This is a genomic window from Streptomyces sp. NPDC012825 (assembly GCF_042900925.1).
Classification (GTDB): Bacteria; Actinomycetota; Actinomycetes; order Streptomycetales; family Streptomycetaceae; genus Streptomyces.
In genome coordinates this window covers 56225-110353 of the sequence record NZ_JBIBBZ010000014.1, presented here as the reverse complement: position 1 = coordinate 110353, position 54129 = coordinate 56225, and the positions used below count along the sequence as shown (strand labels likewise).

At 74.3% G+C, this 54129-nt stretch carries 55 protein-coding genes (1 of these 55 running past the window's edge); 29 read left to right on the top strand and 26 right to left on the bottom strand.

Going from position 1 to position 54129, the window contains the following annotated elements:
- Nucleotides 1–2308, bottom strand: partial view of a hypothetical protein gene (locus ACFY7E_RS25195; RefSeq protein WP_389488423.1) — the 5' portion only. Its footprint begins 146 nt before the window's first position; only the first 2308 of its 2454 coding nucleotides appear in the window; it begins with the start codon at nucleotides 2306–2308; its stop codon lies off the left edge, out of view.
- A 140-nt stretch (nucleotides 2309–2448) separates the two neighbouring features.
- On the opposite strand from ACFY7E_RS25195, the gene ACFY7E_RS25190 reads away from it, so the two are divergent.
- The 3 genes from ACFY7E_RS25190 (at nucleotide 2449) to ACFY7E_RS25180 (ending at nucleotide 4318) form a co-directional block, all read left to right on the top strand.
- Entirely contained in the window at nucleotides 2449–3270 is an 822-nt protein-coding gene (locus tag ACFY7E_RS25190) for a DeoR/GlpR family DNA-binding transcription regulator (RefSeq protein ID WP_389488421.1), read from the top strand.
- Nucleotides 3267–3707, top strand: coding sequence for an SRPBCC family protein (locus ACFY7E_RS25185; protein ID WP_389488419.1), 441 nt, complete (start codon nucleotides 3267–3269; stop codon nucleotides 3705–3707). Before ACFY7E_RS25190 ends, ACFY7E_RS25185 begins: the two co-directional genes overlap by 4 nt.
- A gap of 110 nt (nucleotides 3708–3817) precedes the next feature.
- Nucleotides 3818–4318, top strand: a complete 501-nt coding sequence (locus ACFY7E_RS25180) for an SRPBCC family protein (RefSeq protein WP_383440008.1) — start codon at nucleotides 3818–3820, stop codon at nucleotides 4316–4318.
- Here ACFY7E_RS25180 and ACFY7E_RS25175 read toward each other — a convergent pair.
- Complete coding sequence (locus ACFY7E_RS25175) at nucleotides 4278–5471, bottom strand: PLP-dependent cysteine synthase family protein (protein ID WP_389488416.1); 1194 nt, start codon at nucleotides 5469–5471, stop codon at nucleotides 4278–4280. The two genes, ACFY7E_RS25180 and ACFY7E_RS25175, sit on opposite strands and share 41 nt — an antisense overlap.
- 210 nt (nucleotides 5472–5681) lie before the next feature.
- On the opposite strand from ACFY7E_RS25175, the gene ACFY7E_RS25170 reads away from it, so the two are divergent.
- The 4 genes from ACFY7E_RS25170 (at nucleotide 5682) to ACFY7E_RS25155 (ending at nucleotide 8171) form a co-directional block, all read left to right on the top strand.
- Nucleotides 5682–6023, top strand: coding sequence for a hypothetical protein (locus ACFY7E_RS25170; RefSeq protein ID WP_389488414.1), 342 nt, complete (start codon nucleotides 5682–5684; stop codon nucleotides 6021–6023).
- 255 nt (nucleotides 6024–6278) lie between these two features.
- Entirely contained in the window at nucleotides 6279–6878 is a 600-nt protein-coding gene (locus ACFY7E_RS25165; RefSeq protein WP_389488412.1) for an ATP-binding protein, read from the top strand.
- A gap of 64 nt (nucleotides 6879–6942) precedes the next feature.
- Nucleotides 6943–7536 carry a TetR/AcrR family transcriptional regulator gene (locus ACFY7E_RS25160; protein WP_389488410.1) on the top strand — a complete coding sequence of 198 codons (594 nt, stop codon included), beginning with the start codon at nucleotides 6943–6945 and terminating at the stop codon, nucleotides 7534–7536.
- Nucleotides 7537–7571: 35 nt separating this feature from the next.
- Nucleotides 7572–8171: a DUF4865 family protein gene (locus ACFY7E_RS25155; RefSeq protein ID WP_389488408.1), complete on the top strand. Its 600-nt coding sequence runs from the start codon at nucleotides 7572–7574 to the stop codon at nucleotides 8169–8171.
- On the opposite strand, the gene ACFY7E_RS25150 is transcribed toward ACFY7E_RS25155, so the two are convergent.
- Complete coding sequence (locus ACFY7E_RS25150) at nucleotides 8141–8914, bottom strand: SAM-dependent methyltransferase (RefSeq protein ID WP_389488406.1); 774 nt, start codon at nucleotides 8912–8914, stop codon at nucleotides 8141–8143. The genes ACFY7E_RS25155 and ACFY7E_RS25150 overlap by 31 nt on opposite strands.
- Nucleotides 8915–9007: 93 nt before the next feature.
- Between ACFY7E_RS25150 and ACFY7E_RS25145 the strand changes: the two genes are divergently transcribed.
- On the top strand, nucleotides 9008–9472 hold the full coding sequence (locus ACFY7E_RS25145; RefSeq protein WP_389488403.1) for an SRPBCC family protein: 465 nt from the start codon (nucleotides 9008–9010) through the stop codon (nucleotides 9470–9472).
- A 16-nt stretch (nucleotides 9473–9488) separates the two neighbouring features.
- Here ACFY7E_RS25145 and ACFY7E_RS25140 read toward each other — a convergent pair whose 3' ends face one another.
- Nucleotides 9489–10715 (bottom strand): ROK family protein, encoded by a 1227-nt coding sequence (locus tag ACFY7E_RS25140; RefSeq protein ID WP_383440022.1) that lies wholly within the window; start codon nucleotides 10713–10715, stop codon nucleotides 9489–9491.
- A gap of 84 nt (nucleotides 10716–10799) precedes the next feature.
- Here ACFY7E_RS25140 and ACFY7E_RS25135 point away from each other — a divergent pair, with 84 nt between their 5' ends.
- Together ACFY7E_RS25135 and ACFY7E_RS25130 are read left to right on the top strand one after the other, a co-directional pair.
- A complete protein-coding gene (locus ACFY7E_RS25135; protein WP_389488400.1) occupies nucleotides 10800–12032 on the top strand; it encodes an MFS transporter in 1233 nt (410 codons plus the stop codon).
- A 79-nt stretch (nucleotides 12033–12111) separates the two neighbouring features.
- Nucleotides 12112–12867, top strand: coding sequence for a maleylpyruvate isomerase family mycothiol-dependent enzyme (locus ACFY7E_RS25130; protein WP_389488522.1), 756 nt, complete (start codon nucleotides 12112–12114; stop codon nucleotides 12865–12867).
- Nucleotides 12868–12999: 132 nt separating this feature from the next.
- On the opposite strand, the gene ACFY7E_RS25125 is transcribed toward ACFY7E_RS25130, so the two are convergent.
- Entirely contained in the window at nucleotides 13000–13398 is a 399-nt protein-coding gene (locus tag ACFY7E_RS25125; RefSeq protein ID WP_389488398.1) for a MarR family winged helix-turn-helix transcriptional regulator, read from the bottom strand.
- An 87-nt stretch (nucleotides 13399–13485) separates the two neighbouring features.
- On the opposite strand from ACFY7E_RS25125, the gene ACFY7E_RS25120 reads away from it, so the two are divergent.
- A complete protein-coding gene (locus ACFY7E_RS25120) occupies nucleotides 13486–15054 on the top strand; it encodes an MFS transporter (protein ID WP_389488396.1) in 1569 nt (522 codons plus the stop codon).
- Nucleotides 15055–15190: 136 nt separating this feature from the next.
- Here the strand turns inward: ACFY7E_RS25120 and ACFY7E_RS25115 are convergent, their stop codons facing one another.
- Nucleotides 15191–15886 (bottom strand): TetR/AcrR family transcriptional regulator, encoded by a 696-nt coding sequence (locus ACFY7E_RS25115; RefSeq protein ID WP_389488394.1) that lies wholly within the window; start codon nucleotides 15884–15886, stop codon nucleotides 15191–15193.
- A gap of 173 nt (nucleotides 15887–16059) precedes the next feature.
- Between ACFY7E_RS25115 and ACFY7E_RS25110 the strand changes: the two genes are divergently transcribed.
- Nucleotides 16060–16563, top strand: coding sequence for a nitroreductase family deazaflavin-dependent oxidoreductase (locus ACFY7E_RS25110; RefSeq protein ID WP_389488392.1), 504 nt, complete (start codon nucleotides 16060–16062; stop codon nucleotides 16561–16563).
- A gap of 79 nt (nucleotides 16564–16642) precedes the next feature.
- Here the strand turns inward: ACFY7E_RS25110 and ACFY7E_RS25105 are convergent, their stop codons facing one another.
- Entirely contained in the window at nucleotides 16643–18031 is a 1389-nt protein-coding gene (locus ACFY7E_RS25105) for a geranylgeranyl reductase family protein (protein ID WP_389488520.1), read from the bottom strand.
- A gap of 327 nt (nucleotides 18032–18358) precedes the next feature.
- Here ACFY7E_RS25105 and ACFY7E_RS25100 point away from each other — a divergent pair, with 327 nt between their 5' ends.
- Both ACFY7E_RS25100 and ACFY7E_RS25095 read left to right on the top strand, forming a co-directional pair.
- A complete protein-coding gene (locus tag ACFY7E_RS25100) occupies nucleotides 18359–19723 on the top strand; it encodes a dipeptidase (protein WP_389488389.1) in 1365 nt (454 codons plus the stop codon).
- 96 nt (nucleotides 19724–19819) lie between these two features.
- Entirely contained in the window at nucleotides 19820–20515 is a 696-nt protein-coding gene (locus ACFY7E_RS25095; RefSeq protein ID WP_389488387.1) for an MBL fold metallo-hydrolase, read from the top strand.
- A 57-nt stretch (nucleotides 20516–20572) separates the two neighbouring features.
- Here ACFY7E_RS25095 and ACFY7E_RS25090 read toward each other — a convergent pair whose 3' ends face one another.
- Nucleotides 20573–21607: an NUDIX domain-containing protein gene (locus ACFY7E_RS25090; RefSeq protein ID WP_389488385.1), complete on the bottom strand. Its 1035-nt coding sequence runs from the start codon at nucleotides 21605–21607 to the stop codon at nucleotides 20573–20575.
- Nucleotides 21608–21754: 147 nt separating this feature from the next.
- On the opposite strand from ACFY7E_RS25090, the gene ACFY7E_RS25085 reads away from it, so the two are divergent.
- Nucleotides 21755–21979 (top strand): hypothetical protein, encoded by a 225-nt coding sequence (locus ACFY7E_RS25085; protein WP_389488383.1) that lies wholly within the window; start codon nucleotides 21755–21757, stop codon nucleotides 21977–21979.
- Between the two features lie 212 nt (nucleotides 21980–22191).
- Here the strand turns inward: ACFY7E_RS25085 and ACFY7E_RS25080 are convergent, their stop codons facing one another.
- The gene (locus tag ACFY7E_RS25080; RefSeq protein WP_389488382.1) at nucleotides 22192–23181 is read right to left on the bottom strand and encodes an ROK family protein; all 990 of its coding nucleotides are present in this window, start codon (nucleotides 23179–23181) and stop codon (nucleotides 22192–22194) included.
- Nucleotides 23182–23345: 164 nt separating this feature from the next.
- Here ACFY7E_RS25080 and ACFY7E_RS25075 point away from each other — a divergent pair, with 164 nt between their 5' ends.
- A complete protein-coding gene (locus ACFY7E_RS25075; RefSeq protein ID WP_389488380.1) occupies nucleotides 23346–24380 on the top strand; it encodes a LacI family DNA-binding transcriptional regulator in 1035 nt (344 codons plus the stop codon).
- 43 nt (nucleotides 24381–24423) lie between these two features.
- Here ACFY7E_RS25075 and ACFY7E_RS25070 read toward each other — a convergent pair whose 3' ends face one another.
- The 5 genes from ACFY7E_RS25070 to ACFY7E_RS25050 form a co-directional block, all read right to left on the bottom strand.
- A complete protein-coding gene (locus ACFY7E_RS25070) occupies nucleotides 24424–25713 on the bottom strand; it encodes a DUF6986 family protein (protein WP_389488378.1) in 1290 nt (429 codons plus the stop codon).
- 152 nt (nucleotides 25714–25865) lie between these two features.
- Nucleotides 25866–26828, bottom strand: a complete 963-nt coding sequence (locus ACFY7E_RS25065) for an electron transfer flavoprotein subunit alpha/FixB family protein (RefSeq protein WP_389488376.1) — start codon at nucleotides 26826–26828, stop codon at nucleotides 25866–25868.
- An 88-nt stretch (nucleotides 26829–26916) separates the two neighbouring features.
- Nucleotides 26917–27711 (bottom strand): electron transfer flavoprotein subunit beta/FixA family protein, encoded by a 795-nt coding sequence (locus ACFY7E_RS25060; protein WP_389488374.1) that lies wholly within the window; start codon nucleotides 27709–27711, stop codon nucleotides 26917–26919.
- Nucleotides 27712–27910: 199 nt separating this feature from the next.
- On the bottom strand, nucleotides 27911–28435 hold the full coding sequence (locus ACFY7E_RS25055; protein WP_389488371.1) for a flavin reductase family protein: 525 nt from the start codon (nucleotides 28433–28435) through the stop codon (nucleotides 27911–27913).
- A gap of 198 nt (nucleotides 28436–28633) precedes the next feature.
- Nucleotides 28634–28945 (bottom strand): thioredoxin family protein, encoded by a 312-nt coding sequence (locus tag ACFY7E_RS25050; RefSeq protein WP_125665075.1) that lies wholly within the window; start codon nucleotides 28943–28945, stop codon nucleotides 28634–28636.
- A 249-nt stretch (nucleotides 28946–29194) separates the two neighbouring features.
- Between ACFY7E_RS25050 and ACFY7E_RS25045 the strand changes: the two genes are divergently transcribed.
- Nucleotides 29195–29914, top strand: a complete 720-nt coding sequence (locus ACFY7E_RS25045) for a lysophospholipid acyltransferase family protein (RefSeq protein WP_389488368.1) — start codon at nucleotides 29195–29197, stop codon at nucleotides 29912–29914.
- Here the strand turns inward: ACFY7E_RS25045 and ACFY7E_RS25040 are convergent.
- The 5 genes from ACFY7E_RS25040 to ACFY7E_RS25020 form a co-directional block, all read right to left on the bottom strand.
- Nucleotides 29901–30518, bottom strand: coding sequence for a transglutaminase family protein (locus ACFY7E_RS25040; RefSeq protein ID WP_389488367.1), 618 nt, complete (start codon nucleotides 30516–30518; stop codon nucleotides 29901–29903). The genes ACFY7E_RS25045 and ACFY7E_RS25040 overlap by 14 nt on opposite strands.
- Nucleotides 30519–30592: 74 nt before the next feature.
- A complete protein-coding gene (locus ACFY7E_RS25035; RefSeq protein WP_125665089.1) occupies nucleotides 30593–31672 on the bottom strand; it encodes a low specificity L-threonine aldolase in 1080 nt (359 codons plus the stop codon).
- Nucleotides 31669–32430, bottom strand: a complete 762-nt coding sequence (locus tag ACFY7E_RS25030; protein WP_389488364.1) for an SDR family NAD(P)-dependent oxidoreductase — start codon at nucleotides 32428–32430, stop codon at nucleotides 31669–31671. The genes ACFY7E_RS25035 and ACFY7E_RS25030 overlap by 4 nt, the downstream gene beginning before the upstream one ends.
- 44 nt (nucleotides 32431–32474) lie before the next feature.
- Complete coding sequence (locus ACFY7E_RS25025) at nucleotides 32475–33881, bottom strand: DUF6421 family protein (protein WP_389488362.1); 1407 nt, start codon at nucleotides 33879–33881, stop codon at nucleotides 32475–32477.
- Nucleotides 33882–34054: 173 nt separating this feature from the next.
- Complete coding sequence (locus ACFY7E_RS25020) at nucleotides 34055–34606, bottom strand: GNAT family N-acetyltransferase (RefSeq protein ID WP_389488359.1); 552 nt, start codon at nucleotides 34604–34606, stop codon at nucleotides 34055–34057.
- 172 nt (nucleotides 34607–34778) lie between these two features.
- Here ACFY7E_RS25020 and ACFY7E_RS25015 point away from each other — a divergent pair, with 172 nt between their 5' ends.
- From ACFY7E_RS25015 to ACFY7E_RS25000, 4 genes are all read left to right on the top strand, one after another.
- The gene (locus tag ACFY7E_RS25015) at nucleotides 34779–35354 is read left to right on the top strand and encodes a DUF5134 domain-containing protein (protein WP_389488356.1); all 576 of its coding nucleotides are present in this window, start codon (nucleotides 34779–34781) and stop codon (nucleotides 35352–35354) included.
- Nucleotides 35355–35520: 166 nt separating this feature from the next.
- Nucleotides 35521–36456: a M56 family metallopeptidase gene (locus ACFY7E_RS25010; protein WP_389488353.1), complete on the top strand. Its 936-nt coding sequence runs from the start codon at nucleotides 35521–35523 to the stop codon at nucleotides 36454–36456.
- 81 nt (nucleotides 36457–36537) lie between these two features.
- Nucleotides 36538–37212 (top strand): phosphatase PAP2 family protein, encoded by a 675-nt coding sequence (locus tag ACFY7E_RS25005; protein WP_389488350.1) that lies wholly within the window; start codon nucleotides 36538–36540, stop codon nucleotides 37210–37212.
- Between the two features lie 129 nt (nucleotides 37213–37341).
- Nucleotides 37342–38013 carry a TetR/AcrR family transcriptional regulator gene (locus ACFY7E_RS25000; protein ID WP_389488348.1) on the top strand — a complete coding sequence of 224 codons (672 nt, stop codon included), beginning with the start codon at nucleotides 37342–37344 and terminating at the stop codon, nucleotides 38011–38013.
- Here ACFY7E_RS25000 and ACFY7E_RS24995 read toward each other — a convergent pair.
- Entirely contained in the window at nucleotides 38001–39527 is a 1527-nt protein-coding gene (locus ACFY7E_RS24995; protein ID WP_389488344.1) for an LVIVD repeat-containing protein, read from the bottom strand. The two genes, ACFY7E_RS25000 and ACFY7E_RS24995, sit on opposite strands and share 13 nt — an antisense overlap.
- Before the next feature lie 175 nt (nucleotides 39528–39702).
- Here ACFY7E_RS24995 and ACFY7E_RS24990 point away from each other — a divergent pair, with 175 nt between their 5' ends.
- Nucleotides 39703–40350 carry a DUF305 domain-containing protein gene (locus tag ACFY7E_RS24990; RefSeq protein WP_389488342.1) on the top strand — a complete coding sequence of 216 codons (648 nt, stop codon included), beginning with the start codon at nucleotides 39703–39705 and terminating at the stop codon, nucleotides 40348–40350.
- Between the two features lie 56 nt (nucleotides 40351–40406).
- Here ACFY7E_RS24990 and ACFY7E_RS24985 read toward each other — a convergent pair whose 3' ends face one another.
- A complete protein-coding gene (locus ACFY7E_RS24985) occupies nucleotides 40407–40763 on the bottom strand; it encodes an ArsR/SmtB family transcription factor (protein WP_383440736.1) in 357 nt (118 codons plus the stop codon).
- A 138-nt stretch (nucleotides 40764–40901) separates the two neighbouring features.
- On the opposite strand from ACFY7E_RS24985, the gene ACFY7E_RS24980 reads away from it, so the two are divergent.
- Nucleotides 40902–41984 (top strand): NADH:flavin oxidoreductase/NADH oxidase, encoded by a 1083-nt coding sequence (locus tag ACFY7E_RS24980; protein ID WP_389488339.1) that lies wholly within the window; start codon nucleotides 40902–40904, stop codon nucleotides 41982–41984.
- A 100-nt stretch (nucleotides 41985–42084) separates the two neighbouring features.
- On the top strand, nucleotides 42085–43167 hold the full coding sequence (locus ACFY7E_RS24975; RefSeq protein ID WP_389488337.1) for a WD40/YVTN/BNR-like repeat-containing protein: 1083 nt from the start codon (nucleotides 42085–42087) through the stop codon (nucleotides 43165–43167).
- 72 nt (nucleotides 43168–43239) lie between these two features.
- Here the strand turns inward: ACFY7E_RS24975 and ACFY7E_RS24970 are convergent, their stop codons facing one another.
- Nucleotides 43240–43917 carry a uracil-DNA glycosylase gene (locus tag ACFY7E_RS24970; protein ID WP_062757865.1) on the bottom strand — a complete coding sequence of 226 codons (678 nt, stop codon included), beginning with the start codon at nucleotides 43915–43917 and terminating at the stop codon, nucleotides 43240–43242.
- Between the two features lie 108 nt (nucleotides 43918–44025).
- Between ACFY7E_RS24970 and ACFY7E_RS24965 the strand changes: the two genes are divergently transcribed.
- Entirely contained in the window at nucleotides 44026–45156 is a 1131-nt protein-coding gene (locus ACFY7E_RS24965) for an N-acetylglucosamine kinase (RefSeq protein WP_389488334.1), read from the top strand.
- Between the two features lie 50 nt (nucleotides 45157–45206).
- A complete protein-coding gene (locus ACFY7E_RS24960; RefSeq protein WP_383440750.1) occupies nucleotides 45207–46130 on the top strand; it encodes a sirohydrochlorin chelatase in 924 nt (307 codons plus the stop codon).
- Nucleotides 46131–46212: 82 nt separating this feature from the next.
- Here the strand turns inward: ACFY7E_RS24960 and ACFY7E_RS24955 are convergent, their stop codons facing one another.
- Both ACFY7E_RS24955 and ACFY7E_RS24950 read right to left on the bottom strand, forming a co-directional pair.
- On the bottom strand, nucleotides 46213–47277 hold the full coding sequence (locus ACFY7E_RS24955) for a lactonase family protein (protein ID WP_389488332.1): 1065 nt from the start codon (nucleotides 47275–47277) through the stop codon (nucleotides 46213–46215).
- A gap of 125 nt (nucleotides 47278–47402) precedes the next feature.
- The gene (locus ACFY7E_RS24950; protein ID WP_389488517.1) at nucleotides 47403–48905 is read right to left on the bottom strand and encodes an FUSC family protein; all 1503 of its coding nucleotides are present in this window, start codon (nucleotides 48903–48905) and stop codon (nucleotides 47403–47405) included.
- Between the two features lie 421 nt (nucleotides 48906–49326).
- Here ACFY7E_RS24950 and ACFY7E_RS24945 point away from each other — a divergent pair, with 421 nt between their 5' ends.
- From ACFY7E_RS24945 to ACFY7E_RS24935, 3 genes are all read left to right on the top strand, one after another.
- Nucleotides 49327–49698: a hypothetical protein gene (locus ACFY7E_RS24945; RefSeq protein WP_389488330.1), complete on the top strand. Its 372-nt coding sequence runs from the start codon at nucleotides 49327–49329 to the stop codon at nucleotides 49696–49698.
- A gap of 68 nt (nucleotides 49699–49766) precedes the next feature.
- Nucleotides 49767–50246 carry an Lrp/AsnC family transcriptional regulator gene (locus ACFY7E_RS24940; protein WP_389488328.1) on the top strand — a complete coding sequence of 160 codons (480 nt, stop codon included), beginning with the start codon at nucleotides 49767–49769 and terminating at the stop codon, nucleotides 50244–50246.
- Nucleotides 50247–50342: 96 nt separating this feature from the next.
- On the top strand, nucleotides 50343–50738 hold the full coding sequence (locus tag ACFY7E_RS24935) for a molybdopterin-binding protein (RefSeq protein WP_383440762.1): 396 nt from the start codon (nucleotides 50343–50345) through the stop codon (nucleotides 50736–50738).
- A 25-nt stretch (nucleotides 50739–50763) separates the two neighbouring features.
- Here the strand turns inward: ACFY7E_RS24935 and ACFY7E_RS24930 are convergent, their stop codons facing one another.
- Both ACFY7E_RS24930 and ACFY7E_RS24925 read right to left on the bottom strand, forming a co-directional pair.
- Entirely contained in the window at nucleotides 50764–52758 is a 1995-nt protein-coding gene (locus ACFY7E_RS24930) for a SpoIIE family protein phosphatase (RefSeq protein WP_389488326.1), read from the bottom strand.
- A 1012-nt stretch (nucleotides 52759–53770) separates the two neighbouring features.
- Nucleotides 53771–54121 carry a hypothetical protein gene (locus ACFY7E_RS24925; RefSeq protein WP_389488324.1) on the bottom strand — a complete coding sequence of 117 codons (351 nt, stop codon included), beginning with the start codon at nucleotides 54119–54121 and terminating at the stop codon, nucleotides 53771–53773.
- Nucleotides 54122–54129 lie beyond the last annotated feature (8 nt).

Below are 54129 nucleotides of genomic sequence, written 5' to 3'. Positions count from 1 at the left end.
GCACGGCGGGCGGGAGGCGGTCGAGGAGGCCGGTGCGGCAGTGGATGAAGCCGGGGTCGGCCTGGTAGTCGGAGTGGCCCAGGATCGGTTCGGGCAGCGGGTGGTCGCGGGTGCGTCCGTAGGCGACCGGGTCGAGCAGGACCGGCTCGTCGACGGCGGGCCGCCCGTCCTCGGCGACGACCCGGACGGGCCCGCCGATCGGGTCGGTGGCGCGGTAGAGGTTGCTCCAGCAGTGGATCGTGCGGTTCAGGGAGCCCAGCGCCTCGGGGCCGAAGTAGGCCGGGAACCAGCGTCCGTAGAGCCGCTCCAGGGGTGAGCCGTAGGTGAGCAGGGCGACCCGGCGGCGAGTGGCGGGCCTGAGCTGCCAGACGGCGGCCGCGGCGAGGACGCTGCCCTGGGAGTGCCCGGAGATGACGAGCCGGCCGCCGGTGCGCCGGGTCCACGAGTTCATCCGCCAGGTGAGGTCGGGGACCGCGCGCTCGGCGTAGCAGGGCGGCGCGAAGGGGTGGGCGGCGCGGGGCCAGAAGGTGCCGACGTCCCAGAGGATGCCGATGGTGCGGCGGGCGGAGGGGTCCCGGTAGGCGCGGCGGCCCCAGGTGACGAAGAGCAGGAAGCCGAAGCCGATCATCCAGGAGCCCAGGGCCTGGGTGGCGGAGGCCAGGGCGGCGACGGCGGGGTGGGCGCCGTCGAAGGCCCGGCCGGGCACGTTCCCGCTGGCCCAGGCGCCGACGACGGAGAGGGCCCCGAGGCACAGGGTGGCGCCGGAGACGACGCCGACGAGGACGGGCGCGGAGTCGGTGAGCGCCGCCCGGGCCCGGACGGTCGCGATCCGTCCCGTACGGACCGGGTCGCGCTCGTCGCCGGTGGCGTAGTCGGCCTCGACCCCGGAGCGCAGGCGCCGGGCGGCGAGCACGGTCCGCGCGGCGAGCAGGGCGGTGGGCACGGCGAGGAGCAGCAGCAGGACGGGGATGACGGACGCCTGCCAGCTGAGCAGGACGGGCGGGCTTATCCGGGGTCCGGGGTCGCCCATGCCGGGGGTGGCCGGTCCGTCGAGCCAGTCGGCGACGCGCTGGGCGACGCCGCCGGACATGACCCCGCCGAGGGCGCAGGCGAGCATGGCGACGGCGGGTCCGCCGAGTCCGTACAGGGCGGTGCGGGGGTCCCGGCGGGGGCGCTGGAGGAGGAGGGCGACCGCGCCGAGGGCGACGACGAGGGCGCCCTGGGCGACGGTGAGGGCGCTGAAGACGGCGTCGCCGGGGAGGGTTCCGGACGAGGCCCAGCCGGGCCGGGACCAGCCCGCGTACAGGGCGGTGACGGCGAGCAGGGCGAGGGAGGCGCCGGGCAGCCAGGAGACCAGGGCGCTTTCGAGCCGCAGGTCGAGGTGGTTCTCGCTGCGCCCGCGTCGGCAGACGACCCAGAGGACGACGACGCCGAAGGCGGCGACGGCGGCCTGGAGGATCCGGCCGAGGACGGCTCCGGCCCCGGGCGCGGCGGTGTCGTGGCGGGCGGCGGCCGTGACGAGGGCGGCGGCGACGGTGAGGAAGCCGGCGGCGGTGTGGGCGGCCCTGAGCCGGGCGACGAGACGGCGGCCGTACCAGAATCCGGGCCGTCCGAGGGCGGCGCGGGACCCCGGGTCGGTGGTGGCGGTGTCCTGCCGTGCCGACGGGGTGTCGTAGCCGGTGGGCGGGCGCTGGGCCTCGTACGCGGTCCAGGTCCGGTTGGACAGGTACCAGAGCAGGCCGACGAGGACGGCCGGAACGAGGGCGGCGAGGGCCAGGCGGCGGCCGGGCACGGACCACCAGCCGCCGCGCTCGACGGAGAGGAAGCCCAGCCAGGAGGCGGAGTCGACGCAGGCGGGGGCGGCGGCGCACTGCCAGGCCGTCAGGTCGAGCGCGACCTCGCAGGCGGCGGCGGTGAGCAGGACGGTGAGGGTGAGGGCGACGAGCCGGACGAGGACCCCGTAGAGCCGGGCGAGCCGGTGTCCGCCCGGGGCGGGCGGGCGCATCCAGTGCGCGAGGTTGGCGACCATGAAGGGCAGGAGCAGCAGCCATAACGCGCGGGTGCCGTCCCCGGAGGTGAGGTTGGACCAGCAGTACGCCTCCGGGACCGGGCGCCCGGCGTACCGCTCGGGGTGCTCCTCGGCGTCGGCGTCCTCGATCCGGCGGTACAGGGCGGCGGTCCGGTCGCCGGTGATCCGTACGGTCCTGGGGTCGTCGAGCATGTCCTGGGGGGTGGCTCCGCCGACTCCGTGGACGAGGAGTTCGAGCGCCGCGTCCCCGCTCTCCGGGACGGGTGTGGCAGGGGACACTGGGGCGGCTCCCTCATGAGGTGAAAAGATGCGACGTCGGAGACAGGATCGCGGACGGCCGTACGGCCGCGCACGGCCCCTCACCGAATTTCACCCTCATCCCCATATCCCCGTCCCCTGCGGAAGGACCGGCCCCGGCGGTGACTGACAACCAGAACCTCCTCGCGGAGCAGCGGCGCGCCCTGATCCTCGACGAGGTCCGGCGGCGCGGCGGTGTACGGGTCAACGAGCTGACCCGCCGTCTGAGCGTCTCGGACATGACGATCCGCCGCGACCTGGACGCGCTGGCCCGGCAGGGAGTGCTGGCCAAGGTGCACGGCGGAGCCGTTCCGGTGGTCGAGGCGAGCACCCACGAGCCGGGCTTCGAGGCCAAGTCGGTGCTCGAACCGAGCGCCAAGGACGAGATCGCGCGGGCGGCGGCGGCCCTGGTGACGCCGGGCACGGCGCTGGCCCTGTCCGGCGGGACGACGACGTACGCGCTGGCCCGGCACCTGCTGGACGTGCCGGACCTGACGGTGGTGACCAACTCGGTGCGGGTCGCGGACGTGTTCCACGAGGCGGGGCGGACGGGCGGCGAGGCGCGGCGCGGGGCGGCGACGGTCGTCCTGACGGGCGGGGTGCGCACGCCGTCCGACGCCCTGGTGGGGCCGGTGGCGGACCGGGCGATCCGCTCGCTCCACTTCGACCTGCTCTTCCTCGGGGTGCACGGCGTCTCGGCGGAGGCCGGCCTGTCGACGCCGAACCTGGCGGAGGCCGAGACCAACACCTGTCTGGTCCGCTCGGCGCGCCGGGTGGTGGTGGTCGCCGACCACACCAAGTGGGGGACGGTGGGCCTGAGTTCGTTCGCCTCTCTGGACGAGGTGGACACCTGGGTGACGGACGGGGGCCTGTCCGAGGGGGTGCGGGCGGAGGTGTCGGAGCACGTGCCGGGGCTCGTGGTGGCGGGCGAGGAGCGGGCGTGAGCGCCTTCCGGGTCGAGCGGACGGTGCCGTCGGCGCCGGAGGAGGTGTGGCGGCGGCTCACGGACTGGCCGGCGCACGGGCGGCAGGTGCCGCTGACCCGGACGAGGGTGCTGACGCCGGGGCCGAACGGCGTGGGGACCCGGTTCACCGCGCGGACGGGGATCGGCCGGCTGTCCTTCGACGACCCGATGGAGGTCGTGCGCTGGGAGCCGCCGTCGGCCGCCCGCCCCGGCGCGTGCCGGCTGGAGAAGCACGGCCGGGTCGTACGGGGGTGGGCGCTGATCGAGGTGGCGGAGGCGCCGGGCGGCGGCTGCCGGGTGGTGTGGACGGAGGAGCTGACGGTACGGGGCGTGCCGCGGGCCCTCGATCCGGTGCTGGCGCGGGCGGGGCGGGTGGTGTTCGGGCGGGCGGTGGACGCGCTGCTGCGGGAGGGGTGAGGGCCGGGCCCCGCCGCCGGGCTTCATCTCAACCACACCCGAATGCTGCGCTGTTGACAGTACGTCAGTTAAGGTGCCCTTTCCGCCCGCGTTCCCCGGAGGTCCGGTCCATGGCACGCCGACTGAGGCCGGTGGAGCTCGACTTCACCGCGTCCGCGCCCGTCCGCCTGGTGTTCACGGCGACGCTGGCCGCCCCGCCCGCGGCCGTCTACCGTTCCCTGGCCGTGGAGGTGGGGAGTACGCCCTCCTGGTTCACCGCCCTCGTCTCCGCCGTCCCGACGGGCGACGGGGCGGGCCGCAGCGTCCGGTTGCGGGGCGGGATCGTCCTTGAGGAGACGGTCCTGGCCGCCGAGCCCGAGGTCCGCTACGCCTACCGGGTGGACACGACGAACGCCCCCGGGCCCACGGCCGTGGCGGAGGAGTGGGCCCTCTCCCCCGCCGGGCGGGGGACGTCGCTGCGGTGGACGATGGCCGCCGACGGCCCGGCCCCGTTCCGGCTCGCGCTGCGGTGCGCGCGGCCGGGCCTCGGGCGGTCCTTCCGGGACGCGGCGCGCCGGCTCGACCGGCGGCTCACTCCGGCCAGGCCCCCGTCGCCAGGAAGCTCTCGATAGCGGCGGTGTACGGGGCGATGTCGAGGCCCTGGGCGGCCAGCCAGTCGTCGGAGTAGTACTTGTCGAGGTAGCGGTCGCCGGGGTCGCAGAGCAGGGTGACGACGCTGCCGGTGCGCCCGTGCGCGACCATCTCGGCCACGACCTTGAAGGCGCTCCACAGGCCGGTGCCGGTGGAGCCGCCCGCCTTGCGGCCGATGGCCGTCTCCAGGGCGCGGACGGCGGCGACGCTCGCCGCGTCGGGCACCTTCATCATGCGGTCGACGGCCCCGGGCACGAAGCTCGGCTCCATGCGGGGGCGGCCGATGCCCTCGATGCGGGAGCCGCAGTCGGCGGTGGCGTGCGGGTCGTGGTGGGTCCAGCCGTCGAAGAAGCAGGAGTTCTCGGGGTCGGCGACGCAGATCCGGGTGTCGTGCTGCATGTAGTGCACGTAGCGGGCGATGGTCGCCGAGGTGCCGCCGGTGCCCGCGGTGGCCACGATCCAGGTCGGCTCCGGGTACCGCTCCAGCCTGAGCTGCTGGTACATCGACTCGGCGATGTTGTTGTTGCCGCGCCAGTCGGTGGCCCGCTCCGCGTAGGTGAACTGGTCCATGTAGTGGCCGCCGGTGCGCTCGGCGAGGGCGGCGGACTCCTCGTACAGGGTGCGCGAGTCGTCGACGAAGTGGCAGCGTCCGCCGTGGAACTCGATGAGCCGGCACTTCTCGGGGCTGGTCGTGCGGGGCATGACGGCGATGAAGGGGACGCCGATGAGCTTGGCGAAGTACGCCTCGGAGACGGCGGTCGAGCCGCTGGAGGCCTCGATGACGGGCCGGTCCGGCCGGATCCAGCCGTTGCACAGGCCGTAGAGGAAGAGGGAGCGGGCGAGCCGGTGCTTGAGGCTGCCGGTGGGGTGGGTCGACTCGTCCTTGAGGTAGAGGTCGATGCCCCAGTGCTCGGGGAGCGGGAAGCGCAGCAGGTGGGTGTCGGCCGAGCGGTTGGCGTCGGCCTGGACCTTGCGGACGGCTTCCTTGAGCCAGGCCCGGTAGGCGGGATCGCTGCGGTCGACGTCGACGGTGGCGGTGGCGGTGCCCCCGGGGGCACTGGCCCCTCCGGAGGTGACGGTGGCTCCGGGGGTGGCCGGCGAACCGTTCTGCGCACTGTGCTCGGTGGTGCTCATCCGCGCTTCTCCTCGATCGCTTCCCCGGGGGTGCTCCCCCGGGTGCTCCACTCCCGACAATACCGCCCCCACCTGGGCAAACGTTCCCTTTGACCTTCCATAGGGAAGACTTGCGGAAGGGTGTGCGAGAGGGCCACTGGTGCGGTCGCGGACGGCCCGGCACACTGGGAACGGCAACCCGGGGAAACGGGTGGGAAGGGGCGGATCGGCGTGAGGGAACCCGAGTTCAGCGCCAGGGGCGTGGAGATCAACCGCTGGCTGCGCTCGCTGACGCGCGCGGGCGAGGTGCGGATCGAGGACGGGCGGCTCGCCCTGCTCACCAGTTACGGCAGCGAGATCGACAGCGCGCCGGTGACGGCGGTGCGGGCGGGGCGGCCGTGGTTCGCGGGGCCGGACGAGGCGGTGGCGACCGTGAACGGCACCCGGTACCGGCTGACGCTGCACGAGAACGACCGCGACGCCGGGACGGTGGACCCCGGGGAGCCGGAGGACGCGGAGGAGTCGGGCGGTCGCTTCCTCGCGGCGCTCAAGCGGGCGGCGGGACGACGCTGACGCCGGACGCCGGCATCAGGGGCTGAAGCACGGGAAGCGACGCCGCCGGGAGGCACGGACGCCGGGGCCCGTCACGCCCTCTCCGGCCCGGCGCGGCTCGCCGTGAGTTGCGGGACGGTCACCCCTGGCCCACGCTGGAATCACCTCACCGAGGGTTGACAGGTGGTGACAGTACGTCGTGGTCGCCACCCCGCTGGACCGCACGAGAGATCCGACCCTTCGTCTTCTTCCGGACTACTTCGGGGAGTCGCAGCCGTGATCAGCGAACCGAGCAGGTATTACGCGGTGGAGCTCCAGGCCCTGCCGCAGCGGATCGGACAGATCCGCAGGATCGTCTCGGCGCATCTGCGCCACTGGCATCTCGACGCCCTGGTCGACCATGCCCTGTTGGGAGTCACCGAACTCCTGACCAACGTCCACCGGCACGCCCGGCCGGACAAGCGGTGCACCGTGGAGATCGAGCTGCTGCTCGACCGGCTCACGGTCTCCGTCAGGGACCACGACCCCCGTCTGCCGCGGACCGGCGGACCGTCCGGCGATCCGGCCGACACGCCGACCGACGGTCTGGCCACCTCCGGCCGGGGCCTCGTCCTCGTCGGCGCGGTCAGCGAGAGCTGGGGCGTCCGGCCGTGCGGGGACGACGGGAAGGTCGTGTGGTTCACCCTCGCGGCGCCGCCCGTGGGCGGCCCCGTCGAGACGCGCGAGGAGACCGTGTACGGCTCCGCGGCCGAGGGCCCCTTCACCGGGTACGAGCGGGTCCCCGCCGTGCCCCTGGGCACCCCGGCCGACCCGGTCCTGAGCCCCGCCCCCGCGGTGGCCGCCGCCCGTCCGGTCCTGGCGGGCCGGGCGGGCTGAGGAACCCGGACCGGTGGCCCGCCCCTCCCCTCTCCCTCCTCCCCTTCCTTCTGTACCTACTGGTATGTACAGTGCCGCCATGGGGACGAACGAGACCTCCGAGCGGCTGGTCGAGGCGACCCGCGAACTCCTGTGGGAGCGCGGTTACACGGGCACCAGCCCCAAGGCCGTCCAGCGGGCGGCGGGCGCGGGCCAGGGCAGCATGTACCACCACTTCGCGGGCAAGCGGGACCTCGCCCTGACGGCGATCCGGCGGACGGCCGAGGAGATGGACGCGGCGGCCGGGGCGGTCCTGGAGGGCGAGGGTCCGGCGTACGCCCGGATCGAGGCGTACCTGCTGCGCGAGCGCGACGTCCTGCGCGGCTGCCCGGTGGGGCGGCTCACCATGGACCCGGAAGTGATCGCGGACCCGGAGCTGCGCGCCCCCGTCGAGGAGGTGCTCGACCGGCTGCGCGCCCGCCTCGCCGCGGTCGTCCGGGAGGGGCTGGAGAGCGGCGGTCCGAGCGGCTCCCCGGACCCGGAGGAGACCGCGGCGACCATCGTGGCGACGGTGCAGGGCGGATACGTGCTGGCCCGCGCGACGGGGTCGCCGGCGCCCTTCGACAGCGCCGTACGCGGCCTGCTCGCGCTGCTCGCCCCGCTGAAGCCGTCCCACTGAAACCGCCCCGCCGCAGAAGAACCGGAGTCCGTCCCGTGCACGCGTTGCAGTACGAGATCACCCTTCCCGCCGATTACGACATGGACGTCATCCGCGAGCGGGTGGCCACCCGGGGCCATCTGCTCGACGCCTTCCCGGGCCTCGGCCTGAAGGCGTACCTGGTCCGTGAGCGCGGGGCGGACTCGCCCGTGAACCAGTACGCGCCGTTCTACCTGTGGATCACGCCCGGGGGCATGAACTCCTTCCTCTGGGGACCGGCCTTCCAGGGCATCGTGAACGACTTCGGCCGGCCCGTGGTGCAGCACTGGACGGGCCTGGCGTACGAGGAGGGGCCGGCGTCCGCGTCGCCGCCGCGCACCGCGACCCGGCTCAGGACCCCGCTCGGCGAGGAGGTCCCGCCGGGCGGGGCGGTGGCGGAGGCGGTGGCCCGGCACGCGCGGGAGGCCCGGCGGGACGGGGTGGTGGCCTCGGCCCTCGCGGTGGACCCGCGCCACTGGGAGCTGCTCTCCTTCACCCTGTGGGCGGGCCCGGAGGCGCCGGCCGGCGAGGGCGAGCGCTTCCGGGTGCTCCACCTGTCGGAGCCGGGGCGGGCGGAGCTGGGGGGTCAGTCCGCCACGGCGACCAACGTCAGGTAGGCGATGCCGAGGACGCCCCGGTAGCCGTTCAGCCAGGCGGAGCGCTGCCGGTCGACGCGCTCGCGCGTCTCGGCGGCGAGCGGATGGCCGGGGTTCGCGGCGAGCCAGACCTCCGTGTCGTACCGGTAGCCGGACTCGAACTCCTCCCACTCCTCGGCGCTCGCCGTCTCGATCCGGGCGGGCCGGAACCCGGCCCCGATCGCGAGGTCGACCAGGACGCCGAGGGAGGGGTGGTCGTCGGCACGGGCGCCGGGCCACATCCCGGCCAGTTCGGCCTCGGTGGGCGGGCGCTCCCAGAAGCCCTCCCCCAGGACGACGCGGCCGCCGGGCCGGACGAGCCGGCGGAGTTCGCGCAGGACGGCGGCGGGGTCGTACGGCAGGTCGGGGTCGCAGAGCGCCTGGCCGGAGCCGAGGCAGAGGACCGTGTCGACGGGGCCCCGGTCGGTGCCGAGCGCCGACTCCTCGACGAAGGAGACCCGGCCGGCGAGCCCGCGCTCCTCGGCGAGGGCCCGGCCGCGGGCCAGGTCCTCGGCGTTGACGTCGATCCCGACCCCCTCGGCTCCGGGAGCGGCTTCGAGGAGGCGCAGGAGCAACTCGCCCCAGCCGCAGCCGATGTCGAGCACGTCGGCGGGCCCGGAGGCGGCGAGCCGCCCCAGGAGGCGGGCGGCGCGGGCCTCGGAGAGCGGCCCGTGGAAGGTGAGGTCGCCGAGGCGCGGGGGGAGTGCGGAGCTGGGAGGGTTCATGGGGCGGAACGGTACGTCGTACGGCCGGGCGGGCCCACCGGTTTTCGCCCGGTCCCGGGGCGGAGGCCCCGCACACCCCCTAGCCTGGGAAGGATGTACACCACGCGCGTGTCCCGTCACGTCGACGCCCCGCCCCTGGCCGTCTACCGGACGCTCCTCGACCCGGAGGCCGTCGCGCGCTGGCGGGTGCCGTACGGCATGACCTGCCGGGTGCACGGGTTCGACGCCCGCGAAGGGGGCGCCTTCCGGGTCTCGCTGCGGTACGGGGCGGAGGACGGCGCCGGGAAGTCGGGGCCGCGCACGGACACGTACCACGGCCGCTTCGTGGAGCTGGTGCCGGGCGAACGGGTCGTCGAGGTCCTCGAGTTCGAGACGGCGGACCCGCTGCTGCACGGCGCCATGACCCTCACGACGACCCTGGTCCCGGACGGTGGTGGCACCGAGGTCCTGGTCGTCCACGAGGGCGTCCCCGACACGATCCCCGCCGCCGACAACGAGACCGGCACCCGGATGGCCCTGGACCGGCTTGCGGCGCTGCTCGAAGGACGCCCGGAGTAGTCGGGCGGCCTCTTCCTCAGACCGGTTCACGGGAGAGGGCCGCCAGGGGGTCGTCCAGGACCGGCTGCCAGGCCAGTTCGGCGGCGCCCACGAGGCTGTTGTGGTCCAGGGTGCCGGGGAGGATCGGCACGCCGCCGCTGCGGCCCCAGAGGCTGCGGTCGGCGACGACCGCGCGGAGGCGCTCGGGGTCGGCGTCGAGGAGTTCGCGGTGGAGGCCGCCGAGGACGATCCGGTCCGGGTTGAGGATGTTCACCAGACCGGCGAGGCCGAGGCCGAGACGGTCGATCAGCTCCCCCACGGCGACCCGGACGCCGGGGTCGTCCGGGCTGGTGCGCAGCAGGTCGCGGGACTGCTGGAGCAGCGAGACCTCGGGGCCCGGGACGCGGCCCGCGGTCGTGAGGAAGGCGAGCGGGTCGGTCTCGACGTCGAGGCAGCCCCGGCCGCCGCAGTGGCACGGGCGGCCCTCCGGGTTCACCGTCAGGTGGCCGACCTCCAGGGCGAGGCCCGCGCTGCCCGTGTGCAGGCGCCCGTCGAGCACGAGCGCGCCACCGACGCCCCGGTGGCCGGTGGCCACGCAGAGCAGGTCCCTGGCGCCCCGCCCGGCGCCGTGGCGGTATTCGGCGAGGGCGGCGAGGTTCACGTCGTTGCCGGTGAAGGCGGGGCCCTCGATGCCGGCCTCCCGCACCCGTTCGGCGAAGATCTGCCGGACCGGGGCCCCGGCGGGCCAGGCCAGGTGGAGCGGGTTGAGGGCGGTGCCCTCGGGCTCGGCGACCGCGGAGGGCACGGCGAGACCGGCTCCGACGCAGCGGCGGCCGCTCTTCTCCAGGAGGGCCGCTCCGGCGTCGACCACGGCGCCGAGGACCTGGGCGGGGTCGGCGGAGACGGTGACGCTCCCGGGGGCCGTGGCGACGATCGTGCCGCCGAGGCCGACGAGCGCGGCCCGGAAGCCGTCCGGGTGGACCTGCGCGGCGAGGGCGACGGGGCCCTTCTCGTCGACGGCGAGCCGGTGCGAGGGGCGGCCCTGGGAGCCCGCGGCGGCCCCGGGGTTGGAGTCGACCCGGATGAGGCCGAGGGCCTCCAGCTCGGCGGCGACGGCTCCGGCGGTGGCGCGGGTGACGCCGAGCTCGGCGGTGAGGACGGCCCGGGTGGGCGCCCTGCCGGTGTGCACCAGCTCAAGCGCGGGGCCGAGCGCGTTGCGCCCCCTGTCCAGCCGTGTCCGGGTCGTCGTCGCCTTGCCGTTCATGGGGGCGAGTCTCCCATGATCGGACGGCGCCCCCGACCTCACGGGCCGGTTGATTCCCCCGCTCTCCGCCCCTATCCTGAGTTTGTGCCGCTACTAAACAAAGTACGGACGGCCGCCTCGGGGGGCTCCGGCGGAGACACCGCCACCCGTTCCCTGTCCCGCCTCCGCTCCGCCCTGACCCTCTTCTTCGCCCTCGACGGTTTCCTGTTCGCCGGCTGGGTGGTCCGGATCCCCGCCGTCAAGGAGCAGACCGGCGCCTCCGCCGGGGACCTCGGCCTCGCGCTCCTCGGGGTGTCGGCGGGCGCCGTGGTGACCATGACGCTGACCGGGCGGCTCTGCCGCCGGTACGGCTCCCACGCGGTCGCCGTCGCCACCGCCGTACTCCTCTCGCTCTCCGTCGCCCTGCCCGCGCTCACCCGCTCCCCGCTCGCCCTCGGCCTCGTCCTGCTCGTCTTCGGCGCCGCGTACGGCGGCATCAACGTGGCCATGAACAGCGCTGCCGTGGACGTCGTGACCGCACTGCGGCGCCCCGTGATGCCGAGCTTCCACGCCGCGTTCAGCCTCGGCGGCATGCTGGGCGCGGGGCTCGGCGGGCTGCTCGCCGGAAGCCTCTCCCCCACCGCCCACCTCCTCGGCCTCACGGTCGTCGGCCTGGCCCTGACGGGCGCCGCCGGGCCCGTCCTCCTGCGCCACCCCTCCCCCGCCCCGCCCGAGGCCCTCCTCTCCCCGTCCCCCGCTCCCGGCACGCGGCCGGACGCCCCGGCCCCGCGCCGTACGGTCCTCGTCTTCGGACTGATCGCGCTCTGCACGGCCTACGGCGAGGGCGCGCTCGCCGACTGGGGCGCCCTGCACCTCACCCAGGACCTGCACGCCCATCCGGGGGTGGCCGCCGCCGGGTACTCCGTGTTCGCGCTGACCATGACCGCCGGCCGGCTCTCCGGCACCGCGCTGCTGGAACGCCTCGGCCAGACCCGCACCCTGGTCGCGGGCGGCGCGACCGCCGCCGCGGGGATGCTGCTCGGCGCGCTCGCGCCGACCGTCTGGGCCGCGCTCCTCGGCTTCGCCGTGACCGGTCTCGGTCTCGCCAACATCTTTCCCGTCGCCGTGGCCCGCGCCGGCGCGCTCGCCGGTCCCGGCGGGGTGGCAACCGCGTCCACCCTCGGGTACGGCGGGATGCTGCTCGGCCCGCCCTCGATCGGGTTCCTCGCCGACCGGTTCTCCCTGCCGACCGCGCTCACCACGGTCGCGGCGCTCGCCGCCGGTGCCGCGGTGATGGGCTACCTGGCCCGGGACGCCAAGGCCGCCCGGACGGTCTGACGCCCATGCCCCAGGGGCGTATCCCGTGATCTCCGCTCCTGTCAGAATCCGTTCCATGGACATGATCACCGGGGGGACGATGAGGATCGCGGAGCACATCGAGGCGCTGGAAGCCGCCGGCCCGGGTCTGGCGGAGGCGGCGGCCGGAGCCGGGCCGGACGCGGAGGTGCCGACCTGCCCGGGGTGGCGGATCCGCGACCTCCTGCGGCACGTGACGACGGTGCACCGCTGGGCCACGACCTACGTGACCGAAGGACACACCGCGTACCACCCGGACGGCGGCGAACCGGCGCTCGACGGCGACGAGTTGCTCGCCCACTACCGCGAGGGCCACGCGGACCTGGTCGCCGCCCTGCGCGCCGCGCCGGAGGACCTGGAGTGCTGGACGTTCCTCCCGGCGCCCTCGCCTCTCGCCTTCTGGGCCCGGCGGCAGGCGCACGAGACGGCCGTCCACCGCGCGGACGCGGAGTCGGCGCTCCCGGCCGGTCCCGGGCCGGTGGCCCCGGCGGTCGGTGCCGACGGGATCGACGAGCTGCTGAACGCCTTCCACGCCCGGAGCCGCAGCCGGGTCCGCACGCCCGGACCCAGGACCCTGCGAGTGCGGGCGACGGACACCGGTGACGTCTGGACCGTACGGCTCTCGGCGGACGCCCCGCGCACGGAGCGCACGACCGGTTTCCCGGCCGGCGACCCCGTGGACACGGAGCTGAGCGGGCCCGCCGGGTCGCTGTACCTGGCTCTGTGGAATCGGCTGCCCGAGGACGCGGTCACCGTCACCGGGGACGCCTCGCTCGTCCGCCTGTGGCGGGAGAAGTCGGCGATCACCTGGGACTGAGGGGCTCCGAGCGGGTGCCGGTGACGCGCCCGCTCCGGCGCGAGAGTCCTCCTTCGACGGCCTCGACGGCGCCGACCTGGAGATCATCCGGTCGCGGAACGGCTCGAACCGGACGGGACGCGAGCGGACGCCTCAGGAGGACCGGTCCAGCATCCGGGTCAGCACCTCGCGCTGGAGGGGCTTCGCCTCGATGTGGCGGCCGAGCCCCTTCTCGGTGAGCCTCACCTGGACGCCGCGCCGGTCCTCGGGGCACATGCCCCGGGCGACCAGGCCGTCCTTCTCCAGGCGGGCGACGAGCCGGGAGAGCGCGCTCTGGCTGAGGTGGACGCGGCCGGCCAGTTCCTGGACGCGCCAGGACACCGGGCCGTCCTCGGACGCGCCCTCGGCGAGCACGTCGAGGACCTCGAAGTCACTGGCACAGAGTCCGTGCGGCTGGAGGGCCCGGTCGAGCTCACAGGTCGTCCGTGCGTGCAGGGCGAGGACGTCACGCCACTCGTCCACGAGTGCGCGTTCGGACTTGTTCGCTGCCATGACCGCACGTTAGCAGAAACCACCCCTTTTGTTGCACAGGAATTAAATGCGTTTGCATTCAATGCATGCGCATGTACTGTGCTGCCCATGACCTCTCCGCTCACCGACGCACCCCCGGCCGACCGGGAACACTGGAGTCCGCGCCTCTGGGGCACCCTGCTCGTGCTCTGCGCCGCGATGTTCCTCGACGCCCTCGACGTCTCCATGGTCGGCGTCGCCCTGCCCTCGATCGCCGCCGATCTCGACCTGTCCACCGCCACCCTCCAGTGGATCGTGAGCGGCTACATCCTCGGCTACGGAGGGCTGCTGCTCCTCGGCGGCCGCGCCGCCGACCTGCTCGGCCGGCGCCGGGTCTTCCTGATCGCGCTCGCCGTCTTCGCGCTCGCCTCCCTGCTGGGCGGACTCGTCGACTCCGGGCCGCTCCTCATCGCCAGCCGGTTCGTCAAGGGGCTCAGCGCCGCCTTCACCGCCCCCGCCGGCCTGTCGATCATCACGACCACCTTCAAGGAGGGCCCGCAGCGCAACCGGGCCCTGTCCATCTACACCACCTGCGCCGCCACCGGCTTCTCCATGGGCCTCGTCCTGTCCGGGCTGCTCACGGAGCTGAGCTGGCGGTGGACCATGCTGCTCCCCGCCCCCGTCGCCCTGATCGCCCTCGTCTTCGCGCTGCGCCTCATCCCGCACAGCTCCCGCGACGACTCCTCCGGCGGCTACGACCTGCCGGGCGCCGTCACGGGCACGGCCGCGATGCTGCTGCTCGTCTTCACCGTCGTGGAGGCCCCCGAGGCGGGCTGGGCCTCCGCCCGCACCCTGCTGTCCTTCCTGGTGGCCGCCGCCCTGCTCGTCGCCTTCGTCCTGATCGAACGGCGCAGCGCGAGCCCCTTGGTGCGGCTCGGGGTGCTGCGCTCCGGCTCGCAGGTCCGGGCCCAGCTCGGCGCGGCGGCCTTCTTCGGCTCGTACGTCGCCTTCCAGTTCATCGTGACCCAGTACATGCAGTCGCTGCTCGGCTGGTCCGCGCTCCAGACGGCGCTCGCCTTCCTTCCCGCCGGCGTGCTCGTGGCCCTCTCGTCCACGAAGATCGGCGGCATCGTGGACCGGTTCGGCACGCCCCGGGTGATCGCCGCCGGCTTCACGCTCCTCGTCGTCGGGTACGCGCTCTTCCTGCGGATCTCGCTCGTCCCGCAGTACGCGGCCGTGATCCTGCCGTCGATGCTGCTCATCGGCGCGGCCTGCGCCCTGGTCTTCCCCTCGCTCAACATCCAGGCCACCAACGGCGTGGACGACCGCGAGCAGGGCATGGTCTCGGGTCTGCTGAACACCTCGATCCAGGTCGGCGGCGCGTTCTTCCTCGCCGTGACCACCGCCGTCATCACCGCGGCCGGCGGACACGGCGGGGACGCCTCCCCGCAGGCGGTCCTGGACGGCTTCCGTCCGGGCCTGGCCGTGGTCGCGGTCATCGCCCTCGCCGGGCTGCTCGTCACCCTGCCGGGGCTGCGCGGGCCCCGGGGCACGAGCGGGTCGGTCGTGGTCGCGCGGTCCTCGGCCGTCGACCCGGCGGCCGGGGAGTTGGTGGCCGGGGATCCGGTCGCCGTGGACGTGTCCGACCGGACCCCGAGCGCCGGGGACGTCCCGGCCAAGGCCGCCCTCCTCGACTGATCGTCGGGAAGGGTACGGGGGGAACGGGGGGAACGGGGGCGTGCGGCCGTCCGGCGCTTCGGCGACCGGGCGGCCGCGCGGTGACGCCCGCGGCCGGGCGGCGGCATCCGCGGCCGGGCGGCGCGTCCGGGCGGGTTCAGCCGCGCGGAAGCAGGCCCACGTCCTGGCCCAGACGACGGGCGGCGGCGGCGAAGAAGGCGTCGCGGTCCTCGACGACGCGGTGGAACTGGCCGAAGACCTCGAAGGAGATCAGGCCGAAGAGCTGCGACCAGGCGGCGACGAGGGCGACGGCGAGGGCCGGGGGAAGGTCCGGGGCGACGTCGGCGGCGATCCGCTCGGCCTCGGCGCGCAGGGCGTCCGGGAGCGGGGGAAGGGCGAGGCCCTCTCCGGTGTGGGCCAGGCGGGCGATCCCGATGAGGGCGAGACCGACACGGGCGGCGGGGGCGACGGTGTCCTGGGGCGCACTGTAGCCGGGGACCGGGGAGCCGTAGATCAGGGCGTACTCGTGGGGGTGGGCGACCGCCCAGGCGCGGACCGCCCGGCAGACGGCGGTCCAGCGGTCCAGCGGTCGCCGCCCCGCGGAGTCGGCGGCGGCCCGTTCGGCGGCGGCGCCGACGGCGTCGTAGGCGTCGACGATCAGGGCGGTGAGGAGGTCGTCGCGGCTCGGGAAGTAGCGGTAGAGCGCGGAGGACACCATGCCCAGCTCGCGGGCGACGGCCCGCAGGGACAGCTTGGCGGCGCCTTCCGCCGCGAGCTGGGCGCGGGCCTCCTCCTTGATGGCGGCGGTGATCTCGATGCGGGCGCGGGCGCGAACTCCTCGAACGGTCGTCATGGAGAGCAGTGTGCCACTTTCGGAGCGCCGCATCGAAAAGAGAGCACCGCTCTTGATTGTGAGCACAGAGCCGTGCACACTGATCTCAAGCGAGAGCAGTGCTCACGCTTCTCTCCTCGCCGGACGCCACGATCACGCCCGCAGTCGCAGCCCGCAGCCTTCAGGAGGCAGCCATGTCCGCCCAGTCCCCCGACCCCACCGGCCCCTCCCCCGCCACCCACGCCATGAAGCCCGGCTGGTTCACCGTGAACGTCCTCAACCGCCTGGTCGCCTGGACGACCCGGCGCGGCGTCAGCGTCTGGGGGTCCCGCGTCCTCGCCGTCCGGGGACGCAAGAGCGGCGAATGGCGCCGCACCCCCGTCAACCTCCTGACGGTGGACGGCGTCCAGTACCTCGTGGCTCCCCGCGGCCACGTCCAGTGGACCCACAACATGCGGGCCGCCGGCGGTGGGCGACTGCATCTCGGCAAGCGCGTGGAGGAGTTCACCGCCGTCGAGGTCGCCGACGACGCCAAGCCCGCGCTGCTCCGCGCCTACCTCAAGCGCTGGAAGGCCGAGGTCGGCGTCTTCTTCGGCGGGGTCGGTCCGGACTCCTCCGACGCCGAGCTGCGCGCCGTCGCGCCGAAGCACCCCGTCTTCCGCATCACGACGACGGGCCCCGCCGGCCCGGCCGCGTGAGCGGACCGGACCGGACCGGACCGAAGGGGTCCGTACGGGGCGTGGGCCTTCGAAACCTGCGGGACCTTCAGAGGCGTACTCAGAGTTGCTCGGGCTTCTCCCGGCCCCCGCCCGCCTCCGTGCCCTCGGCGCCCTTCGCGCCTTCCACGCGCTCCGTACCTTCCGCGCTCTCCGTACCTTCCGCGTCGTCCGCCTCCGACGCGTCCCGGCCCTTCGCCGTGACGCCCCGGCCCGCCGGGCCGACACCGGACGAGGTGTCCAGGCGCTTGTCCAGGATCTCCAGGGCCCGCCGGGCCAGACCGTTCGAGCGGACCATGCCGCCGAGGGTGGCGGAGCCCCGGGTGATGTCGGCGAAGGCGTTCCAGGCCGGCCGCAGCCCCGTGAGCGTGGCGTGCAGCAGCCCCGGACGCCGCTCGAAGACGGCGAGCATCCGCCGCCCGACCGCCATCTCCACGCCGAGGCCAGCCTTGACGGCGAAGGCGTAGTTCAGGGCCTGGCGGCGCGCGTCGACCGCGTCGCTCGCCTCGGCGACCCGCACCGCCCACTCGCCCGCGAGGCGGCCCGAGCGGAGCGCGTACGAGATGCCCTCGCGCGTCCACGGCTCCAGGAGACCGGCCGCGTCGCCGCAGACCAGGACCCGGCCGCGGGAGAGCGGCGAGTCGTCGGTGCGGCAGCGGGTCAGATGGCCGGAGGAGATCGAGGGCTCGAAGCCGGCCAGGCCGAGCCGGGCGACGAAGTCCTCCAGGTACCGCTTGGTGGCGGCCCCCTCGCCGCGTGCCGAGATCACGCCGACGGTCAGCGTGTCGCCCTTGGGGAAGACCCAGCCGTAACTGCCGGGCATCGGGCCCCAGTCGATGAGGACGCGCCCCTTCCAGTCCTCGGCGACGGACGGCGGCACGGGGATCTCCGCCTCCAGGCCCAGGTCGACCTGGCCCATCTTCACCCCGACGTGAGCGCCTATGCGGCTGGCACTGCCGTCGGCGCCGACGACCGCGCGCGCCAGGATCGTCTCGCCGTCGGCCAGGACGACGGCGGCGGTCCGCCGGTCCGGCACCGAAGGACCGTGCTGCTCCACCCGGGTCACCGTGGCGCCTGTCCGCAGCTCGGCGCCGGCCTTCCGCGCGTGCTGGACGAGCTGCGCGTCGAACTCGGGGCGGTTGATGAGCCCGAAGAGCATCCGGCGCGAACGGCGGGTGCGGGCGAAGCGCCCTTCGAGGGAGAAGGTGACGGCGTGCACCCTGTCCTGGAGGGGCAGTTCGAAGCCCGGCGGGAGCGCGTCGCGGGAGGGGCCGATGATGCCGCCGCCGCAGGTCTTGTACCGGGGCAGCTCGGACTTCTCCAGGAGGAGCACCCGGCGTCCGGCCACCGCCGCCGCGTAGGCCGCGGACGCGCCGGCCGGTCCGGCGCCGACGACCACGACGTCCCAGACGTCCGCCGCGCCGTCCGGGTCCGCCTCCTCGCCCTCCACGACGGGGGCCGCGCCCGTGACGTCGCCCGCGGTGTCGTCCGCGCCTCCGTCCTCCACCGCGCCCGGGCCCTCGTTCCTCGCCGCCTCCGCACCGCTGCCCTCAGGAGCCGCGCCCTCGGGCTCGGTGTTCTCCGGACCGGCGTTCCCTGCGTGCTCGCTGCTCACGATGTGCTTCTGCTCCTGATCCGACCGGGGGTCTGCTCCTGACGCATCCTACGGCGCGGTAGCCGGGGCCCCGGCCGTAGGATCGACGGTGCGTTCGCCGCGCCACGACACGCGACGGACGCCTCCTCCCGTCGTAACGTCGCACCCATCAGGAGCGTGCCCATGACCTCGAATCCGATCGCAGGGACCGTACGGTCCCTGATGCCCCGCGCCAGGACGGAACTCGCGGAACTGGTGGCCTTCGAGTCGGTGGCGGACGAGAACGTGGCGCCGCGCAGCGAGTGCGAGGCGGCGGCGAACTGGGTCGCGGACGCGCTGCGCGCCGAGGACTTCCAGGACGTGGCGCTGCTCGACACCCCGGACGGCTCGCAGGCCGTGTACGGCATACTGCCCGGCCCGGCCGGCGCGCCGACCGTCCTGCTCTACGCGCACTACGACGTGCAGCCGAAGCTGGACGAGTCCGCGTGGCTCTCCCCGCCGTTCGAGCTGACCGAGCGCGACGGCCGCTGGTACGGGCGCGGTACGGCCGACTGCAAGGGCGGGGTGATCCTGCACCTGCTCGCGCTGCGCGCCCTGAAGGCGAACGGCGGCGTCCCGGTGACGGTCAAGGTGATCGTCGAGGGGTCGGAGGAGCAGGGCACCGGCGGTCTGGAGCGGTACGCCGAGGAGCACCCGGAGCTGCTGACCGCCGACGCGATCGTGATCGGCGACGCGGGCAACTTCCGCGTGGGCCTGCCGACGGTGACCGCGACCCTGCGCGGCATGACGATGATCCGGGTGCGGATCGACACCCTGGAGGGCAACCTGCACTCCGGTCAGTTCGGCGGCGCTGCCCCGGACGCCCTCGCCGCGCTGATCCGCGTGCTCGACTCGCTGCGCGGCCCGGACGGCTCGACCGTCGTCGACGGCCTGCCGGGCGACAAGGTGTGGGAGGGCCTCCAGTACCCGGAGGAGAACTTCCGCCAGGACGCCAAGGTGCTGCCGGGCGTGGACCTGCCGGGCGGCGGAACGGTCGCGGACCGCATCTGGGCGCGGCCCGCCGTCACCGTCGTCGGCATCGACTGCCACCCGGTGGCCGGCGCCACCCCGTCCATCCCGAAGACGGCCCGCGCGCAGATCAGCCTGCGGGTGCCGCCGGGCCAGGACGCGGCGGAGGCGACGAAGCTGCTCTTCGCCCACATCGAGAACCACACCCCGTGGAACGCCCGGGTGACCCTGGAGCAGGTCGGCCAGGGCCAGGCCTTCCAGGCGGACACGTCGAGCCCGGCGTACGCCTCGATGGCCGAGGCGATGGGGGTCGCGTACCCCGGTCAGGAGATGCAGACGGCCGGTCTGGGCGGCTCGATCCCGCTGTGCAACACGCTGGCCTCGCTGTACCCGGAGGCGGAGATCCTGCTGATCGGTCTGAGCGAGCCGGAGGCTCAGATCCACGCGCCCAACGAGTCGGTGTCGCCGGAGGAGCTGGAGCGCCTGTCGGTGGCCGAGGCGCACTTCCTCGTCAACTACGCCCGCTCGAAGCAGGTCTGACGGCACGTCGGTTCCCGATCAGGTTCAGCGTTCGGCGAAGCTCGCCGAGAGCGTAGAACGGGGCGGCGGGCCTGCGCGGACGCGTAGGTTCGCCGCATGGAACCCATCACAGTGACTCCGCGGCTGCACCTGCTCGACCACTCCATAGGCCAGGCCTACCTTTGGCGGGACGAGGAGGAGCTGACCCTGATCGACGCGGGCTGGGCGGGTACGGCGGACGCGACGGCGGCGGCCGTACGGGCGGCCGGCCTGGACCCGGACCGGCTGCGCCGCATCGTGCTGACCCACTGCCACCGGGACCACGTGGGCGCGGCCCAGGAGCTCGCGGACCGCCACGGGGCGGAGATCGTGGCGCACCGCCTGGACGCGCCGGTGGTCCGGGGCGCGGCGCCGGTCCCCGAGCCCGACCTCCTGGACTGGGAACTCCCCCTGTACCAACACGGTCTGACCGTGCCGGAGGCGCCGCCGACCCGGGTGGACCGGGAGGTCGAGGACGGCGAGGAGCTCGGCTTCGGCGACGGGGCCGTGGTGGTCCACACTCCCGGTCACACCCCGGGCTCGATGGCCGTTCACCTGCCGCGCCACGGCGTGCTGTTCGCCGGGGACACGGTGGCCTCGGTCCAGGAGGTGACCTTCGGCGTGTTCCACGTCGACCGCGCCCTCGCCCTGGAGTCGATGCGGAAGCTGGCGGAGCTCGACCCGTCGGTGCTGTGCTGCGGGCACGGCGCACCGGTGGTCACGGACACGGCGGCCCGGCTGAGGGCGGCGGCGGCCGGGACGGTTCTGGCCTGAGCGGCCCGGTTCCGACCGTGACGGCCCGGCCGGAACCGGGCCGTCCGCCCCGGCGGCTCACCCCACCGGGGCCCCGGCCTCCAGGTTGAGGACCGTGCCCCGTTCCCGCGCGCGCAGGGCCCAGCGGAGGCGCTGGTAGCGGACGGGCGGCAGCAGGTCGGCGGCCTCCTCCTCGGTGACGAAGCGCCAGCCGCGCAGTTCGGCCCCCGGGAGGCTCAGCCGCTTGGTGTCGGCGGGCCGGAGGGTGCCGCCGTCGAAGAGGAGGCGCAGCCCTCCGTACCCCGGGGGCGCGGGGCGCTCCCAGTCGACGAGCAGCAGCCGGGGCACGGCGTCGAGCACCAGACCGACCTCCTCGGCCACCTCCCGCATCCCGGCCCGGGCCGGGGGCTCGCCCGGCTCGACGACCCCGCCGGGGAACTCCCAGCCGGGCTTGTAGGTGGGGTCCACGAGCAGGAAGCGGTCCTGTTCGTCGAAGAGCAGCACCCCGGCGGCGACGGTCTCGCCGGTCGGCTCGGGCGTCTGGACGATCCCGCAGGGGGCGGCGAGCCCGTCCCGGACCGCGTCGGCGACGGTCCGGGCGGTCTCGGCCGCGGTGAGCGCGGAGTTGTCGACGGTGTACGCGTCGGCGGCGAGCCAGTCGAGGGCGGCGCGGTACGGGTCCACGTGTCCGTGGCACCACTCCCGTACCCGGGCGTCGACCTCGGGGTCGCCGTACTCCGCCCGGGCGTCGATCCGCTGCCGCAGGATCGTTTCCTCAGGTGCGAGCAGGATGTGGCGCACCTCGATGCGGCGGGCGGCGAGTCCGCCGAAGATCTCGTCGCGGTACCCCTGGCGGAGCAGGGTCATGGGGACGACCAGGACGCCGCCGACCTCGGCGAGCAGGGCGGCGGCGGTGTCGACGACGAGCCGTCGCCAGATGGGCAGGTCCTGGTAGTCCTCGATCTCGGCGAGCCGCTTGGCGGGAAGGAGCCGGCGCACCGCCCCGCCGGTGGACTCGGGGTCGTACAGGGTGCTGTGCGGGATCAGATCGACCAGTTCACGCGCGGTGCTGGACTTTCCCGCGCCGAACGCCCCGTTCAGCCAGACGATCACGTTTCCCCCTCTTCGGTAGCCGTCTGTGGCTTGCCCGCAACACCCTGCCACGAAAACCACGAACGTATGGATCGACGGAGGGATCGGCATGTGCGTGACGCTTCGGGGAAACCGTCGTTGGGAACGGCAAGCACGAGGGGTGTGGAGATGAGTCGTACGGTTCTCGAACGTTTTCCCGCCGGCGGCCCGCGGGGCAGCTGGCCGGCCGAGGAGTTCGCCGGCGCGCGGCGCGATGAGGGGGTGCCGGCCCGGGTGGTGATGGACCTGGAGACCGACGCGTTCCTGGTGGTCGTCGAACAGAGACCACCGGAGCGGAGGTCGGCCGAGGGCAGACTGGTCGGACAGAGGAGGGCCGAGCGGGTCCGGGAGTGAGCGGATACGGGAGGAGGGGAGCCGCGCGACGGCTCCCCTCCTCCCGTATGTCGTGCCCCTGGCCCCGAGGGACGGCGTGGGCGTCCGCGTTCGCTGCGGGGCGCGGCTTGGTGTGCACCGCCTCAAGAGCCGGCGCGCGCACCCGTGTTCGCTCTGGTGCGCGCTTTCGTGTGTGCGGCGTCAAGGGCCGGCGCACGCCTTCGCGTGCGACCTCAGGGACCGGTCCGTACAGCCGTGTTCGCTCCGGTGCGTGTCCCCGGCTCACGCGCGCGCGTGGCGGCCGCCGCCGCGCCGAGGAGGCCCGCGTCCGTGCCCGTGACGGCGGGGACGACCGTCAGGTTCCGTACGAAGGAGAGCGTGGCGTAGTCGCGGAGGCCGCGCCGGAGCGGGGCGAAGAGGACCTCGCCGGCGCCCGCCACCCCGCCGCCGACGACCGCGATGTCGATCTCGACGAGGGCCGCCGTGGCGGCGATGCCCGCCGCGAGCGCCCGGGCCGCGCGCTCGAACGCGGCGGTGGCCACCGGGTCCCCGGAGCGCGCGGCGGCGGCCACCCCGGCGGCGGAGACGTCGCCGTCGGGCCCCGGCCGCCAGCCGTTCTCCAGGGCGCGCCGCGCCAGGTGGGGGCCGCTGGCGATCCGTTCGACGCAGCCGCGCCCGCCGCACGCGCAGGGTTCGCCGTCCAGCTCGACCACGATGTGACCGATGTGACCGGCGTTGCCGGTGGGGCCGGGGTGGAGGCGCCCGTCCAGAACGAGGCCGCCGCCGACGCCCGTGGAGACCACGAGACAGAGGGCGTTGTCGTGGCCCCGGGCGGCCCCGAGCCAGTGTTCGGCGGCCGTCATGGCGACGCCGTCGCCGACGAGGGTGACGGGCCGTCCGCCGGCGGCCCGGTGGACCCGCTCGACGAGCGGATAGTCGCGCCAGCCGGGGACGTTGACGGGGCTGACGGTGCCCCGGGCCGCGTCGACCGGGCCGGCGCTGCCGATGCCGACGGCGTCGGCGGCCTCCCACAGCGGGGAGGCGGCGAGTTCTCCGAGGACGTCCTCGACCGCCGCCATCACCGTCTCGCCGTCCTCACGCGCGGGCGTGGGCCGCCGGGACCGGGCTCGGACGCGGCCCTCGCCGTCGACCAGGGCGCCGGCGATCTTGGTGCCCCCGATGTCGAGGGCGACGACGAGGCCCGTGGCGAGGTCGGTGTGCATGAGCGGGAAACCTCCGGGGACATCCGGGAACGGTCGGCAACGGTCGGGCGTCCGTATCGTCTCACGTGGCTTGACAACGTTGTCCAGGTCCTATGCTCGTGCCGGAGTCCGATAAGACGGCCCGGCCACGGCGGGGTCCCGACACGACGGAGGAACCGCAGACCGTGGCCGACACCGCCCACCGCCCCGAGCACCGCTACGGCAACCGGCCCACGATGAAGGACGTCGCCGCCAAGGCGGGCGTGGGCCTGAAGACGGTCTCCCGGGTGGTGAACGGCGAGCCGGGCGTCACCCCCGACACCGAGCGGCGGGTGCAGGAGGCCATCGAGGTCCTCGGCTTCCGGCGCAACGACAGCGCGCGGGTCCTGCGCAAGGGCAGGACCGCGACCGTCGGTCTGGTCCTGGAGGACCTGGCCGACCCCTTCTACGGTCCGCTGAGCCGGGCGGTCGAGGAGGTCGCGCGGGCGCACGGGACCCTGCTGATCAACGGGTCGAGCGCCGAGGACCCCGACCGGGAGCAGGAGCTGGCGCTCGCGCTGTGCGCGCGCCGGGTCGACGGCCTCATCGTCATCCCGGCCGGGGACGACCACCGCTATCTGGAGCCCGAGATCAGGGCGGGCGTCGCCACGGTCTTCGTCGACCGCCCCGCCGGGCGGATCGAGGCCGACGAGGTCCTCTCCGACAGCTTCGGCGGGGCGCGCGACGGCACTGCGCACCTGATCGCGCACGGCCACCGCCGGATCGGTTTCGTCGGCGACCGCCCGCGGATCCACACGGCGGCCGAGCGGCTGCGCGGCTACCGCGCGGCGATGGAGGACGCGGGCCTGCCGGTCCGGGAGGAGTGGGTCTCGCCGGGACCGACCGATCCGGAGCGGGTGGGGGCGGCGGTACGGGGGATGCTGGCCGCGCCGGAGCCGGTGACGGCGCTGTTCGCGGGGAACAACCGGGTCACCGTCACGGCCGTCCGGGTCCTCGCCGCGCACGCCCGGCCGGTCGCCCTGGTCGGCTTCGACGACATCGAACTGGCCGACCTGCTCGGCATCACGGTCGTCGCGCAGGACGCCGCCGCGCTCGGCCGGACGGCGGCGGAGCGGTTGTTCCGGCGTCTGGACGGGGCCGACGGGGCGCCGGAGCGGGTGGTGCTCGGCACGACGCTCCTCGCCCGGGGCTCGGGCGAGGTCCCGCCGCCGACGGACTGACGCCGACGGCCCGGCACCGGCCGTCGGCGGGTCCGCCGTCCGGCTACTCGGCCGAGGCCGTGAGGTCGCCGCGGCGCGGGGCCGCGAAGCGGTCGAGGGCGGCGCGGGTCATGCCGGTGAGGGCGTCGACCTCGGCGGTGTCGAGGGCGCCGCAATCGATGCCGCGCAGCAGGTAGGAGCTCAGCGCCTTGGCGGTGGCCGGCTCGTCCATGACGTCGCCGCCCGCCTGGTTGGCGTAGGCGGAGAGGCGCTTGGCGGCGGCCTCGAAGCCCTCGCGGTAGAAGGCGAAGACGGCGGCGTAGCGGGTGGGGATGTGGCCGGGGTGCATGTCCCAGCCCTGGTAGTAGGCCCGGGCGAGGGCGCGGCGGGTGAGGCCGTAGTGCAGGCGCCAGGCCTCGTGGACGTGCTCGGTGGAGCCGACCGGCAGGACGTTGGTGGAGCCGTCGGAGACGCGGACGCCGGTGCCGGCGGCGGCGACCTGCATGATCGCCTTGGCGTGGTCGGCGGCCGGGTGGTCGCTGGCCTGGTAGGCGGCGGAGACGCCGAGGCAGGCGCTGTAGTCGAAGGTGCCGTAGTGCAGCCCGGTGGCGCGGCCCTCGGCGGCGCCGATCATGCGGGCGACGGCGGCGGTGCCGTCGGCGGCGAGGATGGCCTGACTGGTCTCGATCTGGATCTCGAAGCCGAGTCGGCCGGCGTCGAGGCCGTGGGCCTTCTCGAAGGCCTCCAGGAGGCGCACGAAGGCGGTGACCTGCTCGGGGTAGGTGACCTTGGGGAGGGTGAGGACGAGGCCCTCGGGGAGGCCGCCGTTCTCCAGGAGGCCGGTGAGGAAGACGTCGGTGGTGCGGATGCCCCGGTCGCGTACGGCGGCCTCCATGCACTTCATCCGGATGCCCGTGTACGGGGCGGCGGTGCCCCGCGCGTACGCCTCGGAGATCAGCCGGGCGGCGCGGGCGGCGTCCCGGTCCTCGTCGTCGCCCCCGTAGCCGTCCTCGAAGTCGACCCGGAGGTCCTCGATCGGCTCGCGCTCCAGCTTGGCCCGCACACGGCCGTACACGTCCTCGGCGAGGTCGTCGGAGAGGCCGAGGACGGCGGCGAAGGAGGCGGCGTCGGGGGCGTGCTCGTCGAGGGCGGCGAGGGCCTGGTCGCCCCAGGAGCGGACGGTGCCGGCGTCGAAGACGTTGCCGGGGACGTAGACGGTGTGGACGGGCTGGCGGGTGCCGGGGTCGCCCGGGTAGCGGCGGTCCAGCTCGGCGTCCACCTCGGCGAGGGAGGCGCTGATGCCCTCGCTGACCGCGCCCGCGAGGCTCGTCGACACCTTCTCCTGCTGACCCATCCCACTATCCTCCTGTTTTCCGCTGCACGGAATCAACAATCCGTATGGTGAAGTTAACCGGCGGTCGGAGCTGAGTCAATGGGTGTCCGAAACGGCCGGGGGCCGCACGGTGAGAGTTCACCGTGCGGCCCCCGGCCCGACAGAACCGCAGGTCAGCCCTTGCGGGTCTTGACCTCTTCGGTCAGCTGCGGGACGACGTCGAAGAGGTCGCCCACCACGCCGTAGTCGACGAGCTCGAAGATCGGCGCCTCGGCGTCCTTGTTGACCGCGACGATCGTCTTCGAGGTCTGCATGCCCGCGCGGTGCTGGATCGCGCCGGAGATGCCGGACGCGATGTACAGCTGCGGCGAGACCGACTTGCCGGTCTGGCCGACCTGGTTGGAGTGCGGGTACCAGCCGGCGTCCACCGCGGCGCGCGAGGCGCCGACGGCCGCGCCGAGCGAGTCGGCGAGGGCCTCGATGATCGCGAAGTTCTCGGCGCCGTTGACGCCGCGGCCGCCGGAGACCACGATCGCGGCCTCGGTCAGCTCGGGGCGGCCGGTCGACTCGCGCGGGGTGCGCGAGGTGACCTTGGTGCCGGTAGCGAGGGCGCCGAAGGAGACCGACAGGGCCTCGACGGTGCCGGCGGCCGGGGCGGCCTCGACGGGGGCCGAGTTCGGCTTGACCGTGATGACCGGGGTGCCCTTGGAGACGCGGGACTTGGTGGTGAAGGAGGCGGCGAACACGGCCTGCGTCGCGACCGGGCCCTCGTCGCCGGCCTCCAGGTCCACGGCGTCGGTGATGACGCCGGAGCCGATGCGGACCGCGAGGCGGGCCGCGATCTCCTTGGCCTCGGCCGAGGAGGGGACCAGGACGGCGGCCGGGGAGACGGCGTCGTGGGCGGCCTGGAGGGCGTCGACCTTGGGGACGACGAGGTAGTCGGCGAACTCGGGCGCGTCGGCGGTCAGGACCTTGACCGCGCCGTGCTCGGCGAGGGCCGGGGCGGTGTCGGCGGCGCCGTTGCCGAGGGCGACGGCGACCGGGTCGCCGAGGCGGCGGGCGAGCGTCAGCAGCTCCAGGGTGGGCTTGCGGACGGCTCCGTCGACGTGGTCGACGTAGACGAGGATCTCAGCCATGGGGATTCGGTCTCCTGCGAAGGTGAGGGGGAGGTGTGAGCGGCTCGCGCGAGCCCCGGGAGGGCTCCCGGCTCGCGCGGCTGAAGCCTCAGATGAACTTCTGGCTCGCGAGGAACTCGGCGAGCTGCTTGCCGCCCTCGCCCTCGTCCTTGACGATCGTGCCGGCCGTGCGGGCCGGACGCTCGGTGGCGGAGTCGACCGCGGTCCACGCGCCCTCCAGACCCACTTCCTCGGCCTCCAGGTCGAGGTCGGAGAGGTCCAGGGACTCCACCGGCTTCTTCTTGGCGGCCATGATGCCCTTGAAGGACGGGTAGCGCGCCTCGCCCGACTGGTCCGTCACGGAGACGACGGCCGGGAGGGAGGCCTCCAGCTGCTCGGAGGCGGCGTCGCCGTCGCGGCGGCCGGTGACCGTACCGTTGGGGCCACCCTCGATCTTGACCTCGGAGAGCAGGGTGACCTGCGGAACGCCCAGGCGCTCGGCGAGGATCGCGGGCAGGACGCCCATGACGCCGTCGGTGGAGGCCATGCCGGCGATGACCACGTCGTAGCCGGTCTTCTCGATGGCCTTGGCGAGCACCAGCGAGGTGCCCATGACGTCGGAGCCGTGCAGGTCGTCGTCCTCGACGTGGACCGCCTTGTCGGCGCCCATGGACAGCGCCTTGCGCAGCGCGTCCTTGGCGTCCTCGGGGCCGACCGTGAGCACGGTGACCTCGGCGTCGTCCGCCTCTTCCGCGATCTGCAGGGCCTGCTCGACCGCGTACTCGTCGAGCTCCGACAGCAGGCCGTCGACGTCGTCGCGGTCCACCGTCAGGTCATCGGCGAAGTGCCGGTCGCCGGTGGCGTCGGGCACGTACTTCACACAGACAACGATCCTCAAGCTCACGCCGGCTCTCCTACTGCATCGTCATAACTGGGCTGCCTTGTTGCTCGCAGCATAGGCGCCTGAAGGGCGGGTTTCCGGTCGGGGCGCCGGACGCCCCGACCGAAATATTACTCGCCAGTACACCCAGTTCGTTACCGCTGAGCAAGCGCTCAGCCGTGTGACCTTGCCAACGCGCGGAGAGCGGCGCGTACGGGAACTCTCAGTCGCGCAGCGCGTTGAAGCGCCCGTGGTGGTAGAGGAGCGGCCGGCCCGCCCCGTCCGGGTCGCCCGCGACCGCCTCCGCGATGACGATCCGGTGGTCCCCGGCGGGCACCCGGGCCACGACGCGGCACACCAGCCAGGCGAGGACGTCGTCGAGCACGGGCACCCCCTCGGGTCCGGCGCTCCAGCGGGTCCCCTCACCGAAGCGGTCGGCGCCGCTGCGCGCGAAGGTGGCGGCCAGGTCCTGCTGGTGCTCACCGAGTATGTGCACGCCGATGAACTCGGCCTCGGAGACCACCGGCCAGGAGGAGGACGTGGTGCCCACACCGAAGGAGATCAGGGGCGGTTCGGCGGCAACGGAGTTGAGCGAGGTCGCGGTGAACCCCACGGGGCGCTCGCCGTGCGCGGTGACGACCGCGACGCCGGCGGCGTGCCGGCGGAAGACGGAGCGGAGCAGATCGGGAGAGGCCTGCCGGGGCGCGCCGATCGTGGGAACGGTGCGGAGCTCGGGCGAAACCGTCATGGAATTGTCCTTCTGCGAGGGCGGCATGAGAGGAGTCCTGGGGTGGGTCAGACGCCCGGACAGCGCGCGCTCGCGTTGCGGGCCAGGTCCACGTGGGCCCGGCCGTAGAGAAGGAGTTCCAGAGTCACCCCGTCAGGGTGACGATCGGTGGCGGTTGCAGTCAAGTGCGTACCGCGATGTGGGAGGAGGGTCACCGCGTCAGACCGCCCGGCCCAGGGCCGCGATGACGTCCGCCCTGCGGGGCTGTCCGGCGGCCCGGCGGACGACCCGGCCGGTCCGGTCGAGGACGAGCACGGTGGGGGTGCGCGCGACGCCGAGCGCGCGCACGAGGTCGAGCCGCTCCTCGGCGTCGATCTCGACGTGTCCCACGCCGGGCACCATCGCGGCGACCTCGGCGAGGGTGCGGCGGGTCGCCCGGCAGGGCTGGCAGAAGGCGGTCGAGAACTGGACCAGGGTGGCCCGCTCCCCCAGCTCGGCGCCGAGCACCTCCGGTCCCAGGACCTCGCTCATCCCGCTCCCTCTCTTCCTCCGCGTCCGTACACGTCTGTTCCGCGCGTCACGGGGTACAGCATCACGGAGCGGGCGTTCGATTCCCGTTCCGGCCACCGCGAGTGACGAGAATCTCGCCGCACGACGGCGCTCGGGCTGGTCACAGCGTCCCCCATGGGGCACGATCTGCCCGAAGCCGAAAACCTACGGCCGCGTAACTTCGCCGGGAGAACCCTCCCCGGACAAGCAGGAAGAAGGGGTTCCTCTCCGATGGCAGAACTCGTCTATCGGCCGGTCATCGGCGCCGCCCTGACCATGTTCAAGGCGCTGGACCTGAAGATCGACACACAGGGTTCGGAGCACATCCCGCGGACCGGCGGAGCCGTCCTGGTCAGCAATCACATCAGCTACCTGGACTTCATCTTCACCGGCCTCGCCGCGCTGCCGCAGAAGCGTCTGGTGCGCTTCATGGCGAAGGACTCGGTCTTCCGGCACAAGGTCTCGGGCCCGCTCATGCGCGGCATGAAGCACATCCCGGTGGACCGCTCCCAGGGCGAGCACGCCTACAAGCACGCCCTGGAGTCGCTGCGGTCCGGCGAGATCGTCGGCGTCTTCCCCGAGGCGACCATCTCCCAGTCCTTCACGCTCAAGGGCTTCAAGACGGGTGCGGCGCGCCTCGCGCAGGAGGCGGGCGTCCCACTGATCCCGATGGCGCTGTGGGGCACCCAGCGGGTCTGGACGAAGGGCCGGCCGCGGAACTTCAAGCGGAACCACATCCCGGTGACGATCCGCGTCGGCGAGGCCATGGAGGCCCCCACCGACCAGTACGCGGGCGCCATCACCCGGCGGCTGCGCGAGCGCGTCCAGGAGCTCCTGGAGGCCGCGCAGCGCGCCTACCCGGTCCGCCCCAAGGACGCGGGCGACACCTGGTGGGTGCCCGCGCACCTCGGGGGTACGGCTCCGACGCCGGCGCAGGTCAGGGAAGCCTGACCGGCCCGAGCTCCGCGGGGAGCGTCCGCTTCAGGCGGGTCAGGTCGGGGGCGGCCCTCAGGGCCGCCAGGACCGCCGGGTGGGGCTCGGCGTGGAGCAGCGGGTAGTCCACCTCGCCGAGTTCCGGCCGTACGGGCCACGCGAGGCGTTCCTCCCCGAGGGAGAAGCGGGCGTCGACGCCCGGCACGTTGCCCCTCGGGTCCTGGCGGGCCCAGTCCCGCTCCCCCGGCAGCAGGACGGCGGTGAGGCCGTGCACCACGGGGTGGGACCCGTCGTCGTCGGTGAGCCGCTGGTAGCAGAGGGCGGCCGGGATGCCCCGGGCCCGCAGCAGCGCCGCGTAGGCGATCGACTTGGCGTAGCAGATGCCGGTGCGCAGCTCCAGGACGTCGGAGGCGCGCCAGGTGACGCGGGGGTCGCCGGTGTCCATGGAGTGCGGGACGGCGTCGCGGATGTACACGAAGGCGGCTTCGGCGTATGAGTATGCGCCGGGATGCTCGGCGGAGAGCCGGTCCGCCCTCTCCCGTACGCGCGGGTGCTCGTGATCGACGGCCTCACCGGCGGCGAGGTAGGCGTTGACGTTCGGGTCCTGCTGGATGAGTTCCATGCGGGACGACCCTACGAAGACGGCCGGACGGAGTCAATGACTTTCCGTCCGTCCGTATATTTATTCAATCCGAGCTAGCGGGCCAGCTCTTCCTTCAGTGCCTGGAGGAAGGCGTCCACGTCGTCCTCCGTGGTGTCGAAGGCGCACATCCAGCGCACGTCGCCGGCGGCCTCGTCCCAGAAGTAGAAGCGGAAGCGCTCCTGGAGCCGGCGGCTCACCTCGTGCGGGAGGCGGGCGAAGACCGCGTTGGCCTGGACCGGGTAGAGGATCTCCACCCCGTCGAGGGCGCGCACGCCGGCCGCGAGGCGCTGGGCCATCGCGTTGGCGTGGCGGGCGTTGCGCAGCCAGAGGTCCTTCGCGAGCAGCGCCTCCAGCTGCACCGACACGAACCGCATCTTCGACGCGAGCTGCATGGACAGCTTGCGCAGGTGCTTCATGTGGCTGACCGCGTCGGGGTTCAGCACGATCACGGCCTCGCCGAAGATCATGCCGTTCTTGGTGCCGCCGTACGAGAGCACGTCCACGCCCACCGCGTTGGTGAAGGCGCGCATGGGCACGTCGAGCGAGGCGGCGGCGTTGGCTATCCGGGCCCCGTCGAGGTGCACCTTCATGCCCTTGGAGTGGGCGTGCTCCACGATCGCGCGGATCTCGTCCACCGTGTAGACGGTGCCCAGCTCGGTGTTCTGGGTGATCGAGACGACCTGGGGCATGGCCCGGTGCTCGTCCTCCCAGCCCCAGGCCTGCCGGTCGATCAGCTCGGGGGTGAGCTTGCCGTCCGGGGTCGGCACGGTGAGCAGCTTGAGGCCGCCCATCCGCTCCGGCGCGCCGCCCTCGTCCACGTTGATGTGGGCGGACTCGGCGCAGATCACGGCGCCCCAGCGGTCGGTGAGCGCCTGGAGGGCGGTCACGTTGGCCCCGGTCCCGTTGAAGACCGGGAAGGCCTCGGCGCCCGGACCGAAGTGGCTGTGCACGATCCGCTGGAGGTGGTCGGTGTACTGGTCCTCGCCGTAGGCGACCTGGTGGCCTTCGTTGGCGAGGGCGAGGGCCGCGAGGACCTCGGGGTGGGCGCCGGCGTAGTTGTCGCTGGCGAAGCCCCGGACCGACGGGTCGTGGTGACGACGCGCGTCGGTCCTGGGGCCGAGGGCCGCGGTCACGGCTTGGGGGTCAGCCACAGACGCTGTCCATTCACTTCCTGGGCGGGCTTGTCCCACAGGCCGGCGATCTCCGCGGCCAGGTCGTCGACGTCGGTGAAGCCCGCGAACTTCGCGCTGGGGCGCTCGGCGCGCATCGCCTCGTGCACCAACGCCTTGACCACCAGGATCGCAGCCGCCGCCTGCGGGCCGTCGTCGCCCCCCAGCTTGCGGAAGGAGTCCGCCATGGCCAGGGTCCAGGCCTCGGCCGCCGCCTTGCCCGCGTTGTACGCGGCGTTCCCCGCGACCGGCTTGTGGGCGCCGGCCTGGCTGATCAGGGCGTAGCGGCCGCGGCCGCCCGCGCGGAGCAGCGGGTCGTGGAAGGCGAGCGAGGTGTGCTGGACCGTGCGGATCAGGAGCTTCTCCAGGAAGTCCCAGTCCTTGAGCTCGGTCTCCGTGAAGGAGGGGCTGCCGCGCCAGCCGCCGACGAGGTGGACCAGGCCGTCGATCCGGCCGAACTCCTTCTCGGTCTTGGCGGCCCAGTCGCGGGTGGCGGCGAGGTCGAGCAGGTCGACGGTGTCGCCGACGACCGTGGCGCCGCCGTGCGCGTAGCGGGCCGCGTCGACGGCCTCCGCGAGGCGGGCCGGGTCGGCGTCGGACGCGATCACGGTCGCGCCCGCCTCGGCGAGCCGCAGCAGCGTGGCGCGGCCCGCGGGTCCGGCCGCACCGGCGACCGCGATGACGGCGCCGTCGAGCGGCCCGCCGTTTCCGTCGGCGTTCATGGGCACCGTCTCCTCCGTCTTACCCGGGTGCTCGGCAGGAGCGCTCACGCGGCGGCCCGCTCGGTGCGCGGGGCGCCGGCGGCGGTGATCCCCTTGGTGTCGGCGATCACGCCCTTCAGCTTCTTGGCGAGGGCCTCGAAGAACATGCTGAGCGGAAACTCGTCCGGAAGCACGTCGTCGACGAGCTTGCGCGGCGGCAGGGAGAGGTCGAGGGCGTCGGGGCCCTTGGCCCACTTCGAGCCCGGGTGCGGGGCGAGGTAGGTGGAGACCAGCTCGTACGCCTTGAACCAGTGGACGAGCTTGGGGCGGTCGATGCCGTCGCGATAGAGCTTCTCGATGTCGGCGCAGAGCTGGTTGGTGACCTCGGGGGCCCGCTGCCAGTCGATCTTGAGCGTGTTGTCCGTCCAGCGCACCACGTCGTGCTTGTGGAGGTACGCGAAGAGGAGCTGGCCGCCGAGGCCGTCGTAGTTGCGGTTCCGGTCGCCGGAGAGCGGGAAGCGGAACATGCGGTCGAAGAGGACGGCGTACTGCACGTCACGGCCGTGCGTGTTGCCCTCGGCCTCCAGCTTCACGGCCTCCTTGAAGGCGGTGAGGTCGCAGCGGAGCTCCTCCAGGCCGTACATCCAGAAGGGCTGGCGCTGCTTGATCATGAAGGGGTCGAAGGGCAGGTCGCCATGGCTGTGGGTGCGGTCGTGGACCATGTCCCAGAGGACGAAGGCCTTCTCGCAGCGCTCCTGGTCGTCGATCATGGCGGCGATGTCGGCGGGCAGGTCGATGCCCAGGGTGTCGACGGCGGCCTCGGTGACCTTGCGGAAGCGGGCGGCCTCGCGGTCGCAGAAGATGCCGCCCCAGCTGAAGCGCTCGGGGGCCTCGCGGACGGCGATGGTCTCCGGGAAGAGGACGGCCGAGTTGGTGTCGTACCCGGCGGTGAAGTCCTCGAAGGTGATGCCGCAGAAGAGCGGGTTGTCGTAGCGGGTGCGCTCCAGGTCGGCGAGCCACTCGGGCCAGACCATGCGGAGCACGACCGCTTCGAAGTTGCGGTCCGGGTTGCCGTTCTGCGTGTACATCGGGAAGAGCACGAGGTGCTGGAGCCCGTCGGCGCGGTCGGCGGCCGGCTGGAAGGCGAGCAGCGCGTCCAGGAAGTCCGGCACCGCGAAGCCGCTCTCGGCCCACTTGCGCAGGTCGGAGACGAGGGCGCGGTGGTAGGCGGCGTCGTGCGGGAGGAGCGGGGAGAGCTGCTCGACCGCGGCGACCACCCGGTCGAGGGTCAGCTCGACGAGGGAGCGGGCGGGGGCGTCCCCGGCCTCGAAGTCGATGGATCCGTCCGCGCGCTGCCAGGCGCGGATCTCCTCCACGGCACTCTTGAGCTCGGGCCAGGCCGGGTGGTCGATCACCCGGGCGTCGGTGGATATCCCCCCACCGGTCACGTCCTGCACAAGAATTTCCGTCATGCCTCTTCCTCCACAGGAGAACCTCGCGTCAAGACACCGTATACATCGACGCTTCTCCCCCACAAGAGGAGCAAGGGAAATTATCCTGCGCGACCCCCCTGTCGACAGAAGTTTTTCCTGTCGACCAAGGGTGAGGCCATGCTTCCGCCATCCCGGCCCTTCAGGGTCCCGGTTCACACCAGGGGCTTGACCAGCAGCTCGAACTCCAGGTCGTCGCGCTGGGGCACGCCGAAGCGCTCGTCGCCGTAGGGGAACGGCGTCGTGCGGCCCGTCCGCCGGTAGCCGCGCCGCTCGTACCAGGCGATCAGCTCCTCGCGCACGGAGATCACCGTCATGTGCATCTCGCTCACGTCCCACAGCTCGCGCACCCGGCGCTCGGCCTCCGCGATGATCCGCTTGCCGAGGCCCGCGCCCTGGAGCTCGGGGCGGACGGCGAACATGCCGAAGTAGGCGGCCCCGCCGCGGTGCTCCAGCTGGCAGCAGGCGACGGTCTCGCCGTCCCGCTCGACGACCAGGAGGCGGCTGCCGGGGGCGGTGATGACGGCGGCCACGCCCTCGGGGTCGGTGCGCTGCCCCTGGAGGATGTCCGCCTCCGTGGTCCAGCCGGCCCGGCTGGCGTCGCCCCGGTAGGCCGACTCCACGAGCGGGACGAGGACGGGGACGTCCTCCAGGACCGCTTCGCGGTAGCTGATCCGGCCGGTCTCCTGGGACGTGGCGGTGTCCATGTACGGGGGCTCCCCTCGGGCGTCGACGATCGGCGTGCGCGATCGCCCCGAGCCTAACGCGCGCGCCTTTCGCTCCCCCTCGTACGCCCGTACGCAACCGTGCGCTCGCGTACCCCTCCGGGGAGGCGGGCACCTTCCCCCGGGGGGAACGGTGTCGAGGGGGAGGTGTGCCGTGCACGGACCGGCGCTGTCCGGGTGGCTGCTGGCCGCCCTGTGCGCGGTGACGGGCCTGTACTGCCTGCTGCGGACGCGCGCGTGCGCCGGGGAGGAGCGGCGGGCGGCGGGCGGCGAGGCGGTGATGGGGTTCGGGATGGCGTTCATGGCGCTGCCCGCGGCGGTCCTGACGCCGCCGGGGTGGAGCTGGGCGGTGTACGCGGCGGTGTTCGGCGCGACGGCGCTGCACGGCCTGCTCGCCGTCCGGCGCGGCGGTCACCACCTGCACCACCTGGTGGGCTCGCTCGCCATGGTCTACATGGCGGTGGCGATGGCCGCTCCGGGCGCACCGGGGGCGCACGCGGGGCACGCGGCGGCGGGCGCGGGGGGCATACCCGTGCTCACGGGCGGGCTCCTCCTCTATTACGTGGTGTACGTGCTGCGCGCGGGGGCGCGGCTCGTCCCGGCGACGGCGCCCGCGGGCGGTCCCGCGCCGACGGGCGGCGGGACGGCCCGGGCGGGCGGGTCGGAGATGACGCTGGCGTGCCGTCTGTCGATGGCGCTGGGCATGGTGGCGATGCTCGTGACGCTCTGAGGGCTCCGAGGGGGCGCGGGGGCAGGAAGGGACCCGAGGGGGGCGGGACGAGGCCGGACTGGACTGGGCGGGGCGGGGCGGGGTGGGGGGCAACGAAACCGTGGCGTACGTCACTTGCTCTCCGTGCCCGTACCCCCGGCCGGTACCGCGCTCATAGGCTGGCGCCATGTGGGTCTCCCTCGTGCTGTTCCTGCTCGGCCTCCTGACCGCCCTCGCGGCCCCCCGGCTGCTGTCCCGGGCGGACTGGGTCGAGCGAGAACCCGTGGTGGCCCTGTGGGTGTGGCAGTGCGTGGTGGCCGCCGTCCTGCTGAGCTTCGCGCTCTCCATGACGTTCAGCGCGTCCGTCGCCTGGCAGGCCGTACGGGGGCAGGTCTTCGCGCCCGCGCCGAGCGCCGTGATCGAGGCGTACGAGCTCGGCACGAGCGGCCCCTGGTCCGCGGTGCTCGCGGTGGCCCTCGCGGCCGGCGGGGTGTGGTCCGGGGCGATGCTGGGCCGGGAGATCGGCCGGGCCAGGGCCCGGCGCCGGCAGCGCCGCTGCGACCTGCTCGTCCGCGCGCCCCTGATGCCCGGGGAGGAGCCGAGCGGCGAGCGCCTGGTGGTCCTGGAGGGCGAGCGGGCGGACGCCTGGTGGCTGGCGGGGCCCACGCCCCAGCTGGTCATCACCACGGCGGCGCTGCGCCGGTTGAAGGGGCGTCAGCTGGACGCGGTCCTGGCGCACGAGCAGGGCCACGCCCGCGCCCGGCACGACTGGCTGCTGCACTGCTCGGCGGCGCTGGCCGCCGGTTTCCCGGGGATCCCCGTCTTCACGGCCTTCCGCGAGGAGATGCACCGCCTGGTGGAGCTGGCCGCCGACGACGTGGCCTCGCGCCGGTTCGGCCGTCTGACGATCGCGCTCGCGCTGGTCGAACTGAACGAGGAGCGGGGGGTGTTCGGTCCCGGCCCGACCCCGGGCGCGGGCCTGCCCCAGCGGGTGAACCGCCTCCTGACCGCGGCGCCCCGGCTCACCGCCGGACGCCGGCTGCGCCTGACGGCGGCCGCGGCCCTGGTGCCCGTGGTCCCGGTGTTCGTGGCCTTCGTCCCGGCCCTGCGCGCGCTGGGCTAGAAGCTTCACGGCGGATGCTCCGGGAGACGCGCGGGGTGCGTGAGGGATCGTACGGGGGCGGTCCTGGGGCAGGATCGGCCCATGCGCTCCTCCGCCGTGGTCTCCGGAGTCCTGTCCGTCCTGCTGCTCGCGCTCGTCGCCGCCGGGTGGTCGCCGCTGCTCTCCTTCGACCGGTCGGTCGCCGAGGAGCTGCACCGCGGCGCCGTCGCCCACCCCGGCCTCACCCGGGTCAACCGCGTCCTGAGCGACTGGGTCTGGGACCCGTTGACGATGCGCGCCCTGGCCGCCGGCACCGCGGTGCTGCTGTGGTGGCGGAGGGAGCGGCGGCTCGCCCTGTGGGTGGTCGGGACGAGCGTCCTCGCCGTGCTGCTCCAGCAGGGCCTGAAGGCGCTGGTCGGGCGGGCGCGGCCCCAGTGGCCCGACCCGGTCGACTCGGCGCACTACGCGGCCTTCCCGTCCGGGCACGCGATGACGGCGACGGTCACCTGCGGGCTGCTCCTCTGGGTCCTCGCGCTGCACTGGCGGGACGGGTGGCGCGGCTGGGGCGCGCTCGCGGGCGCCGCGGTCGTCTCGGTGCTCGGGGTGGGCTGCACCCGGGTCTACCTGGGCGTGCACTGGCCCTCGGACGTCGTCGGGGGCTGGCTCCTCGGCTGGTTCTGCGTGGCCGTGGCGATCCTCGCGCACCGCGGGACCGAGCGGCGCGGCGCGCGGGCCGGCGGCGGGGACGGGAGCGGCGGAACGGGAGGAGAACGATGAAGCCGCCTGTTCTGGACGATCCCCCGTGTCGCCCAGAACAGACGGCTTCCCCGGCGGTCCGCCACGGAGGCAGGCCGACGGGATGCGCCGAGTATATTGGCCGGCAGCCAGTCAACGCAGGAGTCCAGCATGTCCCCGCGTAGCCCATCGGTCAATGAAGAGCTTCGGCGACGTTCCCGGGAGCGCATTCTGCAGGCCACCGTGGAGCTCGTCGACACCAAGGGCTACGAGGCGACCACGCTCGGCGACATCGCGGAACGGGCCGGCACGGCGCGGGGTCTGATCTCGTACTACTTCCCGGGCAAGCGGCAGCTGCTCCAGTCGGCGGTGCACCGGCTGATGCACCTCACGCTGGAGGCGGCGCTCGAACGCGAGCCGCGCACGGAGGACGGCCGGGAGCGGCTCGCCCGCGCGATCGACGCGATCCTGGGGCTCGCGGTGGAGCGCCCTACCCTGATGCGGACCCACATGGCGGGCATCCTTCAGGCCGAGGGCTTCGTGCGGTGCGAGGAGCAGCAGCGCCTCGCCCTCCTGCTGCGCGACACCGTCGAGCGGTACGGATCCGAGGACGTGGACACGGAGTATCCGCTGCTGCGGGCGCTGCTGATGGGCGCGGTGGTGGCGGTGCTGCTGCCGGGGGCCCCGATGCCGTGGACGCGGCTGCGGTCGGAGCTGTTCGTGCGGTACGGGCTGGACTGGGGGCTGGGCGCGCCGCCGGACGGGGGTCCGCCCGACGGCGCGCCGTCGTTCAGGTCGCCGACGGGCCGTGAGGGCCTCGGCGGGCCGGTTCAGTCGAAGTAGTCCGGCTGCGTCTGGACGTTGAGCTCGTCCAGGCGGATCCGCTTCGCGGGGTCGGTGAGGCGGTCGGAGATCCTGAGGACGTCGAAGCCCTTGGCGATGTCGTTCGAGTAGATGTGACCGTTGTAGTAGTACGCGGACCACGAGCCGCCGACCGACAGGGAGGTCTCGGAGAGAGGGCCGCGCTCGAAGTAGGCGATCTCCCTCGGCTCGGCCGAGTTCGTGAAGTCCCAGACGGAGACGCCGCCCTGGTACCAGGCCTGGACCATGAGGTCCTTGCCCTTGACCGGGATCAGGGAGCCGTTGTGGGCGACGCAGTTCTCGGTGGCGGCCTGGTGGCGCGGGATCTTGAAGTAGCCGCGGAAGACGAGCTTGCGCTTCTTGCCCTTGCCGACGATGTCGTAGATGCCGTCGGCGCCCCGGTTGGGGCCGACCTCGGCGTTGCAGGTGGCCGCGCCGCCGCCGCCGAGCTCGTCGGTGAAGACGACCTTGTTCGCCTTCTGGTTGAAGGTCGCGGAGTGCCAGAACGCGAAGTTGACGTTGTCCTGGACGCGGTCGATCACCCGGGGCCGCTCGGGGTCCGAGATGTCGAAGAGGATGCCGTCGCCCATGCAGGCGCCGGCCGCGAGGTCCTTCTCGGGCAGCACGGTGATGTCGTGGCAGCCGGTGGTCTTGGAGACGCCCGGGTTGGTGGGGGAGCCCGGATTGCCGCCGCCGTCCGGGCCCTCGCCCGGGAAGAGGACGGGGAAGCCGACGAGCCTGGCCTGCTGGGGCGCCTTGCGGGGCACCTTGATGACCGAGATGCCGTCGTGCGGGCGCCGGCAGTCCGGCAGGTTGTCGCCGGGGCCGTACGAGGAGACGTAGATGTACACGTCCTTGCGCTGCGGCACGATCGTGTGGGTGTGGGAGCCGCAGGCGGTCTCGACGGAGGCGACGTACTTCGGGTTCGCGATGTCGCTGATGTCGAAGATCTTCATGCCCTCCCAGGACTCCTTGACGGTGGCGGGCTGTGTGGTGCTCGCGCAGGAGTCGTCGCTCCGGGAGGAGTCGGTGGAGAGGAAGAGCAGGTCCCCGGAGACCGAGATGTCGTTCTGGGAGCCGGGGCAGAGGACCTGGGCGACGGTCCTCGGGGACTTCGGCCTGCTGATGTCGAAGATCCGGAAGCCGTCGTAGTTGCCGGCGAAGGCGTAGTCGCCCTGGAAGGCGAGGTCCGTGTTGAAGCCCGGCAGCGCGTCCTTGGGGATGTTCGCGAGGTGCTCGATGTTCCGGGTGTGGACGATCTCGTCCACGCCGGGTATCTCGCCGCTCCGGATCGCGGAGCGCGCGCCGGCGGCCTGTTCCGAGGAGACCGCGGTCCGCCCGGGGGCGTCTCCGGGGTCGGGGATGGCGGCCACGGGTCCGGCGGCGAGCAGCGTGGCCAGCAGTCCGGCCGCGGCGGATGCCACGCCCAGGCGTCTGATCCGTCCGCGCGGGTCGCGCGCGGTGGTCGTGGTACGCGGGGTACGCAACGAAGTCACTCCGTCCTCCCTGGTGTCCGTTCGGTCCCGAACGGGTGTGGGACCCCGGCAGTATGTTCCTTGCCGTGCACATCTCAACAGATGGCAACACAGACGTGATGAAGGATTCCGGTCGGTCGCCCGGAGAAAAGTGCTGGGAACGGTCCCGGTCCCGCAAGAACACCTGGAGGACGCGTTGTTGATCCGCCGTCAGCGTGCCGTGGTCGCCGCGGCCCTGTCCGCCGTCGCCGTACTCGCCCTGGCCGCCTGCGACTCGGCGCCGGACGAGGGGTCGCCGCGGGCGGCCCCGACCGGGGGCACCGTTCTCGCGCCGGGGAAGCCGGGCGAGCCGGCCCGGCGGATCAGCCCGGAGGAGGCCGCCCGGCTGCTGCCCGACGAGAGCCCGAACGGCGCGGACTTCCGGTACGTCCAGATGATGATCGTGCACCACCGGCAGGCCCTGACGATGACGGAACTGGTGCCGGGGCGGGCGGAGTCGGTCGGGGTCAGGAAGGTCGCCGAACGCATCTCGGCCGCGCAGAAGCCGGAGATCGGCGCGATGGAGGGGTGGCTGGAGAACAACGGCGGGCCGCGCGAGCAGGGGGCGCACGATCACCACTCGATGTCGGGCATGGCCACGGAGGCCCAGCTGGCCGAGTTGCGGAAGGCCCGGGGGAAGGCCTTCGACGCGCTCTTCCTGAAGCTCATGATCACGCACCACCAGGGGGCCGTGACGATGGCGGCGGAGCTGCTGGGCGCGGGCAACAACGGCCTCGTGGAGGAGATGGCGAACGACGTGATCGCCCAGCAGTCGTCGGAGATCAACCGGATGCGTTCGCTGTAGGGCCCCTCCGGCCCCGGCCCGCCGGGCGGGCCCCGGGAACGGGCACCCTCCGGCCGTCAGGCGGTTGCGCCCCCGTCACGGCCGGTCTGGGCCTCCGCCGCCGCGAGGACGGTGTCGAGGAGGCCGGGGAAGAGCGCGTCGAGGTCCTCCCTGCGCAGGGCGTTGAGCTTCGCCGTGCCCCGGTACACCTGCCGGACGACCCCGCTCTCGCGCAGCACCCGGAAGTGGTGGGTCGTCGTGGACTTGGTCACCGGCAGGTCGAAGTACGAGCAGCTCAGTTCGGCGTCCTCGCGCGCCATGTCCCGCACGATCCGCAGGCGCACCGCGTCCGCGAGCGCGTGCAGCACGTCCTCGAGGCGGATCTGGTCGCGCGCGGGGTGTTCGAGAACGCGCGGGCTGGTGGTGGTCGTCATGGCGGCGGCTCCACTTCTCCGGGAAGAAGCCATTGTACGAGGGAACTCGTAGTTTGACGGATGCCGTAGTACGGTGAGTATCGTACGAGCGTCTTCGCGGCTTTTCCGCGACCGAGGCACCCCGAAACGGAGTCCGTCATGAGCGTCGCCCTGTTCGAGCCCTTCACCCTGCGGTCCCTGACCTTCCCCAACCGGGTCTGGATGGCGCCCATGTGCCAGTACTCGGCGGAGACGACCGGACCCGACGCGGGGGTCGCCCGTGACTGGCACTTCGCCCACTACGCGGCCCGCGCCACCGGCGGCGCCGGACTGATCCTGGTCGAGGCGACCGCCGTCGCCCCCGAGGGCCGCATCAGTCCGGCGGACCTCGGCCTCTGGAACGACACGCAGACCGAGGGGCTGCGGCGGATCGCCGGCTTCCTCAAGGAGCACGGCACCGTGCCCGGCATCCAGATCGGTCACGCCGGCCGCAAGGCGTCGACCGACCGCCCCTGGGAGGGCCGGGGGCCCGTCGCGCCCGGCGGCGACGGCTGGCAGCCCGTCGGCCCCAGCCCGGTCCCGTTCGCCGAGGACCACCCGGTGCCGACCGAGCTGACCGAGGAGCGGATCCGGGAGATCACCGGGCAGTTCGCGGACGCGGCCCGCCGCGCCCTGGCGGCCGGGTTCGAGGTCGTCGAGGTGCACGGCGCCCACGGCTACCTCATCGGCGAGTTCCTCTCCCCGCACAGCAACCACCGCACGGACGCCTACGGCGGCTCCTTCGAGAACCGGACCCGCTTCGCCCTGGAGGTCGTCGACGCGGTGCGGGCCGTGTGGCCCGAGGACCTGCCCGTCTTCTTCCGGATCTCGGCCACCGACTGGCTGGAGGAGCGGGGCTGGACGGTCGACGAGACCGTGCGGTTCGCCGCGCTGCTGCGCGAGCACGGCGTGGACCTGCTCGACGTCTCCAGCGGCGGCAACGGCGGACCGGCCCGGATCCCGGTGGGTCCCGGCTACCAGGTGCCCTTCGCCGCCCGCGTCAGGGCGGAGACCGGCCTGCCCGTGGCCGCCGTCGGCCTCGTCACCGAGAGCGGACAGGCCGAGAAGATCGTCGCCAACGGCGAGGCCGACGCGGTCCTCCTGGGCCGCGAGCTGCTCCGCGACGCCTCCTGGCCCCGCCGCGCCGCCCGCGAGCTGGGCGCGGAGACCCACGCGCCGTCGCAGTACGCCTGGGCGATCTGACGGGGCCCGGGGAGGCCCGAGGGCGCGTCCCGGAGGCGTTGTCAGTGGGTGGGTGCAGACTGACCGTATCCGTGACAAAGGCGTCCTGGAGGTGGCAGCCATGCCCGACGTACTCCTCACCGTGGGAACCCGCAAGGGCCTCTTCATCGGCCGAAGGCACGACGGACGATGGGAGTTCGGGGAACCGGCGTTCCCCGCGCAGGCGGTGTACTCGGTCGCCGTCGACACCCGGGGGCCGACCCCGCGACTGCTCGTCGGCGGGGACAGCGCCCACTGGGGGCCGTCCGTCTTCCACTCCGACGACCTCGGCCGGAGCTGGACGGAGCCGGCCCGGCCGGCCGTGCGCTTCCCCGAGGACACCGGGGCCTCCCTGGAGCGCGTCTGGCAGCTGCACCCGGCGCCGAAGCACTCCCCCGGCGTGGTGTACGCGGGGACGGAGCCGGCCGCGCTCTTCCGGTCGGCGGACGGCGGCGAGTCCTTCGAGCTGGTCCGCCCGCTGTGGGAGCACCCGACCCGGTCGCGGTGGGTGCCCGGCGGGGGCGGCGAGGCCGTGCACACCGTGGTCACCGACCCCCGCGACCCCGACGCGCTCGCGGTCGCGGTGTCGACCGCCGGGGTGTTCCGGTCGCGGGACGGCGGGGCGGCGTGGGAGCCCTCCAACGAGGGCGTGTCCGCGGTGTTCCTGCCGGATCCGCACCCCGAGTTCGGGCAGTGCGTCCACAAGATCGCCCAGGACGCGGGCGATCCGGACCGGCTCTACCTCCAGAACCACTGGGGCGTCTTCCGCAGCGACGACGCGGGCGCCGTCTGGTCCGACATCGGCTCGGGACTCCCCTCCGACTTCGGTTTCGCGGTCGCCGCGCACCCCCACCGCCCCGACACCGCCTACCTCTTCCCCATCACGGCGGACTCCGACCGGGTGCCCGCCGGCCGCCGGTGCCGGGTCTACCGCACGACCGACGCCGGGGACACGTGGGAGCCGCTGTCGGCCGGGCTGCCCGAGGGCGACCACTACGGCACGGTGCTGCGGGACGCGCTGTGCACGGACGACGCGGACCCGGCGGGCGTCTACTTCGGCAACCGGAACGGCGAGGTGTACGCGAGCGAGGACGACGGGGACACCTGGCGCCTCCTCGCCGAGCACCTGCCGGACGTGCTGTGCGTGCGGGCGGCGGTGGTCTGAGACAGGCGCACGGCGGTGGCCCGGGGCGCCCGGACGGCGGTGGCCCGGGGCGCGCCGCCTCCGGAGGCCGGGTCAGGGCAGGCGCCAGTCCACCGGCTGCGCGCCCAGGCCGAGCAGGAGTTCGTTGGCGCGGCTGAAGGGCCGGGAGCCGAAGAAGCCCCGGTCCGCCGACATCGGGGAGGGGTGCGCGGACTCGACCGCCGGGAGGCCGTTCAGGAACGGGCGGGTGTTGCGGGCGTCGCGGCCCCACAGGATCGACACCAGGGGCTTGCCCCGGGCCGCGAGGGCGCGGATCGCCTGCTCGGTGACCTCCTCCCAGCCCTTGTCCCGGTGGGCGCCCGGCTTGCGCGGGGCGGTGGTCAGCGCCCTGTTGAGGAGCAGGACGCCCTGGCGGGTCCAGGGGGTCAGGTCGCCGTTGGACGGCCGGGGCAGGCCCAGGTCGGTGTGCAGCTCCCGGAAGATGTTCTCCAGGCTGCCGGGCAGGGAGCGAACCTCGGGCGCGACCGCGAAGCTCAGTCCGATCGCCATTCCCGGCGTGGGGTAGGGGTCCTGACCCACGATCAGGACCCTCACGTCGTCGAAGGGCTGCTGGAAGGCCCGCAGGACGTTCGGTCCCGAGGGGAGGTACGTACGGCCCGCGGCGATCTCCGCCCGCAGGAAGTCGCCCATCGCCGCCACCCGTCCCGCGACGGGGCTCAGGGCCTCCGCCCAGCCGGGCTCCACCAGTTCACTCAAAGGTCGCGCTGTCACGGTCCGTCACTCTACCGGCCTACAGTGACAACGGGCCCGGACGTCCGCCGGGCCCCGCGCCCGCCCCCTTCCGACCGCTTCGGACCACTTCCGCGAGGACGGTGCACCTTGGTCTCCGTGAACGAACCCCCGGCCGCTACGAACGGTCTGGTCGTCGGTGTCGACTCCGGTGGTTCGGGGCTGCGGATCGCCCTGGCCGACGCCGCGACCGGCACGGTCCTCGGCGGCCGCGCGTCGCGCGAGCCGGTGCGGACCGGGCCGGGCGGGATCTCCGCCGCCCACCTCCTGGAGCAGGTCCTGCCGGCCGTCCGCGCCCTGGCGGCGCCCCTCGGCGGGCGGCCGGTGCTCGCCGCGGCCGTGGGCGCCGCCGGCATGGCGACCCTCGGGGACGAGCTGCGGGCCGAACTGCCGGGCGCGTTCGCGGCGGCGTGGGGGGTGCGGCGGCTCGCGCTCGCGGCCGACGCGGTCACCGCGTACGCGGGGGCGCTGGGACAGCGGCCGGGCGCGGTCGTCGCGGGCGGCACGGGGATGATCGCGCTCGGCACGGACCTGGTGACCTGGCGGCGGGCCGACGGCTGGGGGCACCTCCTGGGCGACTGCGGCAGCGGCGCCTGGATCGGCCGGGCGGGCCTGGAGGCGGCGATGCGCGCGTACGACGGGCGGCGCGGCGGTTCGGCGGCGCTCCTGGGCCGGGCCGAGAAGCTGTTCGGGCCGGTGGCGGGCCTGCCGGGCGTGCTCTATCCCCGTACGGACCGGCCCGCGGTGCTCGCCTCCTTCGCGCCCGAGGTGGGGCGCTGCGCGCCGGAGGACCCGGTGGCGGCGGACATCCTCGCGCGGGCCGGTGCGCACGTCGCGGAGGCGGCCGGTGCCGTGTGCCCGGCCGGGTCCGGGGCCCTGGTGGCCCTGACCGGGGGCCTGTTCAGGATGGGCGACCCCCTGCTCGTGCCCCTGCGGGCCGCGCTCGGGGAGCTGCTTCCGCACGCCCGGACGGTGGAGGCCGCGGGGGATCCGCTGGCCGGGGCGGTCGCCCTCGCCTCGGCGCTCGCCACCGGGACGTTGCGGCTGCCGGAGGACCCGGCGCTGCTCCGGCTGTTCGGCGAAGGGGGGCTCGTGGCGGGGCGTCCGCCCAGGTGGGGGCCGATGCGGCGGGTCGGGGACGGCCGGGCGCGGGCGGAGGCGGGCCGGAGGGAAACGACAGTGACGCAGGGGACCGGACATAGGGGGACAGAAGACGCGTGACCGCACCTCAGCGAACGGCGGCGGGGGCGAAACCAGTAGCATGCGGCGCCATGAGCTCCCCCACTGGGCCTGCTTCCGGCCTGCCTGTACGAATGCCTCGACCCCGCCAGTCCGGGCGGCACCGTCGCCCCGAACCCGCGGCGGCGCCCGAGGGCGCTCCCGCACTGGTTCTCGCCGTTCCCGGCGTGCCGTCCGCCGCCATACGCTCGCTGGCCGAAGAGGTCGTGAGCATCGCCCGGTCCGAGCTGCCCGGCCTGGAGGCCGCGATCGGCTTCCTGGAGGGCGACGACGCCGAGTTCCCGTCCCTGGCCGGTGTGCTGACGGCCGTCGAGGCGCTGCGCACCCAGCGGTACGAGCTGGCCGTGGCCGCCGGCCGCGAGGTCGCCGCCCCGGCGGGTCCGGCCGCGGTCGTCGTCCCGCTGCTCGCCGGTCCCGACAGCGCCCAGACGCGCCGGGTCCGCCAGGCCGTGATGGACGGCGGCAACACCGCCGAGCTGACCGACGTCCTCGGCCCGCACCCGCTGCTCGCGGAGGCGCTGCACGTGCGCCTGTCGGAGGCGGGCCTGGCCCGCGCCGACCGCGCCCGCCTGTTCACGGTCACGACGGCCGCCGACGGCATCATCCTGGCCACGGTCGGCGGCGAGGAGGCCGTGCAGGCCGCCGGGATCACCGGCATGCTGCTCGCCGCGCGCCTCGCCGTGCCGGTGATCGCCGCCGCGCTCGACCAGGAGGGCTCGATCGCCTCCGTCGCCGATCAGCTGCGCGCCGCGGGCTCGGAGCAGCTGGCCCTCGCGCCGTACCTGATCGGCCCCGAGCTGGCCGAGGGGCTCCTCGACGAGGCCTCGAAGGAGGCCGGGTGCGCCGCCGCCGAGCCGCTGGGCGCCTACCCGGCGATCGGCAAGCTGGTGCTCTCGCAGTACTCGGCCGCGCTGGGCATCCCGCCGCAGCAGCCGCAGGGCGCGCCCGCGCTCTGAGGGCCGCGACGCCGTTCGCCGCTTCCACGGAAGGGCCCGCACCGGATGGTGCGGGCCCTTCGTCGTGTCCGGGGCAGGGGGCTCAGCCCAGGACGACGCAGGAGGCCGCCGGGGCCTCGATCGCGCCCGCGCGGACCGGAACGCCGGTCCCGGGGTCGAGGGCGAACCAGGTGACGTCGCCGGAGCGCTCGTTCGCCGCGTACAGGTGCCGTCCCGAGGGGGCGAGGGTCAGGTCGCGGGGCCAGGTGCCGCCGCAGGGCACGGTGGCGGTCAGCTCGGCCCTCGCCCCGTCCGGGTCGAGGGCGAGGACGGCGAGGGTGTCGTCGCCGCGGACGGCGGCCCAGAGGAAGCGCCCGTCGGGGGCGACGACCACCTCGGAGGGATGGCTGGGGCCGGGGGCGCCCTCGGGGACGACGCGGGTCTCGCCGAGCGGTTCGAGGGTGCCGGTCTCGGCGTCCCAGCGGCAGACGGTGAGGACGGGCTCCAGCTCGTGCAGCACGTACGCGTGCGTGCCGGACGGGTGGAAGGCGAGGTGGCGCGGTCCGGTGCCGGGGCGCAACGCGGTCTCGGCGTGGAAGGAGGGCTCCTCGGTCGCGGGGTCGAGCGCGTGGATCCACACGGAGTCGGTGCCGAGGTCCACGCTCAGGGCCCAGCGGCCGCTGGGGTCGGGGAGCACCTGGTGGGCGTGCGGGCCGCTCTGGCGGTCCGCGACGGGGCCGCTCCCCTCGTGGCGCAGGACCGCCGTGGCGGGGCGGACGGTGCCGTCGACGGCCAGGGGCAGGACGGTGACGCTGCCGGAGGTGTAGTTGGCGGTCAGGACGTGCCCCCCGGCCAGGGAGAGGTGGGTGGGTCCGGAGCCGTCGACGGGGACGGGGGCGCCGAGCGGCCGGGGCTCGGGTCCGGTGACGTCGAAGGCGGTCACGGCGCCCTCGTCGGTCTCGGACACGGCGTACAGCAGGGGCCCCGCGAGGGCGAGGAAGGACGGGTCGGCGACGGCGTCGCTCGCGCCGGTGACGGTGAGCGCGCCCGTCCCGGGGTCCACGTCGGCGGCGAGGACCCCGCGTCCGCCCGCCGAGGTGAAGGAGCCGATCCAGGCCCGTACCGCGCCCTCGTGCTCCCCGTTCCGGACCGTTCCTGTGTCGCCCACGGCGTCTCCCCTGTCCCGGCGCCGGCCTCGTCCGGCCGGCCGTTCCGCGGCCGACGGTAGCAGGGGTCTAGACCAAGGGGCCGGAACCGGGGACCGGTTCCGGCCTCTGAGCGTGGGCGGACGGCTCAGGCGGCCGGGACCAGGGGCGCGCGGGGGGACGTGCGCAGGGGCGCCGCGAGGTCCACGAGCGCCTGCTCCAGACCGTGCAGGTGACCGAGGGCGGCCTCGGCGCCGGGGTGGTGGTGCGGCACCCCGGCGGCCCCGGCGGCCGGGGACCGTACGGGCTCCGCCGGGGGTACGAGGGCGTGGACGGCGGCCTCGACGCGCCAGGCGGCCGCCGCGAGCCGGGCGTCGTGCGAGGCGTCCGGGTCGGCGGCGACGGCGGCGAGGCCCCTGATCTCGCGGGCGCAGTCGTCCAGGAGGGCGAGCACCCGGCGGGCGCGGGCCTTGCGGGCGCGCAGCGGGCTCAGGGGGTGCACGAGCGGCGCGAGGGAGAGCCGGACCCGGCCGAGCAGGAGTTCCAGTTCGACGGCGTGCGGCGCCGGGTCGGCGTCCGGGTCGCCGGCGAGCCGGCGGGCGGCGGCCGTGGTGCAGGTGTGCACGCAGGTCACGGCCCGCTCGATCCAGGCGTTGGTGGCGGCGTGCGTGGTCACGGGCAGCAGGGCCACGCCGATCGCGGCGCCGATCGCGCCGACGGCGGTCTCCTGGAAGCGCAGGACGAGGAGACCGGGGTGCAGGACGCCGAGCAGACCGTAGAGCAGACCGGCCATGACGGTCACGAAGAACATCATCCAGCTGTACGAGAGCGGGGCGGTGTAGAAGATCCCGAAGACGCACACGGCGACGAGGAGGGCGGTCGGGGCGGGCGCGCCGCCCAGGGGGACGGCGATCAGGAGCCCGGCGGCGATGCCGGTGACGGTGCCGAGGACCCGGCGGAAGCCCCGGACGAGGGTCTCGCCGCGCGAGGCGGTGTTGACGAAGATCCACCAGGCGGTGCCGACGGCCCAGTACCAGCGCTCGTGGGAGATCAGCTGTCCGGCGGCGAGGGCGACGGCGCAGGCGGCGGTGGCCTGGAAGGCCTGGCGGGTGGTGGGGCGGGCGAGGCCGGCGCCCGGCAGCGGGGCGGGCGCGGCGGGCGGCGGGACGCGCCGCTCGACGCACCAGGCGCCGAAGCGGACGGCTCCGGAGGCGAGCAGGGCGAGGGCGACGGCCGCGTACAGCTCGGGCAGTTGCGCGGGGAGCGCGTGCAGGAACTGCGTCACGAAGAACTGCATGAAGGCGAAGATGCCGAGGGCGTGTCCGCGCGGCCCCCAGCGGCGGGCGTAGACCCCGGCGAAGACGACGAGGAGCCAGGCGGCGTCGCGCAGGAGGGGGAGGCCGTGGAGGAGGGTCGCCAGGGCGAGGACGGGGAAGCCGGCGGCCGGCAGCAGGGCGGTGGTGACGGCCTGGCGGCGCACGGTCGGGTCGCCCACGGTGAAGAGGGCGAGCAGCGCGGCGAGGCCGGCCGTGATGGAGGCGGTGAGGGAGAATCCCGCGAGTTCGGCGAGCGCGACCGCGAGGCCGATGCCGAGGACCGCCCGCAGGGAGACGCGCAGTCGGACGAGGCCCGGATCCGGGGCCACGAACATCTTCTTCACGGCTGTGGCCGCCCCCTTGTCTTGCCTTTCGCCGGCCGCGCGGCGCCCCGGGGTGGTGGGGTCACGCGGACACGACGAAGGCACCGCGGTCCGGACCGGCCTCGTCGCCGCCCCGGCGCTGCGCGGCGCCGAAAGTACGTGGATACGACACAGGAAAACACCCGTCCTCCCATTGGCTCAACTCGGCGCCGATCCACTGCGCCATTGGCCAGGTGGAACGAGTACGGAGTGCTCCACTGGTGGACCAGTGGACCATTTCCGCCGGAGCGGTGCCGCCGCGGCGGGCAAGGGCGGCGGTCCGGATCGCGGAAGGGGTCGCTCCAGGTCTCGACGGTGCACCCCGCCCCCACCTATCCTCACTTCTTACTTACTCGTCAGTAACGGCTCCGCGCCGTCGCCTCGGAGGATCCCCATGCCCCGGCCCGCACATTCCGCCCTCGCTCTCGCCGGCCTGATGGCCGCCGCGGGCACCACCCATTTCCTCGCCCCGAAGCCGTTCGACTCGATCGTGCCGCGCGCCCTGCCGGGCAGCCCGAGGACGTGGACCCGGGTCAGCGGGGTCGCCGAGCTGGCGCTCGCCGCCGGTCTCGCGGCGCCGAGGACGCGCCGCGCGAGTGCCCGCGCGACCGTCCTGTTCTTCGCGGCCGTCTTCCCCGCCAACGTGAAGATGGCGTACGACTGGCGCCACCGCCCGGCGGCGGCCAGGGCCGTCGCCTACGGCCGCCTCCCCCTCCAGCTCCCCCTGGTCCTCTGGGCCAGGCACGCGGCCGGCGCGGAGGACTGAGGAGCGCGGGAGCCCGGGGAGCGTAGAGTCGGCCCCGGGCGGACGGCACCGAAGGAGGCCGGCGGAGCATGGCGGTGGACGGGCTCGACACCCGGATCCTGCGGCTGCTGATCGAGCAGCCGAGGACGAGCGTGCGCGAGTACGCGCGGATCCTGGGCGTGGCGCGGGGCACCGTACAGGCCCGGATCGACCGGCTCGAACGGGACGGGGTGATCACCGCCACCGGGCCGGTCCTCTCCCCCGCCGCCCTCGGCCACCCCGTGCTCGCCTTCGTGCACGTCGAGGTGACCCAGGGGCACCTGGACGAGGTCGGGGACGCCCTCGCGTCCGTGCCGGAGATCGTGGAGGCCTTCTCCATCACCGGGGGCGGCGATCTGCTGACCCGGGTGGTGGCGCGGGACGCCGGGCACCTGGAGGACGTCATCCAGCGCCTCATCCGACTGCCCGGGGTGGTCCGCACCCGGACCGAGATCGCGCTGCGCGAGCGGGTGCCCCACCGGCTGCTGCCGCTGGTCGAGGCGATCGGGCGGAGGCCGGGGGCTTCCTGACCCTCTGGCGCCCGGCCTGACGCTCGATCGCAAATGCGAGGGAATCACCCCTCAAATCATTGCACATGCGACAACCGGCGGCTTAATCTTGCGCGCATGCAGTCCTACACCATCGGGCAGGCGGCTCGTCTGCTGGGCGTCAGCCCCGACACGGCACGCCGCTGGGCCGACGCGGGCCGGGTCACCACCCACCGCGACGAGAACGGCCGGCGGCTCATCGACGGCCGTGACCTCGCCGCCTTCTCCGTCGAGGTCGGACAGGGCGCCGCCGGGGACGGCGAGGAGCCGTACACCTCCGCGCGCAACGCGTTCCCCGGGATCGTGACCGCCGTCAAGCTCGGGGACGTCGCGGCCCAGGTCGAGATCCAGGCCGGTCCGCACCGGCTCGTCTCGCTCCTCACCCGGGAGGCCGTGGAGGAGCTGGGCCTCGAGGTCGGCATGCAGGCCACCGCCCGCGTGAAGTCGACCAGCGTGCACATCGACGTGGCCTGATCCGCGCCCGCCAGGAACGGCGGGCTCAGCGGAGGCTCCGGGCGACCAGGATCGCCACGTCGTCCTGGGCGGATCCCCCGAGGAGCCGTACGAGGACCTCGTCGCACAGCGCGCCCAGGGGCCGGTCGAGGGGGCGGAGCGCCCGGGCGAGCTGCCCCATGCCCTGGTCGAGGTCCCGGTCGCGGGCCTCCACGAGACCGTCCGTGTAGAGGACGAGCAGCCCGCCCCGGGGCAGGACGACCTCCTCCGTGCCGAAGTCGTGGGCGCCCGTGCCCAGCGGGGTGCCCGGCGGCCCTTCGAGGAAGCCGACCGCCCCGTCCGGAGTGGCGACGGCCGGCGGCGGGTGCCCCGCGCGGGCGATCGTCCAGCGGCCGGCGGCCGGGTCGTGGACCGCGTACACGCAGGTCGCCATCTCGTCCTCGCCGAGATCGGCCACGACCGCGTCGAGGGAGCTGAGCATCCGGGCCGGCGGGATGTCGTGGCGGGCCAGGGTCCGCACGGCGGTGCGCAGCTGGCCCATGACGGCCGCCGCGTGGATGCCGTGGCCCATGACGTCGCCGATGACGAGCCCGGTCCTGCCGCCCGGCAGGGCGATGGCGTCGTACCAGTCGCCGCCGACGTCGTGGGCGCTCGCGGGCAGGTAGCGGCCGGTCAGTTCGAGACCGGCGACGGTGGGGAGCGCGTTGTTGACGAGAGAGCGCCGGAGGGTGAGGGCGGCCTCCCGCTGGGTGGTGTAGAGGCGGGCGTTGTCGATGTTGAGGGCGGCGCGGGCCACGACCTCGTCGACGAGGACCCGGTCCTGGGCGTCGAAGGGCTCGCGGTCGCGCAGCCGGGTCACCGTGATCGTGCCGAGGACCTTGCCCCGGGCCACGAGGGGGACGAGCCGCGCCGAGCCGATGCGGGCGGCGAAGTAGGTGCGCAGCGGCTCGGCGCGCGGGCCGCCGAAGAGGGCCGGGAGGTCGGACGTGTAGAGGTCGGTGGGCCGCCCCTGGGCGACGGCCCGCTCGTACGCGGAGTCGAGCGGGATCTGGAAGGTCTGCCCCGGTACGAGCTGGGACGTGGGGGCGGCCGGTTCGGGGAAGCGGGCGGCGAGCCGCCGCAGGACGCCCCGGGTGGAGGCGGCCGACTCGTCCGGCGCGAGGACCGACTCCAGCATCTGCACGTCGGCCGAGTCGGCGAGCTGGGGGACGAGGAAGCGGACGGCCTCCTCGGCCGTCCGCGTGAGGTCCAGGGTGGTGCCGATCCGGGCGCCGGCCTCCGCGAGCAGGGCGAAGCGGTGCCGGGCCCGCTCGACCTCGCCGTGCGCCTCCTGGCTCTCGGTGATGTCGACGAGGGAGGCGATGAGCCCGAGCGGCCGGCGTTCGCCGCGGTCGAGGAGCGGGGCGTACGAGCAGGACCAGGTGTGGTCCCGTCCGGGGTCGGCGGGGGTACGGCCGACCCGGCGGGCGTCGACGACGGCGGTGCCGCTGTGGAGGACCCGGCGCATGAGGGCTTCGAGCGAGTCGGCGTTGACGCCCGGCACGACCTCGGCGAGGCGGCGGCCGACGTGCTCGGCGGCCGGGACGCCGTTCATCAGGGCCAGGGCGTCGTTGACGCGCAGGAAGCGCAGGTCGGGGCCGAGCAGGGCCAGGCCGATGGGCGACTGGGTGAAGAGGCTCTCCATCGCCGCCAGGTTCTCGCGCATCCGCAGGACCTCGGAGGTCTCCACGGCGATGAGCATCGCCCCCGTCCGCCCCTCGGGGTCGGCGGCCGGCACGATCCACATCTCCATGGCGACCGTGTGGCCGTCGCGGTGGCGGACGGGCAGCGTGCCCATGATGGTCTCGCCCGCCTGGACGCGGACGGTGAGCCGGTCGGCGAGCTCCCGGTTGGCGTCGGGGACGAGGAGCGGGGTGGCGAGCCGTCCGAGCACGTCCTCGGGACGGTGGCCGAGGAGGTCCTGGGCGGCGAGGGACCATTCGACGACGCGGCCGTCGGCGTCCTCCCGCCAGAGGGCGATCGGCAGCAGCTCGCGGAGCACGCCGGCGTCCCCCACGGCCGCCCGGGGCGGCTGCGGAACCCTGCTCGACGACTGGTGAGTCTCCAACGCATCGCCCCACGCCTCGGCCGGCCCCGGGGGGCGCGATTCCTACCGAATCACCCTATCCGAGACATCGTCGGCGGGCGCTGCGCGTGCGTCCGTCCGATGTCCCCCGGCCGCTCGGGGTGGAACGTGACCGGGTCCGGGCAGGACCGCGGGGCATGCGGACAAGGTGGCGGTCGGGTCCGGATCCGGGCCCGGACCCCTTGTCTTCTCCGAGGAACTGAGGCAGCCGGACCATGGCCGCGAGCCGGGTGACGGGTGACGGGTGACGGGTGACGGGTGAGTCGGACGTACGTGGGCGAGGTGGCCATGCACACTGGACCGCCCCTCCGCGTTCCCGTCGGGCAGGACGCCGAGCGGTGGCGGACCTTTCCCGGCCGGCCGAGCCGGTCACCTCGTGGCGGGTACGCACGCGCGTGGCGGCCCGGGACGACGGGTTCCGCACGGTCGTCGAGATGGAGCGGATCCCGGCCGCGGCGGCGTCGGGCCACCGGCCGGAGCCGGAGTCGTCCGACCTCTTCGACCACCTCGCCTGCACGGACGAGGAACGCGACCTGCGGACCGCCGAGAGCACGTCGGTCGTCCTGCGCACCGCGCCCGCGGCCTCCGGGACGGCCGCGCTGCGCTGGATCGACGGGACGCCGGCCGCCCGGCCCGGCTGCCTCGCGGCCGCGGTCTCGCTCGGCACGGGCGGCCATCTGGTGGGCCTGCGGGATGGGCGGGTCGTCGAGGCGACCGCGCCCGGCGCCCCGTACGGCACGCACGACACGCACGGTCCCGAGCGCGCGGCAGCGGTCGTGTACGCGTATCTGCGCGCCGGTCTCCCCCTGTCGGGGACGGCGTCCCCGCGCGTCGACGCCCGGCCCGGCGAGGACCTCGTCCTGCGGGTCCGCGCCGCAGAGGGGACGACGGGGCGCGGCTCAGAGGCCCCTGCCGTACCGTTCCCCCGCTATTCGTCCCCCCACGCGCGCAGGCGTGCCCGCAGTGCCGGGGCGAGGGGGCTGCCGCCCTCCTCGTGGATGCCGACGGCGCGGTCCAGCCAGCCGGGGGCGTCGGCGCGGCGCAGGCCGGTGCGTTCGGCGATGTCCGCGAGGGCGACGAGGGCCTGGGCCTCGTAGTGCGTGGCCCGTTCCGCCCGGAGGGTGCCGGCGGCGTCCTGGGCGCAGCCGAGGAAGTACGTCGCGACGGCCGCGCCGCGCGCCTCCCCCGCCCGGGTGTTGAGCTCCAGGGAGGCCCGGTGGGAGGCGACGGCGCGGACGGGGTCGTGCCGGTCCCAGTACCGTCCGTCGGACTCGCGCACGGAGGCGC

Bases quoted from the DNA above. Each gene is read 5' to 3' on its own strand.
- ACFY7E_RS25125 (WP_389488398.1), bottom strand. From the start codon at position 13,398: ATGGCAGCGAACAAGTCCGAACGCGCACTCGTGGACGAGTGGCGTGAC.
- ACFY7E_RS25095 (WP_389488387.1), top strand. From the start codon at position 19,820: ATGGAACCCATCACAGTGACTCCGCGGCTGCACCTGCTCGACCACTCC.
- ACFY7E_RS24960 (WP_383440750.1), top strand. From the start codon at position 45,207: ATGAGCTCCCCCACTGGGCCTGCTTCCGGCCTGCCTGTACGAATGCCT.
- ACFY7E_RS25140 (WP_383440022.1), bottom strand. From the start codon at position 10,715: ATGAACGGCAAGGCGACGACGACCCGGACACGGCTGGACAGGGGGCGC.
- ACFY7E_RS25100 (WP_389488389.1), top strand. From the start codon at position 18,359: ATGACCTCGAATCCGATCGCAGGGACCGTACGGTCCCTGATGCCCCGC.
- ACFY7E_RS25175 (WP_389488416.1), bottom strand. From the start codon at position 5,471: ATGAGCACCACCGAGCACAGTGCGCAGAACGGTTCGCCGGCCACCCCC.
- ACFY7E_RS24940 (WP_389488328.1), top strand. From the start codon at position 49,767: ATGGCGGTGGACGGGCTCGACACCCGGATCCTGCGGCTGCTGATCGAG.
- ACFY7E_RS24975 (WP_389488337.1), top strand. From the start codon at position 42,085: ATGCCCGACGTACTCCTCACCGTGGGAACCCGCAAGGGCCTCTTCATC.
- ACFY7E_RS25055 (WP_389488371.1), bottom strand. From the start codon at position 28,435: ATGACGGTTTCGCCCGAGCTCCGCACCGTTCCCACGATCGGCGCGCCC.
- ACFY7E_RS25150 (WP_389488406.1), bottom strand. From the start codon at position 8,914: ATGAACCCTCCCAGCTCCGCACTCCCCCCGCGCCTCGGCGACCTCACC.
- ACFY7E_RS24950 (WP_389488517.1), bottom strand. From the start codon at position 48,905: ATGTTCGTGGCCCCGGATCCGGGCCTCGTCCGACTGCGCGTCTCCCTG.
- ACFY7E_RS25030 (WP_389488364.1), bottom strand. From the start codon at position 32,430: ATGAACGCCGACGGAAACGGCGGGCCGCTCGACGGCGCCGTCATCGCG.
- ACFY7E_RS25180 (WP_383440008.1), top strand. From the start codon at position 3,818: ATGGCACGCCGACTGAGGCCGGTGGAGCTCGACTTCACCGCGTCCGCG.
- ACFY7E_RS25040 (WP_389488367.1), bottom strand. From the start codon at position 30,518: ATGGAACTCATCCAGCAGGACCCGAACGTCAACGCCTACCTCGCCGCC.
- ACFY7E_RS25120 (WP_389488396.1), top strand. From the start codon at position 13,486: ATGACCTCTCCGCTCACCGACGCACCCCCGGCCGACCGGGAACACTGG.
- ACFY7E_RS25145 (WP_389488403.1), top strand. From the start codon at position 9,008: ATGTACACCACGCGCGTGTCCCGTCACGTCGACGCCCCGCCCCTGGCC.
- ACFY7E_RS24945 (WP_389488330.1), top strand. From the start codon at position 49,327: ATGCCCCGGCCCGCACATTCCGCCCTCGCTCTCGCCGGCCTGATGGCC.
- ACFY7E_RS24980 (WP_389488339.1), top strand. From the start codon at position 40,902: ATGAGCGTCGCCCTGTTCGAGCCCTTCACCCTGCGGTCCCTGACCTTC.
- ACFY7E_RS25130 (WP_389488522.1), top strand. From the start codon at position 12,112: ATGAGGATCGCGGAGCACATCGAGGCGCTGGAAGCCGCCGGCCCGGGT.
- ACFY7E_RS25045 (WP_389488368.1), top strand. From the start codon at position 29,195: ATGGCAGAACTCGTCTATCGGCCGGTCATCGGCGCCGCCCTGACCATG.
- ACFY7E_RS25010 (WP_389488353.1), top strand. From the start codon at position 35,521: ATGTGGGTCTCCCTCGTGCTGTTCCTGCTCGGCCTCCTGACCGCCCTC.
- ACFY7E_RS25070 (WP_389488378.1), bottom strand. From the start codon at position 25,713: ATGGGTCAGCAGGAGAAGGTGTCGACGAGCCTCGCGGGCGCGGTCAGC.
- ACFY7E_RS25160 (WP_389488410.1), top strand. From the start codon at position 6,943: ATGTACAGTGCCGCCATGGGGACGAACGAGACCTCCGAGCGGCTGGTC.
- ACFY7E_RS25085 (WP_389488383.1), top strand. From the start codon at position 21,755: ATGAGTCGTACGGTTCTCGAACGTTTTCCCGCCGGCGGCCCGCGGGGC.
- ACFY7E_RS25065 (WP_389488376.1), bottom strand. From the start codon at position 26,828: ATGGCTGAGATCCTCGTCTACGTCGACCACGTCGACGGAGCCGTCCGC.
- ACFY7E_RS25110 (WP_389488392.1), top strand. From the start codon at position 16,060: ATGTCCGCCCAGTCCCCCGACCCCACCGGCCCCTCCCCCGCCACCCAC.
- ACFY7E_RS25025 (WP_389488362.1), bottom strand. From the start codon at position 33,881: ATGACGGAAATTCTTGTGCAGGACGTGACCGGTGGGGGGATATCCACC.
- ACFY7E_RS24985 (WP_383440736.1), bottom strand. From the start codon at position 40,763: ATGACGACCACCACCAGCCCGCGCGTTCTCGAACACCCCGCGCGCGAC.
- ACFY7E_RS25050 (WP_125665075.1), bottom strand. From the start codon at position 28,945: ATGAGCGAGGTCCTGGGACCGGAGGTGCTCGGCGCCGAGCTGGGGGAG.
- ACFY7E_RS25020 (WP_389488359.1), bottom strand. From the start codon at position 34,606: ATGGACACCGCCACGTCCCAGGAGACCGGCCGGATCAGCTACCGCGAA.
- ACFY7E_RS25005 (WP_389488350.1), top strand. From the start codon at position 36,538: ATGCGCTCCTCCGCCGTGGTCTCCGGAGTCCTGTCCGTCCTGCTGCTC.
- ACFY7E_RS25080 (WP_389488382.1), bottom strand. From the start codon at position 23,181: ATGCACACCGACCTCGCCACGGGCCTCGTCGTCGCCCTCGACATCGGG.
- ACFY7E_RS25115 (WP_389488394.1), bottom strand. From the start codon at position 15,886: ATGACGACCGTTCGAGGAGTTCGCGCCCGCGCCCGCATCGAGATCACC.
- ACFY7E_RS25000 (WP_389488348.1), top strand. From the start codon at position 37,342: ATGTCCCCGCGTAGCCCATCGGTCAATGAAGAGCTTCGGCGACGTTCC.
- ACFY7E_RS24935 (WP_383440762.1), top strand. From the start codon at position 50,343: ATGCAGTCCTACACCATCGGGCAGGCGGCTCGTCTGCTGGGCGTCAGC.